Source organism: Synechococcus sp. CCAP 1479/10 (assembly GCF_019038515.1).
Lineage (GTDB): Bacteria > Cyanobacteriota > Cyanobacteriia > PCC-6307 > Cyanobiaceae > Cyanobium.
In genome coordinates, this window is record NZ_JAFKRJ010000006.1 from 55,093 (window position 1) to 112,030 (window position 56,938).

47 protein-coding genes (2 of these 47 running past the window's edge) are annotated in these 56,938 nt (G+C 71.6%); 13 read left to right on the forward strand and 34 right to left on the reverse strand.

All coding sequences use genetic code 11. The features are described 5' to 3' along the window. The 4 genes in view from KUG39_RS01790 to KUG39_RS01805 are tightly spaced (at most 10 nt apart) and all read left to right on the forward strand, a layout consistent with a single transcriptional unit that may run on beyond the window. A protein-coding gene (locus tag KUG39_RS01790; RefSeq protein WP_094587455.1) for an AAA family ATPase crosses the window boundary here: on the forward strand, nt 1-527 show its 3' portion. The gene continues 385 nt to the left of window position 1, outside the view; the window shows 527 of its 912 coding nt (coding positions 386-912); its start codon lies beyond the left edge, outside the window; its stop codon occupies nt 525-527. After that, nucleotides 514-1,425 (forward strand): DUF58 domain-containing protein, encoded by a 912-nt coding sequence (locus KUG39_RS01795; protein ID WP_216913774.1) that lies wholly within the window; start codon nt 514-516, stop codon nt 1,423-1,425. Before KUG39_RS01790 ends, KUG39_RS01795 begins: the two co-directional genes overlap by 14 nt. Continuing rightward, nucleotides 1,395-3,269: a transglutaminase TgpA family protein gene (locus tag KUG39_RS01800; protein ID WP_216918184.1), complete on the forward strand. Its 1,875-nt coding sequence runs from the start codon at nt 1,395-1,397 to the stop codon at nt 3,267-3,269. Before KUG39_RS01795 ends, KUG39_RS01800 begins: the two co-directional genes overlap by 31 nt. Before the next feature lie 10 nt (nt 3,270-3,279). Beyond that, nucleotides 3,280-4,107 (forward strand): pentapeptide repeat-containing protein, encoded by an 828-nt coding sequence (locus KUG39_RS01805; protein ID WP_216913770.1) that lies wholly within the window; start codon nt 3,280-3,282, stop codon nt 4,105-4,107. A gap of 18 nt (nt 4,108-4,125) precedes the next feature. Here KUG39_RS01805 and KUG39_RS01810 read toward each other — a convergent pair whose 3' ends face one another. From KUG39_RS01810 to KUG39_RS01835, 6 genes are all read right to left on the reverse strand, one after another. Further along, entirely contained in the window at nt 4,126-6,366 is a 2,241-nt protein-coding gene (locus KUG39_RS01810) for a type II secretion system protein GspD (protein ID WP_353617342.1), read from the reverse strand. Nucleotides 6,367-6,497: 131 nt separating this feature from the next. Next, entirely contained in the window at nt 6,498-7,370 is an 873-nt protein-coding gene (locus tag KUG39_RS01815) for a hypothetical protein (RefSeq protein ID WP_216918186.1), read from the reverse strand. Next, nucleotides 7,367-8,095: a PilN domain-containing protein gene (locus KUG39_RS01820; RefSeq protein ID WP_216912341.1), complete on the reverse strand. Its 729-nt coding sequence runs from the start codon at nt 8,093-8,095 to the stop codon at nt 7,367-7,369. The genes KUG39_RS01815 and KUG39_RS01820 overlap by 4 nt, the downstream gene beginning before the upstream one ends. After that, nucleotides 8,092-8,910 carry a type IV pilus biogenesis protein PilM gene (locus tag KUG39_RS01825; protein ID WP_158219584.1) on the reverse strand — a complete coding sequence of 273 codons (819 nt, stop codon included), beginning with the start codon at nt 8,908-8,910 and terminating at the stop codon, nt 8,092-8,094. Before KUG39_RS01825 ends, KUG39_RS01820 begins: the two co-directional genes overlap by 4 nt. A 117-nt stretch (nt 8,911-9,027) precedes the next feature. After that, nucleotides 9,028-10,215, reverse strand: coding sequence for a quinone-dependent dihydroorotate dehydrogenase (locus KUG39_RS01830; protein ID WP_216912343.1), 1,188 nt, complete (start codon nt 10,213-10,215; stop codon nt 9,028-9,030). Between the two features lie 12 nt (nt 10,216-10,227). Continuing rightward, the gene (locus KUG39_RS01835) at nt 10,228-10,980 is read right to left on the reverse strand and encodes a ribonuclease H family protein (protein ID WP_094587440.1); all 753 of its coding nucleotides are present in this window, start codon (nt 10,978-10,980) and stop codon (nt 10,228-10,230) included. A 73-nt stretch (nt 10,981-11,053) separates the two neighbouring features. Here KUG39_RS01835 and KUG39_RS01840 point away from each other — a divergent pair, with 73 nt between their 5' ends. Continuing rightward, nucleotides 11,054-11,809 carry a DUF3747 domain-containing protein gene (locus tag KUG39_RS01840; protein WP_190610355.1) on the forward strand — a complete coding sequence of 252 codons (756 nt, stop codon included), beginning with the start codon at nt 11,054-11,056 and terminating at the stop codon, nt 11,807-11,809. Nucleotides 11,810-12,098: 289 nt separating this feature from the next. On the opposite strand, the gene rplL is transcribed toward KUG39_RS01840, so the two are convergent. From rplL to gloA, 9 genes are all read right to left on the reverse strand, one after another. Then, a complete protein-coding gene (gene rplL, locus KUG39_RS01845; RefSeq protein ID WP_094587442.1) occupies nt 12,099-12,485 on the reverse strand; it encodes a 50S ribosomal protein L7/L12 in 387 nt (128 codons plus the stop codon). A 61-nt stretch (nt 12,486-12,546) separates the two neighbouring features. Then, complete coding sequence (gene rplJ / locus KUG39_RS01850) at nt 12,547-13,074, reverse strand: 50S ribosomal protein L10 (RefSeq protein ID WP_094587443.1); 528 nt, start codon at nt 13,072-13,074, stop codon at nt 12,547-12,549. 259 nt (nt 13,075-13,333) lie between these two features. Next, the gene (locus tag KUG39_RS01855; protein WP_216912345.1) at nt 13,334-13,978 is read right to left on the reverse strand and encodes a GDSL-type esterase/lipase family protein; all 645 of its coding nucleotides are present in this window, start codon (nt 13,976-13,978) and stop codon (nt 13,334-13,336) included. A gap of 9 nt (nt 13,979-13,987) precedes the next feature. Next, nucleotides 13,988-14,695, reverse strand: coding sequence for a 50S ribosomal protein L1 (gene rplA, locus KUG39_RS01860; protein ID WP_094587445.1), 708 nt, complete (start codon nt 14,693-14,695; stop codon nt 13,988-13,990). 89 nt (nt 14,696-14,784) lie between these two features. Further along, nucleotides 14,785-15,210 (reverse strand): 50S ribosomal protein L11, encoded by a 426-nt coding sequence (rplK, locus tag KUG39_RS01865; protein ID WP_094587446.1) that lies wholly within the window; start codon nt 15,208-15,210, stop codon nt 14,785-14,787. A gap of 159 nt (nt 15,211-15,369) precedes the next feature. Continuing rightward, nucleotides 15,370-16,080, reverse strand: coding sequence for a transcription termination/antitermination protein NusG (gene nusG / locus KUG39_RS01870; RefSeq protein ID WP_094587447.1), 711 nt, complete (start codon nt 16,078-16,080; stop codon nt 15,370-15,372). After that, nucleotides 16,080-16,412, reverse strand: coding sequence for a preprotein translocase subunit SecE (gene secE / locus KUG39_RS01875; RefSeq protein ID WP_094587448.1), 333 nt, complete (start codon nt 16,410-16,412; stop codon nt 16,080-16,082). Before secE ends, nusG begins: the two co-directional genes overlap by 1 nt. Before the next feature lie 10 nt (nt 16,413-16,422). Next, nucleotides 16,423-19,296 carry an ATP-dependent Clp protease ATP-binding subunit gene (locus KUG39_RS01880; RefSeq protein WP_216912352.1) on the reverse strand — a complete coding sequence of 958 codons (2,874 nt, stop codon included), beginning with the start codon at nt 19,294-19,296 and terminating at the stop codon, nt 16,423-16,425. Then, entirely contained in the window at nt 19,286-19,687 is a 402-nt protein-coding gene (gene gloA, locus KUG39_RS01885; protein ID WP_094585726.1) for a lactoylglutathione lyase, read from the reverse strand. The genes KUG39_RS01880 and gloA overlap by 11 nt, the downstream gene beginning before the upstream one ends. A gap of 100 nt (nt 19,688-19,787) precedes the next feature. Here gloA and eno point away from each other — a divergent pair, with 100 nt between their 5' ends. Next, nucleotides 19,788-21,083 carry a phosphopyruvate hydratase gene (eno, locus tag KUG39_RS01890; RefSeq protein ID WP_216912354.1) on the forward strand — a complete coding sequence of 432 codons (1,296 nt, stop codon included), beginning with the start codon at nt 19,788-19,790 and terminating at the stop codon, nt 21,081-21,083. An 18-nt stretch (nt 21,084-21,101) separates the two neighbouring features. Here the strand turns inward: eno and KUG39_RS01895 are convergent, their stop codons facing one another. The 7 genes from KUG39_RS01895 to KUG39_RS01925 form a co-directional block, all read right to left on the reverse strand. Then, nucleotides 21,102-22,799, reverse strand: coding sequence for an ABC1 kinase family protein (locus KUG39_RS01895; protein ID WP_216912356.1), 1,698 nt, complete (start codon nt 22,797-22,799; stop codon nt 21,102-21,104). After that, nucleotides 22,799-23,140, reverse strand: coding sequence for a hypothetical protein (locus KUG39_RS01900; protein WP_094585723.1), 342 nt, complete (start codon nt 23,138-23,140; stop codon nt 22,799-22,801). The genes KUG39_RS01895 and KUG39_RS01900 overlap by 1 nt, the downstream gene beginning before the upstream one ends. A 34-nt stretch (nt 23,141-23,174) precedes the next feature. Then, nucleotides 23,175-23,756, reverse strand: a complete 582-nt coding sequence (locus KUG39_RS01905) for a hypothetical protein (protein WP_216918188.1) — start codon at nt 23,754-23,756, stop codon at nt 23,175-23,177. 43 nt (nt 23,757-23,799) lie between these two features. Then, nucleotides 23,800-24,240 (reverse strand): type II toxin-antitoxin system VapC family toxin, encoded by a 441-nt coding sequence (locus KUG39_RS01910; RefSeq protein ID WP_198960111.1) that lies wholly within the window; start codon nt 24,238-24,240, stop codon nt 23,800-23,802. After that, a complete protein-coding gene (locus KUG39_RS01915) occupies nt 24,237-24,479 on the reverse strand; it encodes a type II toxin-antitoxin system Phd/YefM family antitoxin (protein WP_216912358.1) in 243 nt (80 codons plus the stop codon). Before KUG39_RS01915 ends, KUG39_RS01910 begins: the two co-directional genes overlap by 4 nt. 142 nt (nt 24,480-24,621) lie before the next feature. After that, on the reverse strand, nt 24,622-25,857 hold the full coding sequence (gene argJ, locus KUG39_RS01920) for a bifunctional glutamate N-acetyltransferase/amino-acid acetyltransferase ArgJ (protein WP_216912360.1): 1,236 nt from the start codon (nt 25,855-25,857) through the stop codon (nt 24,622-24,624). A 4-nt stretch (nt 25,858-25,861) separates the two neighbouring features. After that, nucleotides 25,862-28,576, reverse strand: a complete 2,715-nt coding sequence (locus tag KUG39_RS01925) for a cyclic nucleotide-binding domain-containing protein (protein ID WP_216912362.1) — start codon at nt 28,574-28,576, stop codon at nt 25,862-25,864. 135 nt (nt 28,577-28,711) lie between these two features. Between KUG39_RS01925 and coaE the strand changes: the two genes are divergently transcribed. Continuing rightward, nucleotides 28,712-29,350 carry a dephospho-CoA kinase gene (gene coaE / locus KUG39_RS01930; RefSeq protein WP_216912364.1) on the forward strand — a complete coding sequence of 213 codons (639 nt, stop codon included), beginning with the start codon at nt 28,712-28,714 and terminating at the stop codon, nt 29,348-29,350. Here coaE and gatB read toward each other — a convergent pair. Beyond that, a complete protein-coding gene (gene gatB, locus KUG39_RS01935; RefSeq protein ID WP_216912366.1) occupies nt 29,328-30,824 on the reverse strand; it encodes an Asp-tRNA(Asn)/Glu-tRNA(Gln) amidotransferase subunit GatB in 1,497 nt (498 codons plus the stop codon). The genes coaE and gatB overlap by 23 nt on opposite strands. Nucleotides 30,825-30,933: 109 nt before the next feature. On the opposite strand from gatB, the gene KUG39_RS01940 reads away from it, so the two are divergent. Next, nucleotides 30,934-32,076, forward strand: a complete 1,143-nt coding sequence (locus KUG39_RS01940; protein ID WP_216912368.1) for an FAD-dependent oxidoreductase — start codon at nt 30,934-30,936, stop codon at nt 32,074-32,076. On the opposite strand, the gene KUG39_RS01945 is transcribed toward KUG39_RS01940, so the two are convergent. The 3 genes from KUG39_RS01945 to ndk all read right to left on the reverse strand — a co-directional run bounded on the left by KUG39_RS01945 (nt 32,073) and on the right by ndk (nt 35,111). Continuing rightward, nucleotides 32,073-33,914, reverse strand: a complete 1,842-nt coding sequence (locus tag KUG39_RS01945) for an adenylate/guanylate cyclase domain-containing protein (RefSeq protein WP_216912370.1) — start codon at nt 33,912-33,914, stop codon at nt 32,073-32,075. The genes KUG39_RS01940 and KUG39_RS01945 overlap by 4 nt on opposite strands. Beyond that, the gene (locus KUG39_RS01950; RefSeq protein WP_233133943.1) at nt 33,914-34,582 is read right to left on the reverse strand and encodes a FecR family protein; all 669 of its coding nucleotides are present in this window, start codon (nt 34,580-34,582) and stop codon (nt 33,914-33,916) included. Before KUG39_RS01950 ends, KUG39_RS01945 begins: the two co-directional genes overlap by 1 nt. Nucleotides 34,583-34,652: 70 nt before the next feature. Continuing rightward, a complete protein-coding gene (ndk, locus tag KUG39_RS01955; RefSeq protein WP_094585713.1) occupies nt 34,653-35,111 on the reverse strand; it encodes a nucleoside-diphosphate kinase in 459 nt (152 codons plus the stop codon). 108 nt (nt 35,112-35,219) lie between these two features. Between ndk and KUG39_RS01960 the strand changes: the two genes are divergently transcribed. After that, the gene (locus tag KUG39_RS01960) at nt 35,220-37,376 is read left to right on the forward strand and encodes an FUSC family protein (protein WP_216912374.1); all 2,157 of its coding nucleotides are present in this window, start codon (nt 35,220-35,222) and stop codon (nt 37,374-37,376) included. Nucleotides 37,377-37,393: 17 nt separating this feature from the next. Beyond that, nucleotides 37,394-39,406, forward strand: a complete 2,013-nt coding sequence (gene speA, locus KUG39_RS01965; RefSeq protein ID WP_286192852.1) for a biosynthetic arginine decarboxylase — start codon at nt 37,394-37,396, stop codon at nt 39,404-39,406. Here the strand turns inward: speA and KUG39_RS01970 are convergent. The 4 genes from KUG39_RS01970 to KUG39_RS01985 are packed head-to-tail and all read right to left on the reverse strand — an operon-like array spanning nt 39,391 to nt 43,838. Next, nucleotides 39,391-41,289, reverse strand: a complete 1,899-nt coding sequence (locus tag KUG39_RS01970; protein ID WP_286192853.1) for an adenylate/guanylate cyclase domain-containing protein — start codon at nt 41,287-41,289, stop codon at nt 39,391-39,393. The genes speA and KUG39_RS01970 overlap by 16 nt on opposite strands. Continuing rightward, nucleotides 41,289-42,374 (reverse strand): FecR family protein, encoded by a 1,086-nt coding sequence (locus KUG39_RS01975; RefSeq protein ID WP_216912378.1) that lies wholly within the window; start codon nt 42,372-42,374, stop codon nt 41,289-41,291. Before KUG39_RS01975 ends, KUG39_RS01970 begins: the two co-directional genes overlap by 1 nt. 4 nt (nt 42,375-42,378) lie before the next feature. Continuing rightward, nucleotides 42,379-43,098, reverse strand: coding sequence for a FecR family protein (locus KUG39_RS01980; protein WP_216912380.1), 720 nt, complete (start codon nt 43,096-43,098; stop codon nt 42,379-42,381). Between the two features lie 35 nt (nt 43,099-43,133). After that, nucleotides 43,134-43,838 carry an SIMPL domain-containing protein gene (locus tag KUG39_RS01985; protein WP_190610311.1) on the reverse strand — a complete coding sequence of 235 codons (705 nt, stop codon included), beginning with the start codon at nt 43,836-43,838 and terminating at the stop codon, nt 43,134-43,136. Between the two features lie 89 nt (nt 43,839-43,927). Here KUG39_RS01985 and KUG39_RS01990 point away from each other — a divergent pair, with 89 nt between their 5' ends. Both KUG39_RS01990 and KUG39_RS01995 read left to right on the forward strand, forming a co-directional pair. Beyond that, on the forward strand, nt 43,928-45,409 hold the full coding sequence (locus KUG39_RS01990; protein ID WP_216912382.1) for a mechanosensitive ion channel family protein: 1,482 nt from the start codon (nt 43,928-43,930) through the stop codon (nt 45,407-45,409). Further along, the gene (locus tag KUG39_RS01995; protein ID WP_216912384.1) at nt 45,409-47,361 is read left to right on the forward strand and encodes a CHASE2 domain-containing protein; all 1,953 of its coding nucleotides are present in this window, start codon (nt 45,409-45,411) and stop codon (nt 47,359-47,361) included. Before KUG39_RS01990 ends, KUG39_RS01995 begins: the two co-directional genes overlap by 1 nt. On the opposite strand, the gene KUG39_RS02000 is transcribed toward KUG39_RS01995, so the two are convergent. The 3 genes from KUG39_RS02000 to KUG39_RS02010 form a co-directional block, all read right to left on the reverse strand. Further along, on the reverse strand, nt 47,315-47,992 hold the full coding sequence (locus tag KUG39_RS02000; RefSeq protein WP_216912386.1) for a hypothetical protein: 678 nt from the start codon (nt 47,990-47,992) through the stop codon (nt 47,315-47,317). The two genes, KUG39_RS01995 and KUG39_RS02000, sit on opposite strands and share 47 nt — an antisense overlap. A gap of 139 nt (nt 47,993-48,131) precedes the next feature. Then, nucleotides 48,132-48,455: a DUF3307 domain-containing protein gene (locus KUG39_RS02005; protein WP_094585704.1), complete on the reverse strand. Its 324-nt coding sequence runs from the start codon at nt 48,453-48,455 to the stop codon at nt 48,132-48,134. A 120-nt stretch (nt 48,456-48,575) separates the two neighbouring features. Next, nucleotides 48,576-52,604, reverse strand: a complete 4,029-nt coding sequence (locus tag KUG39_RS02010) for a CHAT domain-containing protein (RefSeq protein WP_216912388.1) — start codon at nt 52,602-52,604, stop codon at nt 48,576-48,578. 275 nt (nt 52,605-52,879) lie between these two features. Here KUG39_RS02010 and KUG39_RS02015 point away from each other — a divergent pair, with 275 nt between their 5' ends. Then, the gene (locus KUG39_RS02015) at nt 52,880-54,613 is read left to right on the forward strand and encodes a ShlB/FhaC/HecB family hemolysin secretion/activation protein (protein WP_216912390.1); all 1,734 of its coding nucleotides are present in this window, start codon (nt 52,880-52,882) and stop codon (nt 54,611-54,613) included. 31 nt (nt 54,614-54,644) lie between these two features. Here KUG39_RS02015 and alaS read toward each other — a convergent pair whose 3' ends face one another. After that, nucleotides 54,645-56,938, reverse strand: partial view of an alanine--tRNA ligase gene (gene alaS, locus KUG39_RS02020; protein WP_216912392.1) — the 3' portion only. The gene runs 388 nt beyond the window's last position; the window shows 2,294 of its 2,682 coding nt (coding positions 389-2,682); its start codon lies off the right edge, out of view — the gene reads right to left on this strand; it ends in the stop codon at nt 54,645-54,647.

Genomic DNA, 56,938 nt, shown 5'->3' on the forward strand with positions numbered 1-56,938 from the left:
ACGGCACCAGCCATCCCCTGCCCCGGCCCTTTCTGGTGATCGCCACCCAGAACGGCCTCGACCAGGGGGGCACCTCGGCCCTGCCGGAATCCCAGCTCGACCGGTTCCTGATGCGCCTCAGCCTCGGCTACCCCCCCCGCCAGGCCGAGCGGGCCCTGCTGCAGGGTGAGGGCCTGCGGCCCGACGGCCTCAGCGGCGCCTTCGGCCCGGAGGATCTGCTGGCCCTGCAGGACCGCTGCGACCGGCAGCACTGCAGCACCGCCCTGCTGGACTACGTGCTCGACCTGCTGGAGCGCAGCCGCCGCCAGCCGTCCCAGGCCCATCCCCTCTCGCCCCGGGCCGGCCTGGCGCTGCTGGCCGCCGCCCGGGCCTGGTCGCTGCTGGAGGGCCGCGACCATGTGATCCCGGACGACGTCCAGGCGGTGCTGGCGGCCGTCTGCGAGCACCGCATGGACGGCGGCCAGCGCGGCGGCGGCGAAGGGGAGCTGAGCCAGCGGCTGCAGGAAGGCGTCGATGGACTTCGGTAGGCCCCAGCAGGGCGAACGGGTGCGCCTGCGGATGCGCAACCTCTACATCCTGCCGACGCGGTTCGGCTGGCTCTGGCTGGCGGGCACCGTGCTGCTTCAGGTGGTGGGGGTCCAGATGCAGAGCAACGGCACCCTGCTGCTCAGCTTCCTGATGCTGAGCCTGTTCCTGCTCACCCTGCACCTCACCCACTTCAACCTCCAGGGCGTGGAGCTGGCCTGCGGCGCACCGGCGCCGGGCTTCGCCGGCGAGCCGGTCCCCTATCCCGTCCGGCTGCGCTGCCCGGGCCGCAGCGAGGGGGTGCGCCTGCGGCTGGGGGGGGAGGCCCCGGGTCCGGCCCTGTCGCTGGCGGCGGGGGAGCATGAGCTGGCCGTGGCCTGGACCCCGCCGGGCCGGGGCTGGCAACGGCCCGGGCTGCTGCGGATCCAGACGACGGCGCCCCTGGGGCTGTTCTGCTGTTGGTCGCGCTGGCATCCGCAGACGGCCCAGCTGATCTACCCGGCCCGTCGGGCCGGACCGGTGCGGCTGCTGGCCGCCGGCTCGGCACCGGTGGTCGGCGAGCCGGCCCTGGCCAGCCACCAGGACGGCAGCGACGACTGGCGCGACCTGGCCCCCCATCGCCCCCAGGACAGCCCCAGCCGCCTGGCCTGGAAGCTGCTGGCCCAGGGCCGGGGCGAGTACGCCAAGCGCTTCCTGGACCGTCCCGAAGCGGCCCCCCTGCTGGCCCCGGAACCCGGGGTGCCCCTGGAGGCGGCCCTCGAACACCTGAGTGAACGCATCTGGAGCTGGCACGGCCGGGGCCTCAGCTACGGCCTGGAGCTGAACGGCCAGAGCGTGGCGCCCGGACGGGGGGTCCTCCACCGGGACCAGTGCCTGACGGCCCTGGCCTGCTGCCGATGAGCCGCGCCGCCGCCCCCCTGCAGTGGCTCACCATGGGGTTGCTGGCCCTGGGGCTGCTGGGCCTGTCGCCGGCCCTGTCCCTGAGCCTGCTGGCCTTCGGCCTGGCGGTGCTGACGGCCCTGAAGCTGCGTGAGGCCCGCAGCCTCGAGGAACGGCGGGTGGTGGCCCTGCTGCAGCTGGTCTGCGCCGGCCTGCTGGCGGCCCTGCGCCCCGAACTGGCCCCGAGCCTGCTGCAGGGCCTGGCCATCCTGATGGCCCTGGCCGGGCTGCTGGCCCTGGAACTGGGGGCCGGTCCCGACTGGAAGGCGCTGCTGCGCCGCAGCCTGCAGGTGCTGCTGGCGGCCCTGCCCATCGCCCTGGTGCTGTTCCTGCTGCTGCCCCGCCTGATGCCTTTCACCAACTTCGGTGCGGGCCAGGGCATGGGGGCGATGACCGGCCTGAGCGACAGCATGGAGCCGGGCTCCATCGCCCGGCTGGCCGTCAGCCGCCAGGCCGCCGCCCGCGTCGCCTTCCCCCTCGGCGGCGAGCCCCCGCCCCTGGAGCAGCGCTACTGGCGGGTGCTGGTGCATGAACGCTTCGATGGCCGCAGCTGGCGCAGCGCCGCGCCCACCTTCGCCCGACCGGCGGTCGGCCAGGCCACCCCGCCGCCGCCGCCCCCCGCCGCCCCGGGGGAGGGGATCCAGCTCTGGCTGATCGAACCCAGCGGCCTGGCGGCGGTGCCTTGGAGCGGCTCCGGCCGGCCCCTGTCCGCCGACCTGAACCTGCAGCGCAGCGGCGAACTGCTGAACCGGGCCCCGGGCAGCCAGCGACGCGTCTACGCCCTGACCCGGACGGCGGATCAGCCTGGCTGGCGCACCGCCCCCCCCGGCCCCGTCGACCTGCTGCTGCCGCTGGGCGAGAACCCGCGGCTGGAGGCCCTGGCCGCCGGCTGGCGGCGCCTCGGCAGCGACCGGGAGCGGCTGGATGCCGCCAGCGGCTGGTTCCGCAGCCAGCCCTTCCGCTACACCCTCGAGCCCGGGGCCCTGCCCCGCCAGGCCCCCCTCGACCACTTCCTGTTCGAGAGCCGTCTGGGCTTCTGCGGCCACTACGCCAGCGCCTTCACCACCCTGATGCGGGCGGCGGGGGTGCCGGCGCGGGTGGTGAGCGGCTACCGCGGTGGCCAGTGGGTCCAGCCGGTGGGCGGCACCGGCTACGTGGACCTGCGCCAGGCCGACGCCCACGCCTGGAGTGAGGTGTGGCTGGCCGGGGAGGGCTGGCGGCGCGTCGATCCCACCGCCTGGGCGGCGGGGGACCCCCTGGCGCGCCCAGGGGCGGCGGGCGCCGGGATCCGGGCCGGCGGCGGCCCGCTGGACTGGATCCAGCAGCAGTGGTGGGGCCTCGACATCGCCTGGGCCCGCTGGTGGCTCGGGTACGACGGCGAGCAGCAGCAGGCCCTGGTGGCCCGGCTGCTGGGCGAACAGCGGCACCTGCTGGGGGTGGTGGTGCTGCTGGCGGTGGCCGTCAGCCTGGCCGCCGGCCTGGGGGGCCTGGGCTGGCTGGGCCGCCGCCACCGCGGCGATCCCCTGCGCCTGGAGCTGGAGCGGACCCTGCGGGCCTTCGCCCGGCAGGGGATGGCACCGGCGGCGGGGGAAACCCTGGGCGGCTTCGCCCGGCGCCTGAGCCAGCGCTGGCCGTCCCTGGCCGATCCCCTGGAGGCCTTTGTGGCCAACTACCAGCAGCAGCGCTTCGCCGCCGCCCCCAGCCGGGCGGGACGACGAACGGCCCATCGTCTGGGACGGGTGCTGCGCCGTTCCCTGCGGACCGGCAACAGGCCGGCGGAGGCGGTACAACGGGACCACCCCTGAACAGGCGACCATGACACGTCCCCAAGGGTTCGCCCGCATCGCCGTGACGGGGCTGCTGTTCACAGGCCCGGCGCTGCTGGCCCTGCTGCTGGCCGGCCCGGCACGGGCGGGAAGCGACGCCGATCTGATGCGGTTGCTGGGTCAGCGCAACTGCCCCCGCTGCAAGCTGCAGGACGCCGACCTGGTGCACGCCGACCTGCGCGACGCCGACCTGCGGGGCGCCAAGCTGCAGCGCGCCAACCTGGGCCAGGCCCGGCTGGATGGGGCCAACCTCAAGGGGGCCGACCTGCGCTTCACCAGCCTCCAGGGGGCGTCCCTGCGGGGTGCCGATCTGCGCGGGGCGAATCTGGAGGGCACCGACCTGCGCCAGAGCGACCTCAGCGGCGCCCAGATCGACCCCGGCGGACTGGCCCGCAGTCACTGGCAGGACGCCCGGGGCGTGGCCCCCACGGTGCTGAGCTACCCGGAGCTGCACAACGCCGGGGTCACCGCCGCCGTGGAGGGGCGCCATCCCCAGGCGGAGCAGCTGTTCTCCGAGGCGATCCGGCTGCAGCCGGACGCGGCGATCAGCTGGGTGGCCCGGGGCCTCAGCCGAACCGAACAGGGCAAGACCGAACTGGCGGCAGCCGACCTGAACTACGCCGCCGTTCTCTACGGCCAGGCCGGCGAGGAGGCCCAGGCGAAGCAGCTCACCGAGGTGGCCACCGCCCTGCTGAAGCCCGGCAAGAAGGCCAACCAGGGCAGCGGCATGGGCGGCCAGATGCTCTCCGGAGCCGCCTCGTTCGCCTCGGCCGTGGCCCCTCTGGCGATGAAGTTCCTGCTGCCGCTGGCCTTCTGAATCAGGGCGTGTCCCCGATCAGGGGGTCATGACCGGCTGGGGCTCTCCTCCCAGGAAAGCGCGGGAGGCCGGGGTGGAGGGCTGATAGCCGTAGCCGTAGGTGCCGCCCTCGGTGTCATTGATGATCCTCGGCGTCACCATGATCACGAGCTCCCTCTTCTCACGCTGGTTGTTCGAGGCGCGGAAGAACTGGCCGATGATGGGAATGTCTCCCAGGATGGGCCATTTCGACACCAGGGCCCGATCGAAATCGGAGATCACCCCAGTGAGGATAAGGGTCTGGCCATCGCGGACGCGAACCACACCCGTATCCAGGCGACGCACCCGGAGGATGCTGATGGGTGGGCAGCCACCGGCCTCGATTTCTCTCTCCACCGCAGAAATGCTTGGGGAGAGCGAGAAGGTGACGAAGCCGTTGTCATCGATCTTCTGAACCCGTGCCCCCAGCACAAGACCTGCGGTGGAAAGCTGATCAATGGAACAGGTGACGGCTCCGGCCGTTCCCGTGATGGTGGTGGAAACTTCCGTTGGGACGTTGACTCCGACCCGGACCACGCCTTCGTTACCCCTCCGGCGACCGATGGGGGCATCGATGTCATCGAATGCGGAGGAGAAAATGCTGGAACCTTCGCCTCCGCCTGCTGCTCCGCCTCCTCCACCTGAGGAGTCTTCCCGCAGGATGGAAGGATCTTCCTGGAGAATGAGGGTGGGGCTGGCCAGCACCTTGGAGTTATCAGCAAGGATGCGGGCCTGGAAGAAATCGAAGAAGTTGTTGTTGGGGTACAGCGGCTGACCTGTCGCTCCGACGGCGGCACCTGGGTTGGTCTGCCCCACAAAGCCAGAAAGCGGTCGCCCCGGAAGCAGGGGTTCACCCAGGCCCCTCTGAAGGGAGGATCCACCCAGAACGCCGCCGAAATTGGCCGCCAGGGTGCCGTTGTCGTTGACGATGAAATTGTTGCCCCAGCGGAAGGCGAAGCTGTTGTAGAGCTCGGTGTCGTTCTGGAGGTTCACATCCAGGATCTTCACCGACAGGGCCACCTGCCGCTGGCGCAGATCGAGCTGCTTGAGGTACTGCTCGGCGATGGCCACCAGCCGCGGGGCGCCCACCAGGGTGATGGTGCCGAGGCGCGTGTCGGTGGTGGCCCGCAGGCCGATCAGGGGGCCATTGGTGGCCCCGAAGGATTCCACCGTGGTGGTGGTGCTGGATGTGGTGGTGGCAGCCGTGGGGCTACCGGTGGGCGCAGCCGTGGCGGCGACGCCCTCGGACACCGCCGTGGTGATCGTGTTGGTCTTGGTGACCTGCGCGCCCAGGTTGGCCAGGTAGTCGGCGGCCGAGTTGGCGGGCACCTGGTTCAGCCGATACACCTTGGAGAGCTGGGAACCGAAGCTCTTGGCCAGCACGTTGGGGCCGGCGAAAATCGTGTTGCCGTCGCGCTTGCCCTGCAGGCCCGCCGCCAGAAGCGCCGAGTTGATCGCCCGGCCGTAGTTCTCCCGACGGAAGGAGATCGATATGGGTCGCTGGTCAGGAGAAGCCGCCGCTGCGGCGGCCGTTCCACCGGTGGCTGCAGCGGCGGGGTCGGCGACATAAACGAACCCATAGCCGCCCAGCTGGCTGAGGGCCATCAGCACATCCTTCGCCGGGGCGTTGCGGAGGGTCATGGTGACCGGCGGGCCACTGACGCTGACGTAGCTGGGATTGCTGATGGTCATGGTCCCCACGGCCATGTCCCCCAGCGGCGGGGCCACCGCGCGCGGCTGCAGGGGTGGGACGAAGCCGGGCTGGGGCACCCGTCCCGGGGTGGTGACGTTGGGGGTGAGGGTCTGGAGGGTGGTCTGCGCCGGAGCGTTGAAGGTGAGGATCAGGCTGCGGCCGTCGCCGCTCACCACGGGCCGGCCCACCGGGAATCCGGGGGTGGGGGAGACCTTGAGTTCGAAGACGTTGCCCGAACCCTCGAAGCTGATGCTCTGCAGCCCCGCCTCTGGAAGGGAGAGCTGCACCGGGCCGCGGCGCAGGGTCATCGGCTGGGCGGTCTGCAGGCGGCCCAGCCAGACGGCCCCCTGGGTGGTCTGCTGGAGCATCGGCGATGGGCCGGTGCCCTCGATCACCACCTCAACGGAATCAGGCAGCCGCCTGAGCTTGATGTCGAGGGCGCCGCTGGCCTGGGCGATCTCCGAAAACCGGGCGCCGGAGGCACCACCCGCGGGCGCAGGGGCGACCGCGGCGAAGGCGGCGGAGACACCCGATCCCTGGAAGGCCACCAAGCCGAGAGACGCGAAAAGAACGTGCCGCCACTGACGTTTTGCCACGTTCCACTGATCTCCGAATCCGACGAATGGTATCGGCGATCGGACGAAACGGCCAGTTGCCGGATCCCGTTGCATCGGCATGGTCAGTTGGAAGGGGCGGGGGGAGCTGGGGTCGGTGCTGCCGGCGGTGCGGGCGCCGGAGCGGCCGCGGGCGCCGGGGCTGGCGTGGGTGCCGCCGCCGGGGCCGGGGCTGCCCCCGCGGGGGCCGCTGCGGCAGGGGCGGCGACAGGGGCCGGGGTGCGGCTGTACAGACCCAGGGTGAGCTTCATCAGCACCGGAGGGTTGGCGATGACCCTGGGCCGGTTCAGATCGGAGGGCTCCGTTTCGGGGATCGTGAGGCTGAGGTCGCTCTGGACCACCAGCACGTTGAGGGCCTCCAGCCGCCGCAGAAAGGACAGCTGGGCTGGGAAGGTCCCCTTGGCCGAAACCAGCAGGGTGCGCAGGGTGAGCCCCTGCAGAGCCAGGGGGTCAGCCGGGGCGGCACCCGGAGCCGGTGCAGCACCCCCAGCGGGCGGAGCCGCCCCGGCGGGTGGAGCGGCGGGGGCCGCAGGGGCGGCCCCGGGCGGGGTGCCGGCGGCGGGGGCGGCCTGGGTGGGTTCGAACAGGGTCAGCTCCACGCCCGAAGCGGCGGCCTCGCGGTCGAGCATCGCCAGGAAGGTGGACAGGTCGCCGTTGCCCGTGATCAGCCGCTCGATCTTGGCCTTGCTGGCCATGGCGGCCTCGGTGCTCTCCTGGGTGGCCACCAGCTGCCCACGCATCAGCGTCACCTGGTCCCGCAGCTGCTCCAGCTCCTGGAGGCGCTGGCTGTCCCGCTGCAGGCCGGCCCAGAGGGGCACCAGGCCCGCCAGGATCACCAGCAGCCCGAGCCCGCCCAACACGCCCGCAGGCAGCAGCAGCCAGATCAGTCGCAGGCTGGCGACCGGGAGGCGCTTGGAGCCCTGCTGAAGGTTGGTCATGGGATGAGGCCCTCCGCCTGGAGAAGTTGCAGCCGGCGCACCATGCCCTCCGAGCCCAGCTGGCGCATGACGCTCAGCTGGCGGGCGGGGGGAAGGGTCGCAAACGGGCCCGACAGTTCGAAGCGGACCGTCGCGGGGGTGGGAGTGGGAGTGGCGGCGGCGGTTCCGGCCTGGCCGGTCGGCGCTTCGCTGGGCGGAACCCGCTCCAGCTTGACGAGCGCGACACCCTTGTGGTTCAGCAGCGGGGAACGGGACAGTTCCAGCTGCAGGGCATTGATGCGGGCGAAGGCGAGGGGATCGAGGGCCTGTCCCTTGAGCACCAGGTTGGTGCCTTCGGCCTCGGCGCTCTGGATCTGGATGCCCTCGGGGGTGCGCAGCTGCAGGTCGGCCAGGAGGGCCGACGAGGTGCGCAGGGTGGTGAGGCCCTCGGTCAGGTTGCGGTTGGTGGCCGCGAGCTGCTCGAGCTTGGCCCGGCTGGCCGCCATCTCCGCCTGCATCTGGGTGGACTCGGCTTCGAACCGGGTGAGCTGGGCGGTCTGCATCCGGACGTACTGGAAGCGGAGGAACACCAGGGCGGTGGCCAGGACGGACCCGCCCAGGACAATCGCCCCGATCAGGGCACCGCGCAGCAGCAGGGGGCGTCGATCCTGCAGGGCCGAGACCATGCTCTCCTGGCCAAGCTCCTTGCGCCTCTCCCGAAGCAGATCGAGGATCGGTGGGCTCATCGGACCGACTCCGCCATCGCCAGCCCCTGGAGTACCAGGGACCCGAAGGGCTCAGGGGTGAGGATCTCGGCCCTCACGCCCAGGGCGTCCTGCAGGCTGTCCTGGCTGGGGAGAGGCGCGCTGAGCAACAGCCGGAGCCGATGGATGGAGGGATCCCGCCGACGGTAGAAGGTCACGCAGCGGTTCACCTCCCTCACCATGGCCTCGTCGTCCTGGGGGAGCGGCCAGTCGAAGACCGGCTCGGTCCGATGCAGCAGCAGCAGCTGGGCGCCGGCCGGCAGCGGATGAATCAGCACGGTCAGTTCATCCGCCGGAGCCGCCTCCAGCAGGGAGCTGACCGCCGCCAGACGACAGGACTGGGCCGGAGCCAGCCGCTCGAGCTGCACACCCGCCAGGTTGAAGACATCGATCCAGTCGTCCACCAGCTTTCGGGGAGCCACCGCCATCAGCAGCCGGGGGGTGGATCCTGCCAGGGGCCGCAGATCGATCGTGGCCTCCGACAGGGGAACCGCGAGATTCAGGGGCGGGTCGATGGTCCGCAGGGCCTGAATGGGGTCGTCGGGGATGGCTTCGAAGGGCCAGTCGATGACCCGCCATTGCGCCGCCCCCTCGGGAAGGGACGCCAGAACGACGGCATCGAGCAGGCCGTCACGCACCAGAAGATCGCCGATCAGGTCACCGAGGGGCTCCTTCTCCAGGGGCTGGCCATCCAGGCAGGTGAGGGGCGGCAGGGGCAGATCGATGCTCACGGCCTCCGGACCCGATCCCCTGAGCACCTGGCCCTTCAGGGAATCGTCCTGAAGCTCCAGCAGCAACTGGCGTGGGAAGAGCTGAGCGCGGACGGGCCTCAGACGATCTTCCAGATCATCCTTCAAGCCGATCAGGCCAGAAAAAACCAAGGCTCCGATCCGGTGCTTGCGAAAGTTACCGAATCACGGGCGCCAAGGCATCCCCGAACCTACAACTTCCGAAAGCGTCCGGCATCCATGGCCGTCGAGCTGGCGGGACAATCCCTCCAGAATCGAGGGCACAAGTGCGGGACCTTCGTAGATCCAACCCGTATAGATCTGGATCAGGGACGCTCCGGCGCTGATCCGCTCCCAGGCGGCCTCCGCCGAATCGATGCCCCCCACACCGATCAGCGGCAGAGCGGGACCGGCGGTCGCCCGCAACCGCCGCAGCACCTCGACCGCCCGCCGCCGCAGGGGCCGGCCGCTCAGCCCTCCGACTTCCTCGGCCAGGGTGCGGCCCGTGGCCACCAGCCGGCGTCCGTCCAGTCCGAGGCGGTGCACCGAGGTGTTCACGGCGATCACACCAGCGAGCCCCTCCTCGTAGGCCAGCCGGGCGATGGTGTCGATGGCGTCGTCCTCCAGATCGGGGGCGATCTTGACCAGCAGGGGCGGACAGGCCGGCAGGCGCCGCAGCCGCTCCACCAGCCGCCGGAGCTGGGCCTCCTCCTGCAGGTCCCGCAGCCCCGGGGTGTTGGGCGAGCTGACGTTGACGACGGCGTAGTCCGCCAGGGGGGCCAGGAGCTCCAGGGAGGCGGCGTAATCGTCCGGGGCCATCTCCAGCGACACCGCCTTCGATTTGCCGAGGTTGATGCCGAGCACCGCAGGCCGTTGCCCGGGGGGTGGCAGGAGCTGGCGTTCCAGGGTCCGGCGCACGCCCCTGGCCCCGTCGTTGTTGAAGCCCATGCGGTTGAGCGCCGCCCGTTCCTCGGCCAGCCGGAACAGCCGGGGCCGGGGATTGCCCTGCTGGGGCTGCCAGGTGATGGTGCCCAGTTCGGCGAAACCGAAGCCGAACCGGTGCCAGATGGCGGCCGCCACCCCGTTCTTGTCGAAGCCCGCCGCCAGCCCCACCGGATTGGTGAAGCGACAACCGAACAGGGTCTGCTCCAGCCGGGGGTCCCGCCGCTGCAGCTCCGCCCCGAGGCCCTCCAGGCTGCCGCTCACCAGGGGCCAGCGGCGGCGCAGGGACGCCTGGCCCAGGGCCAGGAGGGTGAGGCGGCTCAGCTGCTCGGCATCGGCACCGTCATCACGGCGCAGCAGGGGCTCGACGAACCGGGCATAGAGGGCGCCGGTCCCCACCTGGCCGCCGCTGGTCGATGGCTCCTGCGGCATGCCTGTCTCCTCTCACTGCGGCGTGTCCAATCCTCCCGCGCCGCGCTCCAGACGCCAGCACCCGTTGCCCAGGGGTCGCACGAGCCAGTCGCGCCAGAGCCAGGGCTCCACTTTCCCCTCAAGACGGGCCGTGGGCACCTCGAGCAGCCTGGCGAGCTCCACGGCCCTCAGGCTGTAGCCGCCAGCCGCCAGCCGGTCGGCCAGCTCCAGGCGGGAGAGCAACTGCTGGAGCGACGGCGGGGCCGGATCGAGGGGGTCGGCCACCGCTGGGGGATCGGCCACCTCCTGGGTTTCGATCGCCAGGGCCGGGGACTGGCCGCGGGAGAAGGCCACCGCGATCGCATCGCAGCGGTCGTTGTCCGGGTCCCCGCTGTGGCCGCGCACGTGGCGCAGGGCCAGCCCCGGCAGCCTGGCGGCATCCAGCCGCTCCCAGAGATCACGGTTGAGCACGGCCCCGCCGGAGGCGGTGCGCCATCCCTTGCGCTTCCAGCCGGTCATCCACTTCTCGAAACCGTCGATCAGATAACGGCTGTCGGTGCGCAGCACCAGATCGGGATGGCGCGGCAGCTCCCGCAGGGCCTCCAGCACCGCCAGGGCGGCGGTGAGCTCCATCCGGTTGTTGGTGGTGGCCGCGTCCGCCCCCCCCAGCTCCCGACGGGAGCCGTCTTCGAAGCGCAGCAGGGCGCCCCAGCCCCCCGGACCCGGGTTGCCGCTGCAGGCCCCGTCACAGGCGGCAGCCACTACCCGCACCGGTCGATCACCCATGGAGACGTCTTGACAGGATCGCTTGAATGGAACCCTCTCTCCCGGAGAACGCCCGGGCCCTGGAGGTGTTCCCATGCAGCGAACCTACCTGGCCCTGGCGGGCCTGGCCCTGGCCGGAGCCAGCCTGCCGATGGTCCAGCCCCGGCTGGCCATGGCCGCCGGCCTCTTCCAGAGCACCGACGTCGACGCCGAACGCTTCGCGGTGCTGGCCCGCCCGGTGGGCGACAACGACTGGACCCTGCTGGTGCTGGAACAGCTGACCCCCCAGCCCGCCTGCTGGCAGGCCCGCCCGGACGGCCTGGTGGATCCCACCCTGAACCGGTTCGACTACACCGGCATCTGCAACCGCTACCTCGACAGCAACGGCTATTCCCTGCGGGTCGCCGAGCAGGACATGGGCACCGCCTACCGGCTGCGGGTGCAGCAGGTGGGATCCCGCCTGGAGCTCCAGGCCATTTCCCCAGGCACCTCGGCCATCCTCGTGGTGGGCAGGGCCGACATCCCCCTGCGGGATCGCGACGGCTTCGTGGCCCTCAGGCTCGAGCAGGGCTGGGATCTGAAGCGGCGCACCTACGGGGAACGGGCCCTGAGCCACCTCTACTTCGCCAGCCCCACCCCTCTGGATCAGCTGATCGCCAACGCCGGCGGCGCCCCCACCTGGCGCCGCCCCCTCGGCCCCGGCCGGACCCAACCTCCAGCCCTGTCCGCCACCGATCCGGCCGCAGGCCAGGGGGAGGACACCATGGCGCTGGGCGACTCCGGCCGGGCCGTCGCCCTCCAGGTGATCCCCTACAGCGGCGGCAACAGCAGCAGCGGCGAAGGGCTCTGAGCCCCTGGCAAGGTCCGGGCTGTGGGCTGTGGCCAGTTGAAACTCCGGACCTCCCAGCCGCCACCTCCCATTCCAGCCGCTTAATCTGATTGCGTGAGGAGTGAAGGACGCTCTTCCAGGGTCGAAACGAGGACAGACTCCCGGAATCGTTCCATCTCCAGAGCCCTGCCTTCGGCGGGGCTCTTTTTTATGAATGGGCCCTGATGGACAGACCATGAAAAAAGCCGGCCCGAAGGGCCGGCTGGAAACGAAGGTGGGTTGCCGGGCCCGCAGGCCCGGCATCGGCAGGTCACTTGATGGAGACCTTGCCACCCACTTCTTCGATGCTCTTCTTGAGAGCTTCGGCATCGCCCTTGGAGATGCCTTCCTTGACGGCCTTGGGAGCGGCTTCGACCAGGGCCTTGGCTTCGCCCAGACCGAGGCCGGTGGCCTCGCGGACGGCCTTGAGCACCTTGATCTTGGCGGCCGGATCGAAGCCATCGAGGATGACGTCGAATTCGGTCTGCTCCTCAACCGCCTCAGCGGCAGCGCCGGGGGCGGCGGCGGCCATGACGACGCCGGCGGAAGCGGCGGCGGACACGCCGAAGGCCTCTTCGATCTGCTTGACGAGCTCGGAAGCCTCAAGCAGGGAGAGGGTTTTCAGTTGTTCGAGAATCTGGTCGGTTGTAGCGGACATGGGGGGGAATCAGCAACAGAACGGGAGGATCGGTGGAGCCCAGGGGTTCGCGGCTGCGAACTCAACCTTCGCCGGATTCGGCGTGCTGCTTGAGCGCCCTGGCGAGACCGGACGGAACCTCGTTGATGCCCACAGCCAGCTTGGTGGCCAGGCCATTGATCGCACCGGCGATCTGGGCCATGAGCACCTCCTTGGAGGGCAGATCCCCGATGGCCTTGATGTCGTCTGGGGAAAGGAGCTTGCCTTCGAAAAGGCCTCCCTTCACTTCCGACTTCTTGCTGTCCTTCTGGAAAGACTGCAGGGCCTTCACCGCACCGCCGACATCGCCCTTGACCAGGACGAAGGCGTTGGTGCCGGTGAGCAGGGAATCGAGATCCGACCAGGCGCTGTCACCATCGATGGCACGGCGCATCAAGGTGTTTTTGGTCACCTTGCACACACCGCTGCTGGCCTGCAGACGGGTCCGCAGATCAGTCATCTCCTTGATGGTCAGGCCCTTGTAATCAAGGACCAGCGCCATTTCGGCTTCACCGAGGAGCCCCTTGAGCTCTTCGACGATCTGTTGCTTGTTCTCCAGCGTGCGGCCCATAGGAGGTGGATCGGATCGGGGGAACAAGCAGGGAACGCGGTCCGGACAGCCATCCCTTGCGGGGGGCTTCGAGGCCGCTCATCGCTCCGCTCCGATCTGAAGGACTCCGTTGGAGACCCCAGCACAGGCAAAAACCAATCGCGTGAACCTCGGCAGGACTTACGGCAGTGAACAACCGACCGGAATCGGTGACCCTGACGACCTGCTGTCTTGGGTGGGGCGCGTGCCCTTCTGGACGAATCCAGCTCTTGAACCTACATCACGGCAGGCCCAGCTCCCGCAGCCGTGCCACCCAGCGGGCATAACCGGCGGCGTTGAGATGCACGCCATCCACCGTGTAGGCACGCCTGAGGCCATCGCCATCCGCCATCACCGGGGTCAGATCGACGAAGTCCCGGGGAGGCGTCTGGCGGGCGAGCAGCTCATTGAGCTCGGCCACCCGGCGGACCCCGTCGGCACCGCAGCGGAAACTGGCGCAGGGAATCGTGGACTGGATGATCACCCGGGCCCCGGTGCCGATCTGGAGGCCGGTCCGCAGCCACTGGATGCGGCCGGCGATCCGGCCGGGGTCGTAGCCCCAGACGATGTCGTTGATGCCCACCATCACCAGGTAGGTGCCGGCGTCGGTCCGGCGGATCTGCGGCAGGCGGGCCATCAGCTGGAAGCTGGTGTCACCGCTGATGCCCTGGTTGAAAACCACCCGATCGGGGAAGGCCGCCTGCCAGTCCCCCTGGGCCGTGAGCGAATCGCCGACGAAGGTGACCGGAGCGTCGCGGCGGGGAGCCGGTGCCGGCGACGCCATGGAGGAGGACGGGGACCTGGAAAGCAGGCCCCACCCCAGCGTCAGCAGCGTGAGCGGCACCGCCACCCAGCCACCGATCCGCACCCATGACGAGGCAGGCACGGCGGGCGCTCAGCTCTCCTGCTTGATGTCCTGGAGAGCGGAGAAGTCGACCTGCACCGAGGGGCCCATGGTGGAGGCGACGTAGAGGCTGCGCCAGTAGCGGCCCTTGGCACCGCTGGGCTTGTTGCGGTCGATGGTTTCCTGCAGGGCCTTGAGGTTCTCCAGCAGCTTGGCGGTGTCGAAGCTGGCCTTGCCGAAACGCACGTGGACGATGCCGGCCCGATCGGCCCGGAACTCCAGCTTGCCGGCCTTGAACTCGCTGATGGCGCCGCCCAGATCGGTGGTGACGGTGCCGGCCTTGGGGTTCGGCATCAGGCCGCGGGGACCGAGCACCCGGCCGAGTTTGGCCACCTTCGGCATCATGTCGGGGGTGGCGATCAGCAGATCGAAGTCGATCGCGCCACCGGCGATCTGGTCGACCAGCTCATCGTCGCCGGCCAGGTCGGCACCGGCGGCCTTGGCCTCGGCCACCTTCTCGCCCCGGGCGATCACGGCGATGCGGATGGTCTGGCCGGTGCCGTGGGGCAGGGCCACGGTGGTGCGCAGCTGCTGGTCGGTGTACTTGGGGTCGATGCCCAGGCGCACGTGGGCTTCGATGGTTTCGTCGAACTTGGCGGTGGCGGTGTCCTTGACCAGCTCGAGGGCCTCGAGCGGTTCGTAGGAGCGGTCCTCGACCTTGGCGGCGAGGGCGGTGAAGCGTTTGGAGACTTTTGTCATGGCGGTAAGGGGTGCGGACGACCGTGATCGGTCTCCCCCAGAGAGGTGAAGCGGAGAGGTGGACGGGGTGGAACGACGACCGGTGGCCGTCAGTCCTTGACGGCGACGCCCATGTTGCGGGCGGTGCCTTCGATGATGCGCATGGCCGACTCGACGCTGCTGCAGTTGAGGTCGGGCAGCTTGGTCTTGGCGATCTCCTCGAGCTGGGCGCGGCTGATGGCACCCACGGCTCCCTTGGCGGAGGTGGCGGCACCCTTGTCGATGCCGGCCGCCTTGGAGATCAGCACCGAGGCGGGCGGGGTCTTGGTGATGAAGGTGAAGCTGCGGTCTTCAAAGACCGAGATCTCCACCGGGATCACGTACCCGGCCTTCTCCTGGGTGCGGGCGTTGTACTCCTTACAGAACGCCATGATGTTGACCCCATGCTGACCGAGGGCAGGGCCCACCGGTGGTGCGGGGTTCGCTTTGCCGGCCTGGAGGGCCAGCTTGATCACAGCTACGACTTTCTTGGCCATCGGCTGGGCTGGGGGACGAAACTCCCTTGCGGGAGTGAGGGACGGAACTCCCTCGCGGGAGGCTTGCGGATCGCCGGGGCGTTGGCCGGCCCGGCGGGATGGCGGCCCTCGAGGGGGCCACCCGGGGCCGCCCTCCGCAGGGAGGCGGCCGCCGCTCGATCAGCTCTGTTTGCTGATCTGGGAGAACTCGAGCTCCACCGGGGTCTCCCTGCCGAAGATCGACAGGAGGGCCTTCAGCTTGCTGCGTTCGCCGGAGACCTCGATCACCTCGCCCTGGAAGTCCTTGAACGGACCGGCCGTGACGAGGATCTGATCGCCTTCGGTGAGGTCGACCTTGAGGACGGGCTTCTTCTCGGCGGCACGTTTGAAGATGCGGTCGACCTCCTGGCGGCTGAGGGGCCGGGGCCGGATGTGGCCGCGGGCCTTGCCGGTGGCCCGACGCTCCTCCTGCCCCACGAAGTTGATGACGTTGGGGGTGCTGCGCACCGCCATCATCGTGTCCTCATCGAGAACCATGCGCACCAGCACGTAGCCGGGGAACACCTTCTCCTCGATCGACTGGCGGCTGCCGTCCTTCTTCAGCTTCACGCCGGGGGTCTGGGGGATCTCGATCTCGAGGATCCGGTTGCTCACCCCCAGGGTGACGGCCCGCTGCTCCAGGGTGGCCTTGACCTTCTTCTCGCAGCTGGAAGCCACCTGGACGGCGAACCAGCGGGCCACCTGGGGCTTGGCGGCTTCGGCCGCCTCGGCACCGCCCTCTCCGGCGGGGTCCATGCCCTCCACAGCGGGGTCGATGCCCTCGGCGGGGAGCTCCAGCACCTCGGGGGCGTCGGGTTCGATCTCAGGCACGGCAGACAGGGGAAGGGTCATCAACGGAAGATCTGGGTCGATCCCCAGTGATAGAAGCGGTCGATCGCGGCGATCGCCGCGGCCGAAAGGCTCACCATCAGGATCACCGCCACCGACTCGCTGAACAGCTGCTGACGGCTCGGCCAGACGACCTTGCGCAGCTCGGCGAGGGTGACCGCCACGAACCCGGTGGGCTCCCTCTCCTCGGAGGGGAAGCCGTCCGGACCGTCGTCGGGTTCGGACGCGCCGTTCCCCCGGGCCAGGGGCCCGTCGGGACTGCTCGTGGTGGTGGTGACGGGGGGAATGGGTTCCACGGTGTGGATTCCGATGGCTGCCCTGGTGTCGGCAGACATCGACAAACGATCACCCTACCGGACGTCCTTCCCCGGTGTCCCCGAGCGGGACGAAGCGGAAGCCCGCCTCGCCGGGGCCGGCGGGCTCCAGCCGCACCCCCCTGGCCGCCGTGAAGTGATCCTCAAGCAGCTCAGTGGCCAGGGGGTTCTCGATGCGACGCCGCAGCACCCGGCGCAGGGGCCGGGCCCCGTACTCCGGCTCGTAGCCCTGGGCCGCCAGGGCCACCACGACGGCCTCGTCGACCTCCAGCTCCAGATGCTGCTCCCGCAGCAGCAGGGCCAGCTCCGCCAGCTGCAGCCGCACGATCCGCTCGAGATCGGCCCGGGCCAGGGGCCGGAAACGGATGACCTCGTCGATGCGGTTGAGGAACTCCGGCCGGAACTGGCGTGCGAGGGCCTCCTCCACCGCCAGATCGAGGCTCCGGTCCCGGGCCTGCTCCCCCTCGTCAGGCCGGGCATCCCCCGGCTCGCCCGAAGGCGGGGTGGAGCGGGCCCGCTCGAGGATGGCGCGGCTGGCCAGGTTGCTGGTCATGATCACCACGGTGTGGCGGAAATCGACCGTGCGGCCCTGGGAATCGGTGAGGCGGCCGTCGTCGAGCACCTGCAGCAGCAGGTTGAAAACATCGGGATGGGCCTTCTCCACCTCATCGAGCAGCAGCACCGCATAGGGACGGCGGCGCACGGCCTCGGTGAGCTGGCCGCCCTCCTCGTAGCCCACGTAGCCGGGGGGGGCCCCCACCAGGCGGGCGACGGCGTTGCGCTCCATGAATTCGCTCATGTCGAGCCGCACCAGGGCCTCCTCCTCATCGAAGAGGGCCGCGGCCAGGGCTTTGGCCAGTTCCGTCTTGCCCACCCCCGTGGGCCCCAGGAACAGAAATGACCCCACCGGCCGGGTGGGGGCCTGCATGCCGGCGCGGGAGCGGCGGATCGACGCCGCCACCGCCGCCACCGCCTCGGGCTGGCCGATCACCCGCTCGCCGAGCCGGTGCTCCAGCTCCAGCAGCTTCTGGCGTTCGCCGGCCAGCAGCTGCTGGATGGGGATGCCGGTGGAGCGGGCCACCACGTCGGCGATGTCCCCCTCCTCCACCTGCTCCCGCAGCATCGGATCGCTCTGCAGTTCCGCCTCCAGGGCCGCCCGGCGCTGCTGCACCCCGTGCAGCTGGTCGTACTGGAGCCGGGCCGCCTCCTCCAGGTCCCCGTCCCGCTCGGCCTCGGCGATGGCATGGCGCAGGTCCTCGTCCTGCTGCAGCAGCTCGCGCAGCTCCCCCAGGCGCTCCCGTTCCCCCGCCCAGCGCCGCTGCAGGCGGTCGAGCTGCTCGTGGGCGAGGCGCCGCTGCTCCTGCAACTGCACGCGCTCCTCCAGGGGCGCCGCCTCGGCGGCCAGCAGCGCCAGCTCCACCCGCCGCAGCTCCGCCTCGGCCGCCTCCACCACCTGGGGCTTGGAGGTGGCCTCCATGCGCAGGTTGGCGGCGGCCTCATCGATCAGATCGATGGCCGAGTCCGGCAGACAGCGGTCGCTGATGTAGCGGGTGGCCAGCCGGGAGGCCGCCACCAGGGCCCCATCGGTGATGGTGACGCCATGGTGGAGCTCGTAGCGCTCCTTGAGCCCCCGCAGGATCTCCAGGCAGGTGGGGCCATCGGGTTCGCGGATCACCACCTGCTGGAAGCGGCGCTCCAGGGCCGGATCCTTCTCGATGCTGCGCCGGTAGTCCTCGGGGGTGGTGGCGCCGATGCAGCGCAGGTCGCCGCGGGCCAGCACCGGCTTGAGGATGCTGGCCGCATCGGCGCCGGAGCGGTCGCTGCCCACGACGGTGTGCAGTTCGTCGATGAACAGCACCACGCCGCCGGCCCGGCCGCCTTCCCCGTCGTTGCCGCGCACCCCGTCGTTGTCGCGGACCTCGGCCAGCACGCTGCGCAGGCGCTCTTCGAACTGGCCGCGGAACTTGGCCCCGGCGATCAGGGCCCCCAGGTCCAGGGCCACCAGCCGCAGGCCCCGCAGGGCATCGGGCACCTCGCCGGCCACGATCCGCTGGGCCAGGGATTCGGCGACGGCCGTCTTGCCGACGCCGGGCTCACCGATCAGCACCGGATTGTTCTTGCTGCGCCGGGAGAGCACCTGGATCAGCCGGCGGATCTCGGTGTCGCGCCCCACCACCGGATCGAGTTCGCCTGCCCGGGCGGCGGCGGTGAGGTCGCGGCCGTAGCGGTCGAGGGCGCCGGGTTCGGCCTCCCCCTCCCGCTGCAGGGTCATGGCGGGCTCCGGCGCCGACGGGGGCCGCACGGGGGCGGGGGGAGCGGGCGCCGCGGCCGCCCGCGAAGGGGCCGGCGGCGGCGGGGCCGGTGGGGCCGCGACCGGGGCCGCCGGTGGTGCGGGGGCGACCGAGGGCACGGCAGACCCGGCTGGCAGGGGTCGCCACTGGCGCAGCAGCAGGTCCTCGCTCAAGCCCTCCTCCGCCAGCAGGGAGGCCCCGATCCGGGGCTCCGCCAGCAGGGCCAGCAGCAGGTGGGGCACATCCAGCAGGCGCGATCCCCAGGCGGCGCGGCGGCGATCGGCCTCCTCCAGCAGGTCCTCGAGGGCATCGCCGATGTACAGGGTGCCGCCGCCGCCATCCGGCTGCTCGGCGCAGAAGGCTTCGAGCCGGTCCAGCAGCCGGTCCTCGTCGAGGGGAAGGGGGTCCACCCAGGTGGCGAAGCGCCGGTTCAGCAGCAGGGTGAGCAGCAGGTGCTCCACGTCCATGGCGCCGTGGCGCCAGCGCCGGGCCTGCTCCTGGGAGGCGATCAGCAGATCCCAGGCGGCGTCGCTGAAACGGTCGGGATCGCCGGTGAGGCTGGCCGCAGCGCCCCCAGCTCCCCGGTCGTCACGCAGGCGGGAATCAGTGCGCATCGGACCGTGACGACGTCTGGATCAGTTCCACCTTGTAGCCATCCGGATCCTCCACGAAGGCGAGCACGGTGGTGCCGTGCTGCTTCGGACCGGGCTCCCGCACCACCCGCCCGCCCTTGGCGGCGATCGCTGCGCAGGTGGCGTAGATGTCATCCACGCCGATGGCGAGATGGCCGAAACCGGTCCCGAGCTCGTAGGCCTCGGTGCCCCAGTTGTGGGTGAGTTCCAGCACGGTGGTGTCCGTCTCGTCGCCGTAGCCGACGAAGGCCAGGGTGTACTCGCCACCGGGGTAGTCCTTGCGGCGCAGCAGCTTCATGCCCAGCACCTCGGTGTAGAAGCGCAGGGAGCGCTCCAGATCACCCACCCGGAGCATGGTGTGGAGGAGTCGCATCGGCGGTGCACCAGCTGGGGCCATTCTGACCAGGGTGGCGCAGGGAACACAGGCGAGGGCGGAGGGTGACCCATAGGATTCGCCCACCAGCACACCGCCTGTGTACGACTCCCTCGACCTCGTCATCGACTCCATCGTTGCCCGCGAAGTGCTCGACTCGCGTGGCACCCCCACGGTCGAAGCGGAGGTGTATCTGGAGGGAGGGGCCAGCGGCCGCGCCATCGTGCCCAGCGGCGCCAGCACCGGCGCCCATGAGGCCCACGAGCTGCGGGACGGCGAGAAGGCCTACTTCGGCAAGGGCGTCAGCAAGGCGGTGGAGAACATCGAGGAGCGCATCGCGCCGGCCCTCTGCGGCCTGAGCGCCCTCGACCAGGGCGCCGTCGACGAGGCCATGAACGAACTCGACGGCAGCGACAACAAATCCGCCCTCGGCGCCAACGCCATCCTGGCCGTGAGCCTGGCCACGGCCCACGCCGCCGCCAAGGCCCTGGGCCTGCCCCTCTACCGCTACCTGGGCGGCCCGATGGCCACCCTGCTGCCGGTGCCGCTGATGAACGTCATCAACGGCGGCGCCCACGCCTCCAACAACCTGGATTTCCAGGAATTCATGCTGGTGCCCCATGGGGCCGGCAGCTTCCGCGAAGCCCTGCGCATGGGCGCCGAGGTGTTCCACACCCTCAAGGGGCTGCTCAAGGACCAGGGCCTGTCCACGGCCGTGGGCGACGAGGGCGGTTTCGCCCCCGACCTGGCCGGCAATGACGCCGCCGGTGAACTGCTGATGCAGGCGATCGAGAAGGCCGGCTACCGGCCCGGCGACCAGATCTCCCTGGCCCTCGACGTGGCCAGCACCGAGTTCTACGCCGATGGCCGTTACGCCTTCGGCGGCGGCAGCTACACCAGCGCCGAGATGGTCGACCAGCTGGCGGCCCTGGCCAGCCGCTTCCCGATCGTCTCGATCGAGGACGGCCTGGCCGAGGACGACTGGGAGGGCTGGCGCCTGCTGACCGAGCGCCTGGGGGGCACGGTGCAGCTGGTGGGCGACGACCTGTTCGTGACCAACACCACCCGCCTGCAGCAGGGCATCGAGCAGGGGATCGCCAACTCGATCCTGATCAAGGTGAACCAGATCGGCTCGCTCACCGAAACCCTCCAGGCCATCGACATGGCCACCCGGGCCGGCTACACCAGCGTGATCAGCCACCGCAGCGGCGAGACCGAGGATGTGACCATCGCCGACCTGGCCGTGGCCACCCGGGCCGGCCAGATCAAGACCGGCTCCCTCAGCCGCAGCGACCGGGTCGCCAAGTACAACCAGCTGCTGCGCATCGAGGACGAGCTGGGCAGCCAGGCGGTCTACGCCGGCGTGGAGGACCGGGGACCCCGGGGCAAGGCCTGAGGCCGCACCCGGCCCCGCTCACTCCCGCCGGGTCGGGGCCGAGACACCGGGCAGCTGATCCAGGCGGCCATCCCGCTTGAGGCGCGCCTGCATCTTCAGCCAGCCGACGGTGAGGGGCAGGGCCAGCACCACCGGCACGGCGGTGAGCACCGGGCGGCTGCTCACCGCCAGCACCGAGGCGGCGACGGCCAGGGCCCCGATCAGAACGGACTGGCCGGCGCTCTGCTGGGCCAGGGCCAGGCGACGCAGCAGCCGGTCCGTCTCGCCGGCCCTGATCAGCACCTGGAGATCACCCTGTTCGATGCGGGCCAGGCTTTCGTCCAGGCGCCGCGGGATCCCGAAGGCGCGGCTGCCCACCTCGGCCGCCTGTCGGGAGAGCTCGCTGAACAGTTCGTTGGGGCCGTTGCCGCTGGCGGTCATGAGGGGCAACAGGTAGGGACGGGCGATGGTGATGAGGCTAAAGCCCGGATCGAGGCTGCGGCCCACCCCCTCGAAGGTGGACAGGGCCCGCATCACGAAGATCAGCTCGGGCGGCAGCCGGAACGGCTGGCCGTAGACGAGTTCGTAGAGGTCACCGGAGAGCTTGTCGATGACGTTGGCGCTGAAGGGTGGCGTGAGGGCTTCGGTGAGCATCACCCGCACCAGCCGCCGCACCGGCCCCTGGTCGATGCCGGCGGCGATCAGCCCGGCCTGCTGCAGCTCGTCCACCAGGGAGGCGGCATCCCGGGCCGCCGCGGCCCGCACCATCCGTCCGAGCCGGCTGCGCAGCCGCTCGGAGATCTGGCCCATCATGCCGAAGTCGTAGTAGATCAGCGCCCCGTCACTGGCGACGGCGAGGTTGCCGGGATGGGGGTCGGCGTGGAAAAAGCCGAAGCGGACCAGCTGCTGGAGGTAGCTGGCCGCCCCCTTCTCGGCGACGGCCGCCGGATCGATGCCGGCACGCACCAGGGCCTCGCGGTCGTTGATCTTGATGCCGGGCACGTAATCGAGGCAGAGCACCCGCCGGGAGCTCAGCTCCCAGATCACCGCCGGGATGCGGATGCCGGGGTCGTCGAGGAACTGCTGGCGGAAGCGGGCGGCATGCTCCGCCTCGAGGCGGAAATCCAGCTCCCGCAGCAGCACCCGCCGGCACTCCTTGGCGATGCCCACCCAGTCACGGCCGGCCCCCCAGCGGGGATGGCGCTGCACCGCGGCCGCCACCTGCTGGAGCACCTCCAGATCGAGGCGGAACAGGCGCTCCAGCCCCGGCCGCTGCACCTTGAACACCACCTGGCGGCCGCTGCGCAGGCTGGCCCGGTGCACCTGGGCCAGGCTCGCCGAGCCCAGCGGCACGATCTCCAGATCGATGATCTCCGCCCGCCGCTCGCCCAGCTCCTGCCCCAGCAGGGACTCCACGACGGGGAAGGGGAAGGCGGGCACCCGGTCCTGCAGATGGGCCAGTTCCTCCACCACGTCGGCGGGCAGCACATCCGGGCGGGCCGAGAGCAGCTGGCCCAGCTTGATGAAGGCGGAACCGAGCTCGAGGAACTGGGCCGTGAGCCAGCGGGCCCGACGGCGCTGGCGGGCGGCCTGGGCTTCAGGGGTTCTTCCGCCCGGGTAGGTCCAGGGGCGGGCGTCCCACCAGAGGCCGGCCAGCAGCTGGAGCACGAGGCGCCAGATGCGCAGCGAACGCCAGAGGCGGGACAGCAGGATCCCGGGGGTGGAGAGGGCCGCCATCAGGCCTGCCCCGGAGACCGCGGCGGACCATCGGGGGCAGCGGGCATCTGGTCGAGGCGCCGGGAGAGTTCGGCCACCTTGGCCCGCAGGGCATCGATGCGCTCCTGGGGATCCTCGGCGGCGCCGCCTCGGGACGCGGAGACACCGGCGTCGCGGTCGTTCTCGATCCGTTCCGCTTCCATCGACACCTCCTCCCAGAACAGAGTGAGTTCCTGCTGCACCCGGGCGGGGGCCTCCTGGGCGAGGGCCGCCAGGGTGGCGGCCGCATCGGCCAGGCCGCTGCCCAGACGGGCGGCCAGGCGGTTCATGGCCGCCTGGGCGAGGGACTGCGGCGCGCTCATGACCTGACCGGAGGATTCACCGAACTGTGGCAGATCAGGGCTGGCTTCCGGGGGCCGGTGGGGCGCTCAGCGGCGGCGGGGCGATCGGCGCCGGGCCGGGCGCGGCCCGCTCCTGGGCCGGGGGCGTGCGCGGCGGCGGCAGGACAGGGGCGGCCGGGAGCTCGGCCTCGGGGGCCCCGGGGGCGGCCGGCTGGTCGGTCTGGGGGGTCTCCCCACCCTCGAGCAGGCGCTGGCGCTCCTCGGCGTCCCTCAGCTCCATCTGGCGGCGACGCTCCTCGATCGCGGCCTCCTCCTGTTTCTGCTCCTGCTCCAGCTCGAGCAGATCGAGATCGCCGCGGATCTCGCGGGCGTCGCCGCCGAAGCGCTGGCGCAGGGAATCGAGCGTGGTGCCCGGGGCGGGCTGCACATCGAAGCGCTGGCGGTTGCCCCCCTCCTCCGGACCACCCAGGCTCAGCAGGCGGAGGCTGGCGGCGTAGCCCACCCCGAAGCAGAGCCCCACGATCGCCCACAGCCGCCAGTCCCAGGCGGGGCGGCCCGCCGCCCGCTGCTTGCCGGCGGGGGGCGCGCCCCGGGGAGGAGCACCGCCGGGGGGGGAGGAGGGCCTGGCCGTGACCATCGACATCAGCGCATGCGCTGCCATCTTGCCGCGGAGTGGCGGTTCAGGCCCCGGCGAACAGGGCGACGCCGATCGCGGCGGCGGCGCGATTCAGCCGGCGATCGAAGCTGGCGAGGGTGGCATCGAGGCGCTGGGCCAGTTCCAGGTAGCTGGCGTCGTAACTGGAGAGCCCATGGGTACGGGCCAGGGCCAGCAGGCGGGCTCCGCGATCTGGTGGCGGCCCGATGTCGGTCTGGAACGGCAGGCTGTTCAGCCGGGCCAGGAACAGATCGCTGTCGGCCTGGGGGATCACGGAACGCCGCTCCGCCACCAGCAGGGCATTGGTGACCTCCAGATGCCAGAGACCGGGAACCCACCAGGGCACGTCACCGCAGGCGTCGAGCAGGCGATTGGCCCTTTCCGCCTCGCTGGGCTGCTGCCGCTCGAACGCCCACGCCAAGGCCATCGACGCATCGATCACCAGGGTCGAGGGCGCCCCGCTCACCGTCGCCCCTCGCTCACGAAGCTGGCGACATCGGCCGCACTGACACCGCGAATCCGCGGGAACGCCCGCAGGGCCGCGACCGCCGCGTCCACGCCCTGGCAGGGATCGCTGCGGTGGGGCACCAGATCCGCCACGGGTTTTCCGCGCACGGTGATGGTGAAGCGCTCACCGTTTTCCACGGCGCGCAGGAGTCGCCAGAGCTGGGCCTTGGCCTCGAAGGCCCCGATGCTGGCGTCCATGAGCCATGAGCTGGTTCACGGACTAGTTTATTCAGCCCCGGTGGACGGCGCACTGACGGGACCCGCCACGGGCAAAAGGTACAGCGTGTTGATGGGCGCGCCTGGGGTCATGCAGATCTCCTGCGAAAGACCAGCCCCCTCCCTACGTCGTGTAGTCGGCGTTGATGCGCACGTACTGATCCGAGAGGTCGCAGCCCCAGGCGGTGCCGCTACCCGGGCCCTCCCCCACCCGCAGCCGAATCGCCACCGTGTCGTCCTCCAGGTAGGCGCCCGCGGCGCGGGCCTTGAGGTAGGCCGACGCCGCCGGGCGGTCGAAGGCCAGGGGCTGGCCCGCCGCCATCAGCTGGTACTCCCCCAGCCACAGGGCCACGGCCTGCGGATCGAAGGGCACGCCGGCCCGGCCGGCGGCGGCCACGATGCGGCCCCAGTTGGGGTCGCGGCCGTGGACGGCGCACTTCACCAGGGAGGAGCCGGCCACGGTGCGGGCGATGGCGCGGGCGCCGGCCTCGTCGGCGGCGCCCTCCACCCGCACCTCGATCAGGCAGGTGGCGCCCTCGCCGTCGCGGGCGATCGCCCGGGCCAGGTGCTGCGACACCGCCGTCAGGCCGGCCTCCAGCGCCTCGAAGTGCTCCGGGCCCAGGGGCTCTCCGGCGGCAAAGGCCAGGTACGTGTCGTTGGTGCTGGTGTCGCCGTCCACCGTGATCGCGTTGAAGGAGCGATCCACCGCCCGCCGCACCATCGCCCGCCAGACATCGGCCGGCACACCGGCATCACACGTGAGATAACCCAGCATCGTGGCCATGTCCGGGTGGATCATCCCCGAGCCCTTGGCCATGCCGCCGATCCGCACCCTGCGGCCGCCCAGCTGGGCCTCCAGGGCGATCTCCTTGGCCACCAGGTCGGTGGTGAGGATCGCCTCGGCCGCCGCGCCGCCGCCTTCGGGGCCGAGGGCGGCCACCAGGGGATCGAGGCCCGCTACGAGCACCTCCATCGGGATCGGCACGCCGATCACCCCGGTGGAGCAGATCAGCACTTCGTCGGGCGCCAGGCCCAGCCGCCCGGCCAGCTCGGCGGTGGCCCGCAGGCTGTCGGCCAGGCCGCGCTCGCCGGTGCAGGCGTTGGCCTGGCCGGAGTTGGTGAGCACCGCCCGGGCGTGGCCGCCGCAGGCCGCCAGACGCTCGGCGCACAGATCCACGCAGGCGGCCCGCACCAGCGAGGTGGTGAAGGTGCCGGCGCAGACGGCCCCCACCGGCGCCAGCAGCAGGGAGAGATCCGGCCGGCCGGAGGCCTTGAGGCCGGCGGTGACGGCGGCGGCCAGGAAGCCCTCCGGGGCCGTGACGCCTCCGGGGATCGGCTGCCACGGAGAGGGAGGGGTCACGGACTCAGCGGGGGACGTTGGTGGTGCCCAGCTTGCCGTAGGAGTCCTCGAGCCTCAGGGCGAGGGTGTGCAGCAGGCCGCGGTTGAACTCCGAGGACTGCTGCAGCAACTGCTCGAACTCCGAACTCTCGAACACCAGCACCGTGGCGGGTCCGTCGATGGCCCGCACCGCGGCGCGGCGGGGATGGTCCACGAGGAAGGACACCTCTCCGATCGGTTCGCCGCTGTGGATCCGGGCCATCGCCTCGAGCCCGTCGTCGCTGGCCGAGGGGCGCCGCACCTCGCAGCGGCCCTCCAGCAGGATCGCCACGGTGTCGGGGGAATCGCCGACCGAGAACAGCACCTCGCCGTTCTGCAGCTGCCGCTCCTCGCCCCAGTGCAGCATGTTGATCAAGGCCGCCGGCGACAGTCCCGCCATCAGCGGCACCTCGAGGAGCCGGCGGAGGCGCCCGCCCAGGGCGAGCCCCTCCCCGGACCGCAGCCGCTCGAGGGCCGCGCTGCTGGGCAGACCCACCCTCGGCTCCCGCCGCAGGGCCGCCGCCCGCGCCGGATCCCGCTGGTCCTGCACCCACAGGGCCCACAGGGCGGTGTCCGGATCGGGGTCCCGCCACAGTCCATCGAGCACGTCCGCCGGATCGGGGAGCGGGTCGAGGGGGGCGGGGACCCCTGCGCTGGCCTGGGCCCACCGTTCCCGGTCCTGGCGCCGCAGCTGGGTGAGCACCCCTTCCGGGACATGGGGGAGCAGCCCATGGAAGCGCTCCACCAGGGGGTCCTCGGCGGCGAAGGGCTGCAGGGAGGGCGCGACGGTGACGAACAGGCTGACCAGCTCGCGGTCGATCACCGGCAGCAGCGGCCGCAGCACGGGTTCGCCGGCGGCGGCCTGGGCCAGGGCCTGGCGGGCCGCGAGCCTGTCCCGGACCTGCTGCAGCTGCTCCTCGGCCCGCTCGCGGGCGAAGCTGGAGGCGGGACCGAAGGAGGCCAGCAGCTCCGACCAGCTGGCCTCATCGAGCGCGTACTCCTGGCGGATCCGCTCCAGCCGATCGCCGTGGTCACCGTCGGCCAGGGCCGTGCTCAGGTCGCCGAGGCCGGTGGTCTCGAGCAGATCCTCGATCGCTTCGGCGGCGGCCTCCTGGCGCAGGCTGCGGATCTCCCGCTGGCGATGGTCGAGCTGCAGGATCCGGGGGTCGCTCACCGCCAGCTCGCGCACGGCGGCGTGGTGGTCCTCCTCCTTGAGGTCGAGGGACTGGCGCAGCTCCTCCAGCTGCACCAGGGCGGCGGCGCGATCGAGCCGGCCGCTGCCGAACAGGTCGGAGAGCACCTCGCGGTAAATCCCGCGCTTGGTCTGGCTGATCTGACTGGGCAGCACCTTGGCGAGGGTGAACACCTCCCCCGGGCTGAGCTCCGCCAGGGAGCGCCCGTCCAGCAGATCGCCCATCTCCGGCACCAGCTTCTCCAGCTGCTTGCGCAGGCTGGCGCTGGTGCTCTCGCGGGTGTAGGTGGCCTTGTCGCGGGACCAGCCCCGGTAGAGCCACATGCCGCTGACGACCAGCACCAGGGAGCGGATCAGCTGCCCGCCCCTCGGGCCGAGGAGACCGAGCGAGGGATCGGCGAACCAGAAGAAGATGTTCACCGCCAGGAAGGTCGCTGCCAGGCGGGTGCGATGGCCCGCCACGGCCGCGGCCCGCTCGGCCGGCAGCCCGGCGAGGCCGGATCGCAGCCAGCGCTCCAGAGCCCCGAACAGGGCCACCGAGAGGACGCCGCCCAGCACCAGCAGGGCGGGCATGGTGAACCAGCGGGGCAGCACGGTGTCCCAGCCCCAGAGCACCAGGGGCTGGGCGATCTGATCGACGGCGCGGGCGTCATAGGCCCAGATGCCGCTGCGCAGATAGTCGATGCCGCCGGGCCCCGCGGCGCGGATCAGCAGAAAGAAGGCCAGCACCAGGCCGGGATAGGAGGCCCAGGCCCAGGCCAGACCCTTCTTGCCGCTGAAGGTCTGCCAGTAGGCCCGCTCGGAGTCGATGTCGATGCAGGGGGCCTGGCAGGCCACGCAGGCGCTCTGCAGCTTGCCCTTCTCGCCGATGGTGCGGCACATCGACTGGGTGATGCGGGAGGTGGTCTCCAGGTGGGCGGGGCTGCCCAGCAGGCTGCGGGGGCCGGTCACCACGGCCTGCACCGGCGCCATTGGGCAGAAGTACTGGCACCAGGCCTTGCCGCCGTAGGCCCAGCCCACCGCCAGGGCCGCCGCCACCGTCAGCGCCAGGAACAGGCCCAGTCCCAGGGGGCTGCTGTTCACCACCAGCAGCCGCAGGCTGAGACCGGCGATGAACAGGCTCCACTGCAGCTGCACGTGATGCTGTCCGAGCCAGGAGTCCGCCTCGATCTTCACCACGTCGCGGCGGCCGCCCTTGCCGGGGACGGTGCGCTGCCAGCGAAGGGAGCGGAACAGCTGGGAGAGGAAGGCCAGCGGGCAGATGCGGCGCCAGACCTCATGGCTGAGCGCCACCAGGATCAGCAGACCGCTGGGCACCACCAGGCCCCAGAAGATCTGGTTGCCCTCCCGGCTGTGGCACTCCAGCAGGGGGCCGCAGCGATCCAGGTCGAACGGCCAGGGATCGACGCCGGGAAGCAACAGGCTGACGATCAGCCCCAGCCAGCCCACCAGCAGCACCCAGCGGGTGAGGCGGGCCTGTTGCTCGGACCAGGAGCTGAAGACTTGCATCGCGCCGGCGGGGGACGGGCCAGCCGTTAGCTTGCGGCGCACCGGCGGATCTGTCCGCAGACCCGGGCGAACGCTCACGTTCCGTCGTCCCGGCGGCGACGACGCCTCCAGCCTCCGCTTCCACCCAACCCGTCCATGGCACAGCACCCGTCCATGGCACAGCGCCGCATCGGCCTCACCGGCGGCATCGCCAGCGGCAAGAGCACGGTGGGGCGCCTGTTGGCCGAGCGCGGTCTGCCGGTGCTGGATGCGGATGTCTATGCCCGCGAGGCGCTGGCGCCGGGCAGCCCGGGAGCGGCGGCGGTGCTGGAACGCTTCGGGGAGCGGGTGGCGCTGGCGGGAGCGGGTGAGCCCGGTGAGCCGCTGCCGGCCCTGGACCGGGCGGCCCTCGGGCGGATCGTGTTCAACGACGCCGCCGAGCTCCGGTGGCTGGAGCAGCTGGTGCATCCGCTGGTGCGCCGGCGCTTCGCCGCGGAACTGGAGCGGCTGCGACAGGCGCCGGCCGTGGTGCTGATGATCCCGCTGCTGTTCGAGGCGGGGCTGGACACGCTCTGCAGCGAGATCTGGCTGGTGGACTGCGACGAGGACCAGCAGCTCCAGCGACTGATGGGGCGTGATCGGCTCAGCGCTGACGACGCCCGCGCCCGGCTCGCGGCCCAGTGGCCCCTGGCGCGCAAGCGGGCCCTGGCCACGGTGGTGCTCGACAACCGCGGCGGGCCCGACGCCCTGGCGCCGCAGGTGGAGACGGCGCTCAGCCCTTCAGCTGCTCGCTGAGGATCCGGTTGGCCAGCTTGGGGTCGGCGCGGCCGCCGGTGCGCTTCATCAGTTGCCCGACGAAGAAGCCCTGCAGCTTGGTCTTGCCGCCGCGGAAGGCCTCCACCTCCTCCGGGTGGGCGGCCAGCAGCTCCGCCACGATGGCGGCGATGGCCGCGGGGTCGGAGATCATGCCCAGGCCGCGGGACTCGACGATCGCCGTCACCGAACCGCCCTTCTCGAGCAGTTCGGGCAGCAGGTCCTTGGCGATCTTGCCGCTGATGGTGCCGTTCTCGATCAGCTGCACCATCTCGGCCAGCTGCTCGGGTTTCAGCGGCAGTTCGACGATCGACAGCCGGTTGGCATTCACGTGGGCGGCGATGTCGCCGGTGACCCAGTTGGCCACGGCCTTGGGGTCGCCCCCGGCCGCCACCGCCGCCTCGAAGTACTCGGCCATCGAACGCTCATCGGTGAGCACCCGGGCGTCGTAGATCGAGAGGCCCAGGCTTTCGGCGTAGCGGTGGCGCTTGGCCGCCGGCAGTTCGGGCAGCTCGGAGCGCCAGCCTTCCCGCTGCTCCTGACTCACCTCGATCGGCCCCAGATCGGGATCGGGGAAGTAGCGGTAGTCGCTGGCCCCTTCCTTGCTGCGCATGCTCTTGGTGAGCTGCTTGGCCTCATCCCAGAGGCGCGTTTCCTGCACCACCGGCTCACCGGCCTCATAGGCCTTGATCTGGCGGGCGATCTCGAAGTCGATGGCCTTCTGAATCGCCGAGAAGGAGTTCATGTTCTTGATCTCCACCTTCACGCCGAAGGGGGCGTCGGGGCCGCGGCGCACGGAGATGTTGACGTCGCAGCGCAGGGAACCCTCCTGCATGTTGCCGTCGCTGACGCCCAGGTAGCGCATGATGCGGCGGATCTCCGAGGCGTACTCGGCCGCCTCCCGGCCCGTGCGCAGATCCGGCTTGGAGACGATCTCCGCCAGGGCCACACCGGCCCGGTTGTAATCCACCAGCGAGTGGGTGGAGCCCGCCAGGCGGTCGCTGCCGGCGTGGACGAGCTTGCCGGCGTCCTCCTCCATGTGCAGGCGCTCGATGCCCACCTTCTTCAGGTAGGTCTCCTTGCCCTTCTCGGCCACCTCCACCTCAATCCAGCCGTCCTCAGCGATCGGCTGGTCGTACTGGGAGATCTGGTAGTTCTTGGGCAGGTCGGGATAGAAGTACTGCTTGCGGTCGAACTTGCTGTGCTCGGCCACCTGCAGGTTGAGGGCCAGGGACGCCTTGACCGCGTACTCGAGCACCTTCTGGTTGAGCACCGGCAGGGTGCCCGGCAGGCCACACACCACCGGGTCGATGTGGGTGTTGGGATCGTCGCCGAAGCTGGTGGAGGCGGCGGTGAAGATCTTGCTGGCGGTGCCCAGCTGCACGTGGGTCTCCAGGCCGATCACAGCCTCCCAAGCGGCTTCGCCTTTGCCTTCTGCCCTGTTCCCTTCAGCCATGGTCGCGAGTCCTGCCGGCGCTGTCGGCCCCCCGCGCTCGGCCGGAGGCACTGGGGGCGATCCTAGGCAGCGGCAGGCGGCCGCTTGAATGGGGCCTTCCAAGCTGGAGATGAGCGCCCTGGCTGGCCCCCCTCCCGACACAGAGCCCGTCCTGATCCTCGGCGGTGGCCTGATGGGTCTGGCCATCGCCCACCAGCTGGCCCGTCTCGGCCGCTCCGCCACCGTGCTCAGCCGCCGCCGCAGCGAGGCGGCCGGCTTCGTGGCCGCCGGCATGCTGGCCCCCCACGCCGAGGGGCTCAGGGGGCCGATGCTGGCCCTGGGCCAGGCCAGCCTGGAGCGGGTGCCGGCCTGGGTGGCCCGCATCGAGGCCGACAGTGGCCTGCCCTGCGGCCTGCGCCCCTGCGGCATCGTCGTCCCCTTCACCGGCGCGGCCGAGCGGGACGCCTACCCCACGGCCCCCTTCGGCGAGCCCCTCGATCGGGCGGGGCTGGAGCGGGAGGTGCCGGGGATCGGACCCGCCTGGCGGGCGGGGCTGCTGTTCGCCCAGGACGGGCAGATCGACAACCGCCGCCGCCTGATGCGCGCCCTGGAGCGGGCCTGCGCCGCCCTGGGGGTGCGCTTCGAGGAGGGCACCGAGGTGCTGGAGCTGCTCACCGAAGGCGGCGGGCGCCTGCGGGGGGTGCGGCTGCGCCGGGCCGAGGGGGGCGAGCACGCCATCGCCGCCGCCACGGCGGTGCTTGCCTGCGGCGCCTGGAGCGGCCGGCTGCTGCCGTCACTGCCGGTGCATCCGGTGAAGGGGCAGATGCTGTCGCTGCAGGGCCCCAGGGCCAGCCTGGAGCGGGTCGTGTTCGGGCCCGGCACCTACCTGGTGCCGCGGGAGGACGGCCTGCTGGTGGTGGGCGCCACCAGTGAACCGCAGGCCGGCTTCGACGACGGCCTCACCCCCGAAGGCCAGAAGCAGCTGCAGACCGGCATCGCCGCCCTGCTGCCGGAGGCGGCCCTATGGCCGCCGATGGAGCGCTGGTGGGGCTTCCGGCCCGGCACCCCCGACGACGCGCCGCTGCTCGGCCCGGGGCCCATCGAGGGGCTCTGGCTGGCCACGGGCCACCACCGCAACGGCGTCCTGCTGGCGGCCATCACGGCGGAGCGGATCGCTGCAGCGATCACCGCGGCCGGCTCCGGGACAGGTGCGGCGCCCGACGCCCTGCTGGCGCCCTTCCGCTGGGACCGGCCGTTCCCGGCGGCGGCCTAGCCAGGCCCGGCCGCCGCCGGCCGCAACCCCTGGAGGGCATACACCTCCAGGGGCACGGGCCAGCCCTTGATCCGGTGGCTCCCCAGCGGCAGCACCTCCAGCTCCTCCGGCAGCAGGGCCAGCAGATCGCCGCTGACCAGGATCGGGTGCTCGGGGAACAGGCGCGTCAGCCCCTCCAGGCGGCTGGTCACGTTGACGCTCGCCCCCACGACGGTGAACTCCAGGCGCTGGGACGAGCCCAGGTTGCCGGCGATCACTTCGCCGAAATGGAGCCCGATCCCGTGCCGCAGCGGTGGGATGCCCGACGCCGCCAGCTCAAGGTTGAGGGCCTCCAGTCGCTCCTGCATGGCCAGGGCGGCCCGCACCGCGGCCCGGGCCTCCTGGGCATCCCCCCGGCTGCGGGGCACCCCGAACTCCGCCATCACCGCATCACCGATGAACTTGTCGAGCAGGCCCTCCTGCTCCAGCACCGCCCCGGCCATGGCCTCGAAGTAGCGGTTGAGCAGGGCGAACAGCTCGGCGGGCTCCAGCACGGCACTCAGGGGCGTGAACCCCACCAGGTCGCTGAACAGCACGGCGCAGCGGGCCCGGCTGCCCACCGCCTGGTTCCACACCGGCCCGGGGCTGCGCAGGATGTCGCGCAGCAGGGTGGGGGAGACGCGCCGGCTCAGCACCTGGTGCAGATAGGCACGCTCCCGGCTCTCCGCCAGCCCCTGGCCCACGGCCCGCACCCCGCCCCCGGCCACGGGGGCCAGCAGCAGGGCGGCCAGGGGCAGGCGCAACAGGGCCAGGGCCCACGCCGCCCAGCCAGCCACCAGCACCGTCCCTGCCAGGGCCAGGGCCAGCTGCAGGGTGCCGCCGGCACTGGCGGGGCGCCGCAGCAGCAGCCCCGCCAGGGCGCCCCAGCCCAGCAGCAGCAGCCCGTCCCCCGCCAGGGGCAACCGCCCCAGCCCCCGGCCCTGGAGCACGTTGGCCAGGGCCACCGCCTGGATCTCAGTGCCGGCCATGGGGCCGAAGGGGGTCTCCTGCAGGTCCCCCAGGCCCGGGGCCGTGACGCCGATCAGCACCGTGCGGCCCCGCCAGGTGGACGGCGGTGCCTCCAGCAGCTTCCAGGCCGGAACGCGGGGCATGGTGCCGGCGGGACCGGGAAAGTCGAGCCCCATCGGCGCCGGCGGCGGCGGCGCCGGGCGCACCAGGAAGGCCATCGGCCGGGGCAGGGGCGGCGGGAAATCGCCCAGCCGGGCAGCGATCCAGTCCTGGCCCGGCACCGCCTCCACCACCCCCCGGGGGGACTGGAGCAGGGTGGTGAGGCCGGGGGCACCCAGCGGCTGGATGGGCAGCCGCAGCCGGCTCTGCACCAGCCCCCCCTCCTCCTGAACCCCGTAGACCGCCGCCAGGTGCACCCGCTGACGCCAGGGGGCCAGGGTCGCGGCGAAGGCCCGGTCGTCGGCGGGGCCGAAGCGGCTGGGCTGGCTGAACTCGATGTTGAACAGCACCCGGGCCGCCCCCTGCTCGAGCACATGGGCCGCCAGCCGGGCCTGCAGGGCCCGGGGCCAGGGCCAGGGACCCATCTGGCGCCAAAGGGGCGACGCCTGGCGCTCGCCCGGGGCCAGCAGCTCCCCCAGCTCCAGGGAGTCGGCGTCGATGGCCAGGATCACCGGGTCGGCCGGGGCGGGACGGGCCCCCCGCAGCAGGAAGAAGGTCTGGAGGAGCTGGTCGTCGAGCAGCCGCGGCCCCTGGCCCAGGGGCGTGAGGGGCGCCCGGTCGAGGCCCGCCAGCAGGGGGGCGGCCAGGGCCAGCCACCAGAGCCGGCGCCCCAGCCCGGGCCAGGGGGGCATCAGGGGGTGAGTCCGAGTTCGCGCTCGAGCACCGGCAGCGTCTCCATCGGCGCCCCGAAACCGTTCAGCAGCTCGCTGTTGCGCCGCCGCAGCCTCGCCTCGCTGGCGTCGATCCGGCGCGGGCCCTTCCAGCCCCCGGGGGTGGCCTCCAGCCGCTGGCCGCTGGCCAGCTGGTAGACGGTGCCGTCATCGGCGCGCACCTCCACCTGCCCTTCCCAGCTCAGGAAGAGAACCGAGTCGGCGGTGTCCTCGATGAAGACCGTGGTGCCCTGGATCGAGGCGGTGCCCACCCGGGTCCGGATCTGCAGGGGGGTGGGACTCTTCGTCCCGGGAGCGATCCAGGCGATGATCCGGCCGCGCACCAGTTCGAGCAGCGTCGGCTCGATCCTCAGCAGGGCGTTGCCCCCCAGGCGAAAGCTGCGGCCATCGGCCAGCAGGATCTGCAGCCGGCCAGGATTCTCGGTGCGCAGCACGGTGGACGGACGCAGCACCTGACCCACCAGGGCCGGGCGCTCCGGCGCCGCCGGCGGCATCACATAGGCCGGCCGGGACGGCACCTCCACCACCCGGGGCACCCGGGGGGCCGCCGTGGCCCCGGCGAGGGGGCCGGCAGCGGGCAGAGCCCATGCAAGGCCGGCGACCAGCACGGCCACGGGCGCCAGCTTCATCGGACTGGGAGGCCGGAGGCTTCTGCGCAGCAGCATGACCTGGGGACCCGAAGGTCCCCAGGATGGCCGCTCAGGGCTCGACCCGCCACACCTGGTCGGCCGGCGTCCACTCGCACAGCTCGGAGGGCTGGAACCAGAGGCCGATCTCGAAGACGGCGGTTTCCGGGGCATCGGAGCCATGGATGACGTTGCGGCCGATGTTCACCGCCAGGTCGCCGCGGATGGTGCCGGGTTCGGCCTCCAGGGGCTTGGTGGCGCCGATCAGCTTGCGGGCACTGGCGATCACGCCATCCCCTTCCCACACCATGGCCACCACAGGCCCGCTGGTGATGAACTCCACCAGGCCGGCGAAGAAGGGGCGCTCCCGGTGCACGCCGTAGTGGCTCTCGGCCAGTTCCCGGCTGGGCACCAGCTGCTTGAGGCCCACCAGCTTGAAGCCCTTGCGCTCGAAGCGGCCGAGGATCTCGCCCACCAGGCCCCGCTGCACCCCGTCGGGCTTGATGGCGAGGAAGGTGCGTTCGGTGGCCATGGGGAAGGGAAAGGTGTTCGGGCCATCGTCCGCGCTGGGGCTGCCGCTTGGCAAGCAACCCCGTGACCGCCGGGCGCCATACGATCGGGGCCACCCCGGCCGCCGCGGATGCCCGGAGCAGCAACTGGGCGCGCCACCTGGCTGGCCGCGCCGGGGGCCGGGCCCAATCTCCGGCTCGGCCTGCGCACCACCCTGGCCAGCGTGCCGCCGCTGCTGGCCGCCGCCCAGCTGCACGAACCCGCCCTGATCTGGATGGCCCTCGGGGGGCTGTACGTGAACATGGCCGACACGGGTGGGGCCTACCGCACCAAGGCCACGGCGATGGGGCTCGCCTCCCTGCTCGGCGCCCTGGCCCTCGGCGGCGGCATCAGCCTGGCGGCCTGGCCCTGGCTGTGCGTTCCGGCGATGGCCGCCGTGGCGCTGGGCTGCGGGATGCTGGCCCTCTACGGCAACAGCGGGGCCCTGATCGGGCTGGTGACGGCCTGGTGCTTCCTGATCGGCATCAACGTCTCAGGGCCCGATCCGGCCAAGGCTCTGGCCTGGTCGCTCCTCTACCTGGCCGGCGGGGGCTGGGCCACCCTGCTGGCGCTCGCCCTCTGGCCGCTGCGGCCCTACCGGCCCGTGCGGATAGCCTTGGCCGCTGCCCATCGGGCCGTCGCCCGGTACCACCGTCTGGCCTGCCCGGCCGATGGCGGCCCGCCGGCCGCGGAGGCCCAGCTCTTCACCGAAAAGCTCAGGGTCCGCGACGCCCTCGGCAGCGCCCGGGCCACCCTGGCGGAGACCCGCAGCGGCCGCCTCGGGGCCAGCCCCGCCGACGGGGCGTTCACCCGCCTGATCGAGACCACCGACGCCCTGTTCGTGACCAGCGCGGCCCTGGGGGACCTGCTGGCGGCCCTGCCGGCCCCGGCGGCGACCCCCTTGCACCGGCGCCTGCAGGCGCTCAACGGCCGCTGCGTCGACGCCCTGCTGCAGCTGGAGCAGGCGCTGCTGGGGCGGGGCCCCCTGCCCGCCCTGCGGGAGCTCAGGCAGGAGCTGGAGGGGATCGCCGCTGAGATCGAGGACCTCGAGCCGGCGCTGCGCGACGCCTACCGGCAGATTCTGGCGAACCAGGCCCACTGGATCGCCACCCTGGACGGGGCCGGCGAGGCCATCCCCCTGACGGCACTCAGCCCCACCCAGGTGCCGACGGCCCTTGCCGGCGCCGGGGGGCGTGCCGCCCTGGCCCAGGGCTGGGCGACCCTGCGGGCGAACCTGACCCTGGAGTCGAGCGTGTTCCGTCACGGCCTGCGCTTCGGCGTGGCCTCGGCGGCCGCCGTGGCCGTCTACACCCTGTTCGCCCTGCCGATCGGCTACTGGATCACCCTGACGGTCTCGGTGATCCTGCGGCCCTCGGCGGGGGAGAGCCTGTCGCGCACCGGCCAGAGGGTGCTGGGCACCGTGCTGGGGGGGATCGTGGCCATCGTGCTGGCCACCTGCTTCCCCCACCCGCTGATGCTGGTGCTGCTGCTGGTCCCCCTCACCCTCGTGATGATGGCGGTGCTGCCGGTGAACTACGGCCTGTTCGTCTTCTTCCTCACCCCCTGGATCGTCCTTTACAAGGACATCAACCAGCCCGGGGACTGGAACCTGGCCCTGTGGCGGATCGCCAACACCCTGATCGGTGCCGCCCTCGCCCTGGCCGCCATCCACCTGGTGCTGCCGCGCTGGGAACGGTCCCAGTTGCCGGCCCGGCTGGCGGCCAGCCTGCGCTGCAATGCCCGCTTCGTGCAGCAGGTGCTCGACCGGCTGCAGGAGCCGCCCCAGGCCGCCCCCGGACCGCTGGCCACCCCGGCCGAGGTGCGCCTGGAGATGGGCAACGCCCATGTCTCCATCCAGCGTTTCCTGAGCGAAAAGCCTGCCCACCGGGCGATGGCGGTGCCCCTGATGGCCTTCCTGCTGCACAGCCAGCGGCTGATCGACGCCGCGGTGGTGCTGGGCCGCGGCGATCCCCGCCGTGACGGTCGGCCCCTGCCGCCCGGCTTCGGGGCGCTGCGGGAGCGGCTGCCGGCGTCCCTGGCGGCCCTGGCCACGGCGCTGGAGCAGCACAGCCGGCCCCCGGACCCGCCGGAGCGCCCCCGCCCGGACACCGGCGGCGACCCCCTGGCCCGGCAGCTGGGCCGGCTCGTCGATCCGGTGATCGGGCTGCACGACGCCGTCACCGCCTGGAGCGACTGGCAGGGTGGGCCGGCCGCGGCGCCCCGCCTAGATTGCCCCCCTGAGGCCTGAGCCAAACCAAGGCTGCGATGGTGTTCGCCGAACCGACCAGCCCCCCGGGCGTGCCCTCCGTCGCTTCCGGGCGGTCCGACGCCTGGAGCGCCGCCGACGGGGCGGCCCTCTACGGGCTCGACCGCTGGGGTGAGCCCTACTTCGGGGTGGGCGCCCGGGGCCACGTGATCGTGCAGCCCCGCGGCGACCGCGGCGGCTCCCTCGATCTGGTGGAGCTGGTGCGGGAGCTGCAGGGCCGCGACCTGTCCCTGCCGCTGCTGATCCGCTTCGACGACATCCTCGAGGACCGGCTCGAGCGTCTCCACGGCGCCTTCGAGCGGGCCATCGCCCAGTACGGCTACAACGGCCGCTACCAGGGGGTGTTCCCGGTCAAGTGCAACCAGCAGCGCCACGTGGTGGAGCAGCTGGTGGAGAGCGGCCGCCGCTGGCACTTCGGCCTGGAGGCTGGCAGCAAGGCCGAGCTGCTGATCGCCCTGTCCCTGCTGGACGATCCCGACGCCCTGATGATCTGCAACGGCTACAAGGACCGGCGCTACATCGAGACGGCGATCCTGGCCCGGCGCCTGGGGCGCCAGCCGGTGGTGGTGATCGAGCAGGCCGATGAGGTGGATCGGATCATCGCCGCCAGCAGCGCCCTGGGCGGGGCCCCGTTCATCGGCATCCGCGCCAAACTCTCGGCCCGCAGCACCGGCCGCTGGGGCAGCTCGGTGGGCGAGCGGGCCAAGTTCGGCCTCTCGATCCCCGACGTGCTCACCACGGTGGAACGCCTGCGGGAGGCGGGCCTGCTCGACGACCTCCGCCTGCTGCACTTCCACATCGGCAGCCAGATCAACGACATCGCCGTCCTCAAGGACGCCCTGCAGGAGGCCGGGCAGATCTATGCCGAGCTCACCCGGCTGGGGGCGCCGATGGGCTTTCTGGATGTGGGCGGCGGCCTGGGCATCGACTACGACGGCAGCCGCACCGCCACCGCCGCCTCCACCAACTACTCGCTGCAGAACTACGCCAACGACGTCGTCGCCACGATCCGGGAGTGCTGCGAGCCCCACGGCATCCGCCCGCCCACCCTGGTGAGTGAGAGCGGCCGGGCCCTGGCCAGCCACTTCAGCGTGCTGGTGTTCGACGTGCTCGGGGCCGGCGGTCGCGGCGAAACGGTGCCGCCGCCGGCCGAGGGGGAGGCGCTGATCCTGCGCAACCTGCGCGACACCCACGCCCTGATCACGGCGATCGCCGCCGAGGGTGGTCTTGAAGGGGACGACGCCGGTGAGCGGGCGGTGGTGGAACGGCTCCAGGAGGCCTGGAACGATGCCCTCAAGTTCAAGGAGGACGCCCTGACCGCCTTCCGGCTCGGCTACCTGAGCCTGCCGGAGCGGGCCACGGCCGAGCGCCTCACCTGGGCCAGCTGCCAGGCGATCGCCCGCCAGCTCGAAGGCCTGCCCCCAGGCACCGTGATCCCCCAGGAGTTGCAGGCCCTGCCGGCGGCGCTGGCCGGCACCTACTACGCCAACCTCTCGGTGTTCCGCTCGGCGCCCGACACCTGGGCGATCGACCAGCTGTTCCCCGTGCTGCCGATCCACCGGCTCGACGAGCGCCCCACCCGCCTGGGCAGCTTCGCCGACCTCACCTGCGATTCCGATGGCAAGATCGCCCGCTTCATCGACCGGGGCCAGGTCAAGCCGCTGCTGGAACTGCACGGCCTGCGGCCCGGCGAGCCCTACTGGATCGGGCTGTTCCTCGGCGGCGCCTACCAGGAGGTGATGGGCAACCTGCACAACCTGTTCGGCAGCACCAACGCCGTGCACATCCGGCTGGCGGCCGGCGGCGGCTACCGGGTCGACCACGTGGTGCGGGGCAACACCAACGCCGAGGTGCTCGAGGCGATGGAGCACGACCCCGACCTGCTGCTGGAGCGGCTGCGGCTGGCCAGCGAGCAGGCGATCGGCCGGGGCGACCTGGCGATCAGCGATGCCCGTCGCCTGATGGCCCACCTGAAGGCCAGCCTGGAGCAGACGACTTACCTGGAGGCCTGATCCCCGGCCACGACCTGATCCGCCAGGGCGACGGTGAAGATCTCCACCTCCCCGAGGCTCTTCACCGCCTGGGGGCCCAGGGAACGGGCCGCGAGCCCGGGGTCGGCCGCGATCAGGCTGGCGGTCTGGGCGTCACAGACCACCGCCGCGTCCACATTCCGGGTGGCCGATTCGAGCCGGGCCGACAGGTTCACCGTGTCGCCGATCACGGTGAACTCCATTCGCTTGGGGCTGCCGATCTGGCCCACCATCACCTGGCCGCTGGCCAGGCCGATGCCGTTGTCAAGGGTGGCGATGCCCCGCCGCGCCCAGTCCTCGTTGAGGCCGGCCAGGGCCGCCCGCATGGCCAGGGCGCAGCGCACCGCCTGGCTGGCCTCCTCGGCCACCCCCCGGCTCACCGGTGAGCCGAAGACGGCCATCACCGCATCGCCGATGAACTTGTCGACGGTGCCGCCATGGGCCATCACCACCTCGACCATGGCGCCCAGATACTCGTTGAGCTGGAGCACGTGCAGCTCGCTCTGGCCTTCGCCGCTGCGCTGCTTGGTCAGCACCGTGAAGCCCTTGATGTCGGTCATCAGCACCGTCACCTCCAGCAGGCGGCCCCGCAGGATGCCCTGGGCCGATTCCGGGTCGGAGAGGATCTCCGCCACCACGCCGGGGGCCACGTAGCGCTCGAAGGTGCGGCGCAGCCGCCGCCGCTCCTGCCCCTCCCGCAGGTAGGCATCCCCCCCGTAGAGCAGGCCCAGCAGGACCAGGCCCGAGGAGGGCGCCAGCAGCGGCAGCCAGCGGTGGGCCTGCTGCAGCGCCACGGCGACGAGGGCCCCCTGGAGGACCAGCACCAGGACCACCAGGGCGAGGCGCCAGCGCAGGTCCGTCCAGCGCCGGGCCGCCCCCAGCACCAGCAGCAGCGGCACCAGGGCCAGCAGGGCCCGACCCGGCGCACTGCGGGGCCAGGGCTGCAGCCCGTCGCCCTGCAGCGAGTTGGCGGTGGCGGTGGCCAGCACCTCCAGTCCCGACAGGGGGCCGAAGGGGGTGGGATAGCCATCGGTCCCCTGGGCGACCACCGGGCCGAGCAGCACCAGGGCCCCCTTCACGTCCTTGCGCAGGGGATGGGTCTGCCAGCGCGCGGGGTCGAGCACCTCCCAGGCCGGCAGGCGCTGGAAGCTGCCCTCCGGGCCATAGAAATTGAGCGCGCTGGCCCGGTCGTCCTGGCGGCTCCGCTGGCCCCCCAGCCGCAGCAGGGTGGAGGAGAGGGCGCTGTGGCCCTCGGCGCCCCGGGCGGGGAGCACGCCGCTGGCGTAGGCCTCGGGGTGGCGGCTGGGCTCGCTGGAGGTGCCGGCGAGGATGTTGGTGAGCCCGAGGGAGCCGGTGCCGCCGATGGCCGCCAGGAAGCGCTCCGGCCGCACGAAGGTGAGGGCTCCGGCCCCCTGGGTGTCGCTGGATTCGAGCATCTCCGCCGCCAGGGCGACCCGGCCGGGGTAGCGCCGCAGCCGCAGCTCCAGGGCATCGTCATCGGCCGGCCCCTTGCCGCTGGGCCCCTCGAAGACCACATTCACAGCCACGGCCCTGGCGCCGGCCTGCAGCAGCTTCTCCGCCACCATCCCGTAGGTGGCCCGGGGCCAGGGCAGGCTGCCGACGCCCTTCGCCCAATCCGGGATCTTGCCTTCCTCCTCGAACCAGTCCCCCTGCTGGAGGGTGGCGTCATCGACCGTGACCAGCACCACCTTCGGCGGCGGTCGGCGCGGGCCGCGCAGCAGCAGCAGCTGCTGCTCCACCCCCCGCTCCCAGACCCGCATCCGGGGCCCCGGCCAGCCGGAGCTGACCCCCACCCAGGCCAGCACGGCCACCACCAGGACCCTGAAGGTGCGGCGTCGCGCCATCATCGTGGCAGCGGGCTCCAGAGCGTGCAGATGGCGACGGCCCGGCCGGAGCGCTCCAGCCGCACGCAGTCGATGGCCTGGGCCTTGGGACGGTTGATCAGGATCTGGGTGTGCAGGGGCGAGCCCATCCAGCGCGACACGATCACTTCGGGGTTCCAGGCGGCGGCCGGCATCGGGCAGGCGATCACCTCACTGGTGGGCATGAGCCTTCCCTTCGCCGCCATGCGCTCCTGGAACGCCCCCCAGAGGGCGCGGTCGTGGTCGCAATCGCGGCTGGCCAGCACCCCCTCGAGCACCGGGGCCAGATAGGCGGCATTCTCGGCAGCCAGGGGCGCCGGCAGGGGTTGCAGGGCGGGGCGCCCGCCCTGGGCCCGGTAGCGGTTGATGATCTCCACCAGGGGGTCACGGCTGACGGACGGCCTGGGCGCGGTGGGGATCACCCCGGGGAAACGGCGCTCCACAAAGGCCTCCAGGGCCGCCATGCCGGGCAGGGGGGCCGTGAACCCCTCGAACAGGGGCCCCCGCAGGATGGCGGCGTAGTCGTCCGCCGTCAGGGGTCGCTGCCAGAGCAGGGCCCCCTGGCTGGAGAGCCGCACCCTGGTGCCCCCCGCCAGCAGAATCGGCGCCCCGGCAAGGGGCCGCCCATCAGCAAGGGGCTGGAGCTCCACCGAGCCCTCCAGCACCGCCACCTCCTGCTCGCCGCCGTCGAGCAGGGTGATCACGTAGTTGGTCCCCCGGGTGCTCAGCCGCGAGGAGCGGGTGCAGCCGTTCTGCTGGCCGGACACCAGGATCTGGCCGCTGCTGAGCAGGAAGCAGGTGCTGCCGAGGCGCAGCTGGGAGAAGCGGTTGAGGCGGCCGGCGGCACCACCGGCAAAGCCCAGCTGGCCGCGGCTCTTCTGGGTGCGGACCAGCTCGGGTGTGAACGCCCGCTCCTGCACCTGGGCCTGGCGCCGTTCGATGTACAGCTCCCGGCCATCAAGGATCTCCTGCACGACGGCCGATCCAAGCGGGCTCGCCACGCTGGCGCTGGGCCAGGCCAGGGCCGCCGCCAGGGTCGTCAACAGAAGCCGGTGGGGTCGGATCACCGGCTCAGAAGAAGCGCGGCAGGCCGAAGGGCAGCGACGGCGGACTGATCGGAACGGGCAGGTTCACCCCCGGCACCCGGGATCGGATGTAGCTCTCCAGGGAGCCGTAGGCGGGCAGCGGCACCCGGAAACCCTGGAACAGGGGACCGCCCAGGATGCTGTTGTAGTCGCTGACGCTCAGCCCCAGGATCGCCAGCACCACCCCGGCGGGGGAGAGCCGCAGCTTCTGGCCCGCTTCCACGGTGGTGGCGGGCTTTCCGGTGGGTTCCCCGTCGGCGAGGGGCTCCACCTCCACCGACCCCTCCAGCACGGAGATCTCCGCCTCCCCCGACTCGTTGACGTCGAGGAGGTAGTTGGTGCCCCGCACGCTGAGGCGGGCGGAGCGGGTGCAGCCGCTCTGCTTGCCGGAGACCAGGATCTGACCCTTTTCGATCAGGAAGCAGCCCTGGCCCAGCTTGAGCAGGGCGAAACGGTTGAGGCGGCCGGCGGCGCCGCTGTCGAAGCGGATCTGGCCCCGGCTGTTCTGGGTGCTGACCTTCTGGGGGGCGACGGCCTTCTCCTTCACCTTGGCCGTCTTGCCATCGATGAACAGCTCGTTGCCATCGAGGATCTCCTGCACCACGGCGCTTTCGGAGGCTCGCACCGGCAGGGGCCCGAGGGCGGGACCGACCAGGAGCACCAGGATCGGCACCATCGAGAGGCTCGGCAGGTGGCGGCGGCGCATGGGCTCAGGGCTCCGGTGCGGATGGCCCATTCTGCTCAACGGGCGCAGAACCGCACCATCAGGCCCAGCCGATCCTTCGGTTGGGCCAGTTCGGCGGGATCGAAGGGGGGAGCGGCCTCGGCGGCGGCGGCCCGCATCATCATCGGCCGCAGGTCGTTGCCGTCCACCTGCACCTCCAGGGGGGCCAGCCGGCTGAGACCCACGGCGGCGGCCACCTCCCTGGCCTGCTCAAGGGCGTCCTGGTAGGCCGCCCGCAGCAGCTGGCGCCGCACCGCCCCATCCAGGCCGCGATCGGCTTCGGTGGCCACCGGCGCCAGCCGCACCCCGCTCAGGGCCCCCACCTCCCGGATCAGGGCCTGCAGCCGCTGGGGCACCAACCGGCCGCTGACCTGCAGGCTGGCCGTCACTGCCGCCGGCCGGTTGCGTTCGGCCTCACGCTTCCAGGTGCTCGGGGAGGTGACCCGCAGCTCCTCCACCTGCTGCCCCTGCAGGGCGGTCCGCACCGCCGCCAGCCGCTCCTGCAGGCTCTGGAGCGCCCCATCGGCCGTGGCGGCCTCGGCCTCGAGGGACAGGGAGAAGGCCAGGCGGCGGGTGGGCCGTTCCTGTTCAGCGCTGCCCCTGGCCTCGAGCAGGGTGCCCTCGCAACGGAGCTGCACCTGGGCGACCACGGTGCCCGGCCAGGAAGCGAGCGCCGTCAGGCCCAGCAGCGGGACGACGGAGCGCAGGCAGATCGGGCGCATCGACTTGGGGGACGGGTGCTTCCAGCCTGCTCCGCCATGGAGCCGACGGCCAGGATCGGCGGCAGGATGGGGCGATCGAAGCGAGCGCCTTGGCCCTGCTGCAGATCTGGATCGGCGCCCTGGCCGCCACGGCCGGGCTGCTGGTGCTGGCCCGCCTCTGCCGCCACCGGGCCCTGCCCACCGTGCCGCTGCGGTTGCCGCTGCTGGCGATCGCCACCTGGGCCCTGCTGAGTTCGTTGCCGCTGCAGGGGCTGCCGCCGGCCTACCGGGTGTGGGTGCTGCTCACCGACGACCTGCTGCTCACCTACGCCGCCATCCTCCTGGCCCTCTGGGCAGCCCTGCAGGTGCCCGCCCACCTGGGTCTGTGGCGGCCGCCGCCGCAGCTGCTGATGCAACTGCTCACCCTCGGCAGCGGCGCCCTGGCCACGGTGGTGCTGGTGCGCCAGTCGGCACGGCTGGATCTGGTGGGTCTGGTGACCACCTCCGCCGTGCTCACCGCCGTGATCGGCCTGGCCGCCCAGGAGTCCCTCAAGGACCTGTTCGCCGGCCTGGAGCTGCAGCTGGGGGACGAGTTCACCGAAGGGGACTTCCTGGAGCTGGACGAGGGGGTGCGCGGGGTGGTGGTCCAGGTGAGCTGGCGGGACACCATGCTCCGCAACATGGACGGCCAGCTGGTGGTCGTGCCCAACAGCCTCGTCACCGAGAGGGTGCTGCGCAACCTGGGCCGCTCCGGGGCCGTCAGCAACCGGTTCAGCGTCGGCCTCGACTACGACCTGCCGCCCGCCCAGGCCAGGGCCCTGCTGGAGAAGGTGGTGCTGCAGCATCCCAAGGTGCTGCGGGAGCCCGCCCCCCGCATCCGCGTCCAGGAGTTCCAGGACAGCGCCATCGCCTACGAGCTGCAGGTGTGGCAGCGGGAGCTGGGGGATGGCGCCATCGGCGACCTGCGCAGCGACCTGCTCGAGCAGATCTGGTATGCCCTGGCCCGGGAAGGCCAGAGCATCCCCTTCCCGGTGCGTGAGCTGCAGCCCCGCCGCTCCCGGGACCGGCCCCAGCTCCCCGCCAGGCCGTCCCCCAAACAGTGCTGCCAGACCCTGGCCAGCGTGGGCATCTTCACCGACCTGAGCAGCGAGCAGCTCGAGACCCTGGTGGAAGGCAGCCACCAGGTGGCCTACGGGCCCGGCGAGGCGGTGGTCCAGGAGGGGGCCGAGGGCCGCTCGATGTTCCACGTGCTGCGGGGAAGCGTGGAGATCCTCAAGGAGCTGGAGCCGGGCCACACCGTGGCCGTGCGCCAGCTGGGGCCTGGTGAGGTGTTCGGCGAGATGACCCTCTTCCTCGACGCCCCGCGCAGCGCCACGGTGCGGGCCACCGAGGAGTGCCTGCTGCTGGAGGTGGACCGGGACAGCATCAGTGGCCTTCTGAACGAAAATCCGGACCTGCTGGAGCGCTTCGCCGCCATGGTCCAGGAGCGCCAGGCGGAACTGAAGAGCCTCGACCGCGAACAGCACGCGGAGCGCTCCAATGCTCTGCTGGACACCATGAAGCGACTCTTCTACGCCTTCAAGGGCAGCTGATGGACAGCGGAACCCCGCCCGACTCCAAGGCAGCCACCTGGCTGGCCCGGCTGAAGGCCCTGCATCTGGGGGATGGCCTCCGCTCGCTCGTCCCCTACGCCGCCGCCGGCCTGCTGCTGCTGGCATTGCAGCGCAGCCCCGTCAACGAAACCCTCAACCTGCTGCTCTACGACCTGATCACCAGCCTGCGTCCGGCGCCGCCGGGCACGGACAAGCCGATCACGATCATCGGCATCGACGAGTCGGACCTGGCCACCTACGGCTTTCCCATCGACGATCGGGTGCTGTGCGAGGCGATCGACCGGCTGAGCGCCGGAGGGGCGGTGGCGATCGGCCTCGACATCTACCGCGACCAGGGCGTGGGCCCCGACCAGGCCTGCCTGCGCGAACGGTTCCGCACCAATCCCCGCCTCGTTTCGATCTTCAACGTGGCCGAAGCCATCGGCCCGGTGCCCGGGACACCGGCCGATCGCCAGGGGTTCAACGATCTGGTGCTGGATACCGACGGGGTGCTCCGCCGCGATCTGGTGCATGTGGCCGGGCAGGACGAAGCCACCGTGTCGCTGGCCCTGCGCCTGCTGGAGGTGGGCAAGGGCCAGCGGAGCCTGCGGCAGCGGCTCGAGAAGGGGAGCGAACCGGGCCCCTGGCTGGATCCGGCGTCGGGGGGCTACGACCAGCTCGATGCCGCTGGATACCAGCAGATGCTGTCCTTCCACCAGCTCGGCAGCTTCCACCTCTGGAACCTCCAGGATGTGCTCGGCCGCCGGCCGATCCCCGCCGACCAGATCCGTGGCCACATCGTGCTGATCGGCAGCACCGCGCCGAGCCTGCGGGACCTGTTCCCGGTGCCCCAGACCCGCTCCACCCTCGGGGCCAGTCAACTGCTGGTGCCGGGCGTCGAGATCCATGCCCATCGCCTGGCCGCCCTGATGGACCGCAGCGTCGCCGGCGACCCCCGGCGCCTGCGGACGCTGCCGGGCTGGGTGGAGCGGGTCGCCGAAGTGGTGGCGGTGGTGCTGGGGATCGTGCTGGGGGAAGCCTTCCTGCTGCTGCGCCGCAGCGTGCTCGTGGTGGGGCTGGTGGCCAGCCTGATGGTCGGTGGCGCCGTGCTGCTGCTCTACAACTTCGTCTGGGTGGGTCTGAGCCTGCCCCTGACGGGTTTCATCGCCATGGCCGGCGCGGGCTGGGTGCGCCGGGGCGCCTCCAGCCAGAAGCAGCGCCAGCAGATCGAGCGGCTGCTGGGCCAGACCACCTCCCCGGCCGTGGCGCGCCAGCTCTGGAACCAGCGGGATGGGCTGCTCAGCGACGGGCGCTTCGAGGGGCGCCAGCTGCCGGTCACCGTGCTGATGTCAGACACCTGCTCGTTCACCAGCGTGTCGGAACGGCTCAGTCCCGGAGAGCTGCTCGACTGGCTGAACCGGGGCATGGCCCTGTTCGTTCCCGCGATCACGCGCCGGGGCGGGATGGTCAACAAGTTCACCGGCGACGGCCTGCTGGCGGTCTTCGGGGCCCCCCTGAGCAGCGGCGAGGAGGCCGATGCCAAGGCGGCCATCGATGCCGCCCTGGCCATCCAGCGGGCCGTGGACAGCCTCAACGAGGAGCTCCAGAAGGAGGGACTGCCGGCGATGGGGCTGCGCATCGGCGTCCATTCCGGCGCCGTGCTGGCCGGATCGATGGGCAGCAGCGAACGGCTGGAATACGCCGTGATCGGCGATGCCGTGAACTGCGCCGCCCGGCTGGAGAGCCTTGACAAGCAGCGTCAGACCAATCTCTGCCGGGTGCTGGTGTCCTCCAGCACGTTGGATCTGCTGCCCAAGGGCCTGCCGCTGGAGTGGCTCGACTGGGGGGAGCTCAATGTCAAGGGGCGCACCGAGCCCCTGCGGATCTGGGAGCTGCGGGGTGGCCTCAGGCGGGACAGCGCACTGGAATCTGCTCGGGCCACTGGGCCGTGATCAGGTCGGACAGACCGAAGGCGGTGCCGACCTCCGCCCGGGGCACGCTGGCGCCGCAGGAGTGGCGCAGCTTCGCCAGGGAGGCCTGCACGGCCCCATCCTCTTTCGAGGCATCGCTCACCAGCAGGCTGAGGGCCGGCGGCGATTCGGCGGCCACGAAGTTGAGCGGATCGGCGGGGGTGGCGGTCGCCGCGGCCCCGGGGCAGAGGTAGCTCGACTCCCACATCGTCGGCACTTTCACCGAGGGGAGGCTGATCAGGGTGATGCCCGGGCCGGAGGCCGGCAGCACCCGGCGCTGGCCCGAGGCCATCGAACCATCCGCGGTGCCGCGTCCGCTCAGGGGCCGGAAGGTGATTTCCAGCGGGCTGGGGGAGGCGCTGGGGCCTTCGAGCAGGCCGAGGTAGCGGTCCTTGCCGGGGGCGAAGACGCTGCTGTCCGGCACCAGGTGGGCCAGCAGGCGGCTGGAGCAGTCACCGCGGGTTCCTCCGCCGACGCGGCGCCCCGGGAAGGTCTTGCGCAGTTCGCTCTGGGCCTGCGCCTGCGGCGGCTCCAGCACCGCCAGCGGGGCCAGGGTCAGCAGGCCGGCCGCCAGCACCATCAGGCCCCTGCGGCCGGGGCGAATTCCAGCCATATGACGGACAGCCGTGTGACGGGCAGCCTGGCGTTGGTCGACAACGGCTTTGCTCATGGCCCCTCTGTCCAGGATCGCTTTCTGAATAACCGATTTCCGCATGAAAACTGTCTTCATGACCACAGTTGACGGCAACGTTTCATGACAACCAGAACCCAGGCGATGCATGCTGGATGGCCAGCCAGGCCCAGAGGAGCTTGGTGATGATGTGAAGGGCCTGGTCGAACGACAGGGTCCAGAGACGACGGCATTTGCCGAAGTCAATCAACAGATGCACGATCCACTCTGCCACACCCAAAAGGGGGGACTGGGTGATCGCGCCCACAAGAAACCCATGGATGGCGGCATGGGAGGTGAGCCACCAACCCCAGCCGAGGGTCACACCGCAACCGGGGCATTTCTCCCGGGCCATACGATCGCTCTGGAGCCCGAAATCCCCGACGAAATGGGCCATCGCCAGCATCAGAAAGACGTTGAAGACGGCTGGAAGATCAGGCACAGAATGAAGAACCGGGGTTGCCGGAGAGGCGCGTCAGGTGAGGCAGGGGGAGGGAACCGGGCCACGGAACCCGTGGGTGAGGCCTCACCAGGGAGTCCCGATCAACTGAACCCCGGCCCAGAAGTAGGGATGGGTCACGCCTGCCGCAATCCGACGCCGCTGGGATGGGCTCAACTCCGTGAGAAGGGGAACGCCATCGGACCCGATGACCTTATCGCCTTCCAGCCGCACCTTGCCAGTGGACATGGCCTGGCGCGTGGCCCGCAGGGCATCGGCTTTCTGCATCCCCTGGTCGAGGAAGCGATAGAGCTGCAGGAAATAGGCGGAGGTGGCGACATCGTCGACATACCAGAGCGTGCCGATGGCACTGCGGGATCCCGCCTGCAGGGCCAGGCCGGCGAATCCGAGTTCGCTGTCGCTGTCGCCCAGGGCCGTGCGGCAGGCGCTGAGCACGAACAGTTCCAGCGGGCTGCCGCTGCGCTGCTGGCGCAGGCTGGCGAATTCCTGCAGGCTCACCGAGCCGGTGCCGGTGTAGATGCGCGCCTGGGAGGGGCCACCGGGCAGGAATTCGGCATGGGTGGCCACGTGCAGGCGCTCGTAGCGCGGGTCGGCGGCCCGGCTCAGCAGCACCTCCGGGGAAAAGTTTTTGTTGAGGAACCGGTCGACCCCGACCCCCTCCGGAATGCCGGCCAGTTCCTCGGGCACCAGGGGCAGGGGGCTGAGCCCCTCGAATTCCGAGGCTCCCGCCGCCAGCACCCGCCCCCGGGTCTGGCGCGGAGGCCCGAAGGAGGTGAGGTTGAGGGACGGGGTGATCGAGAAGCCGTAGCGATCTCCGAAATAGCTGGTGCCGTCGTGGAGGGCCGCGAAGGGAAGGCCCTGGAGGCCCCGGTCGGCGACGATCACCAGGGTGGTGATGCCCTTGGCCCGCAGTTCCGCAGCAATGGGCTCGATCAGGGCCCGGTGGATCTGCCGTGACGGGGAGTCCGGATTCTCCACCTGGAGGGGCTCGAGGCGGGCCAGCTGGCGGTAGAGCGCCCGCAGCTGCTCCCCGAAGCGTTCCCTGGAGAGCTCGACACGCTTGCCGACGGGCTCCCCCCGGCGGCTGAGCAGGATCAGATCGAGGAACGAGTTGGTCGGTTTCTTGCCGCTGGAGTCGGCGGCCTTGGGCTCCTCGCCCGCGGCGGGCTTCTGTTCGGTGAAGGACACCATCAGCACGGCCGGATTGAAGCGCTCGTCATCCCGGTCCCCCTTCTGGGAGGCCTTGCTCAGCAATTGCTGCAGTTCCTCGAGGCGCAGGGTCCCGCCGGAATCTCCGGCCATTCCCACATCCCCGAGGGTCCGGCGCACGTCCTCGGTGCGCTGCTGATCGCCGTCGGTGATCGCCGAGGCCACCTGGGCCGTGGAGAGGCTGCTGGTGGTGGTGGTGAGGGGGCCGGGCACCGGCACCGACCCGCCGGTGAGACTGAAATCCGCCTCCGAGAGGTTCACCGCCAGGGCATCGGAGCCCACCCCGCGCCGGTTGCTGCTGACGGTGGAGCCGAAGGGGGTTGTCTGGGTCGAGGGGAAGATGCGGTAGCCGAGATCGGGCAGGAGGAACGACGGGGCCGGCGGGCTCGAGGGGCTCGGCGGGGAGGACGGTGATGGGGTTGCCGGAGGCGTGACCGCCTGGGGTGGGAGCGGGGTGACGGGCGGTGTGGGGATGACGGGCGGATCCGGCGGGGCCGGGGGCGGCGGCAGCGTCGCCGCCAGATCGCCACCGAAGCTGAACGGCAGCTGGGGATCGCCGGTCGTGACGACGCCCTGAAGCGTGAAGCCGATCGGCAGAACGATCTGGGCGGGATCAAAGGCGCCGGTGATGCCACGGGCCCGGATCAGCTCGAAGGGGGTGATGACCCCCACGACCGGGGGCGACACCACCTCCAGCCCCCCGCCGAGGAAGGTGTCGCCGAAGACGGAGAGCTCGTCGGGGGTGGAGAGATCGAACAGCAGCCGGCTGTTGGGCTCCAGCGTGAGGCTGCGGGCACGAATCTGCAGCGCGCCGACCGGATCGAGCAACGCCTCCGGTGCCCCCGGCAGCAGGGAGGTTCCGTTGGTGAACGTCCCCAGACCGGAACCCACCTCGATCAGGCCGGATCCCTGGATCGTTCCTTCATTCCGGAAGGCGGCGCCGTCGACCAGCAGCCGCGCCGAACCATTGCCCTGCAGGGTGATCGAGGCCCCGGGGGAGACGGCCGCGCTCTGCAGGTCGAGGGTGGCGCCGGGAGCGATCACGATCGATCCGGCGTTCTCGAGGGCCGCCAGCTGGTTGGCCCCCGACAGCTGGAGCTGGGCCCCGCTCTCCACGGCCAGATTCGGGCCAGCGATCGTGGCCTGGTTGAGCGCCAGGGTCGCCCCCGTGGCGACATTGATCAGGGTGGTCTTGACGGGTGTGAGATCCGTGACCGTGCCGCCGTCGATGAGGCTGCTCAGGGCCGAAGGGCCGATCTGCAGCAGCGCCGTCGAGAAGGCGGTGACGTTGCGGCCGGGCCCCTGGACATAACGCCTGGAGATATCCAGAACGGCCGGCCGGCCATCATTGAAGCTCGATAGCTGAATGGCCCCGAAACTTGTGGGGCTCCAGCTGAATTCTCCGGTCCGAATGGTGCCGGAACGAAGCTGGAAGGGTTCGATGGCTCCGGTGAGTTCGATGTTGCCGTCGATCCGGGACGCCCCCTGGAAGGTGCGCAGGGTTCCGGTGTTGATGTCCACCGCGCCCTTCTGCCAGCTGATCGCTCCCATGGGGGCGGAGGGATCGGCAGTTTTCTGATACCAGAGATTGACATCCAGCCTCCCGGTCGCGGAAGTGTTCGAGAAGGCCGTGGGATCCACGCCCGGGACGTTGATCTGGATGTTGCCGTCGGCCCTCAGCTCCAGGGTGGCGTTCGCCCCGACCGTCTTCTGCACCGGGGCCAGCAGGGAGATGGTCCCCGACTGGGTCCCGGCGGGGTCGGTGGTGTCCACGATCACCGTCTGGCCTCCGTTGAGGGCGGTGTTGATCAGCCCCACGTCGATCAGCGACGCCGAGCCCGGCAATCCGCCACCGGAACCGCCGGGCGGAGGACCGCCACCGGATCCGGCAGGAACGATGTCGATGTCGCGGGGGTCGATCAGCCAGGTGCCGCCCCGCCCCCGCGCCGCCGACAGATCGGGAGCGGTGGAGAGCACCAGGCTGCTGGCCGAGGTTTCGACGAAGCCGCCATCGCCGCCCTGGGGACCGCCCCGGGCGCTGATGACGCCATGGACCTCGGCCCGCTGCTTGCCCAGGATCTCGATGCTCCCGCCCCGGCCAGCGCCGCTGGCATCCGCCCGCAGGCTGGAGCCGGCCATGGAGACCCTTTCCCCGGCCAGCCGGATGCGGCCGCCGTCCGGGCCGGAGACCTCCACCGTGCTGTCCTGGAGCGACACCGCCTGCCCCTGCAGGGCCACGTTGCCGCCAGGCGCCTGCAGCCGGGATCCCCCCAGCAGCACGTGGCCGCCCTGGGCATCCAGAAGCAGGCCCCCATCGACGGTGAGCAGGCCGCCGTCGATGGCCAGGTCCCCCTGGGCGGAGAGGCCCATCTGACCCAGGCTGGCCGGGTCGGTGCTGAGACCGGACAGGCCCAGAAGCGGAGTGCCCGTCAAGGCGGTGGCGGCGGCGGCCGTGGTGCCGAGCACGTCGAAGCGCCCGTCGCCCACCCGCAACGTGGTGGCGGTCGTCAGGTTGAGCTGCTGGACGTTGGTGAACGTGCCGGCGCCGCTGAGTCGGAGCCCCCCCGGGGAGAGCCAGACCAGGTTGGCCGGACCGCTGAGGGTGACGGCCTTGTCGATGAAGCTGCCCAGGGGGTGGGTGACCCCCACCATCACGTTGCGATGCCCACCCACATCGAGCGTGACCCCCGTGATCGCCCCGCGGGTGTCGAAGGCGGAGAAACGGTGAAAGAGGTTGGCCCCGGCGGAGGTGCCCCCCCGGATCGCACAGGCCCCGCTGGAGCAGCTGCCGCCGAGTTGGCCATTGACCACACTGCCGAGTCCGAGGATCCCGCCGGTGGCGGTGATCTCACCGGCGGCGACGGGGGAAGCCAGCAGGCCCAGCACAACCGTGAGCCCCAGCGGCAGGATTCGAGACTGCCGTTGCGTCAGCCATGCCGGACAAATGAGGCGGATCCGGACCAACTCACCGGGCAAAAAGTAGCGGTTGTTACTCAAGATTGTCCCCACTCTTCACAACCGCAGGTAGGTTCCCTAGGCGCCGATGGCTGAACCACTTGCTGGGTCATCATTCACGCCTCAGGTGTTAGTCCACCTGATCTCATCAACACCTCAGCAAGCTACCAGCCTCTCTTTCTGAGCGGGAACTCGGCCCACCCTGCATGCTCCTCCTTCTCGCCCAGCTGGTGGCTCCGCCCCTGCAGGATGGGCCGATCCGCCTTCCGGGCCCGCCCCGCCAGCTGGAACGGCCCTCTCCCGCCGAGCCCCAGCCGGCCCCTCCGGTCGACGTCCGCCCCCTGGAGACTCCCGCCCCCCAGCCCGACGGCGGCGGAGCCCCGCCCGCCGGCGCTGGCCCCGCCGCCCCGGAACCGGCCCCCCAGCCCCCCACCTCACTGGCACCGGCCCCCCTGCCGGAGATCCGCGGGCTGACGCTCTACACCCCTGAGCAGGTACCCACGATCCTGGCCGAATGCAGCCGGATCACCGATCCCCAGGAACGGCTCAAGGCCTGCGCCGTGGCCCTGAGCACCCGGCTCGTCTTCGACGGGTACGTCAGCAGCCGTGTCTATGTGGTGAGCGACCCGGCGCCGGGGTATCTCGATGTGGTGGAAGGCCGTGTGGTCGGCATCCAGGTCTCCGGCAGCGATCCCTGGCTGAACCGTCGCGTCGGCCGGCTGCTGCGCCCCCTGCGGGGCCAGATCCTGCGGCTGTCGACGGTGGAGCTGCAGCTGCAGCTGCTCAAACGGCAGCCGGGAATCGAGAGCGTGCGGGGCACCCTGGCCCGGCTGGGCAGCGACCCCTCCGAAGGGGTGTTCCGCGTCGCCGTGGAGCCCTCGCGGGAGCCCTGGCAGGGGGATCTGTCCCTGCGCAACGACGGCAACAGCGGCTCGGGGGAGTTCCGCGCCGTGGCCACGCTGCTGAAGCCGAGCCTGCTGCGGCGCGGGGACACCCTGCTGGTCTACGGCGAGCTCGATGCCACCGACACCCCCGAGCTGGGCGCCGCCATCGCCTCCCTCAGCTACACCTACCCCTTCAGCGACAACCTCAGCCTCACCGGCGGCATCGGCTTCAGCCGCCGCAACCTGGTGGAACTGCCGGCCCCGGCCGACGGGTTCTCCACGAACCAGTACCAGGCCCTGGCCCAGTTCGAGTGGGTGTTCCGCGAATCCCTCAGCCAGCGCTGGAGCCTCTTCGCCGGCTACAGCAACAGCCGCAGCAACATCTACGAGCAGGGCAGCGCCCTGCCGGTCTCGGTGCCCGCCAGCGTCCGCGCCCCCGCCGGCGGCTACCTGCGGCTGGGCGTCAACGGCAGCGGCGCCAGCCGCCACAGCAGCTGGAGCGGCAGCGCCTACCTGCTGCAGGGGGTCGCCGCGGCGACCCCGACCGTCCAGCGCCAGGAACTGGCCGAAGCGGGCATCGTGGCGGGCCGGGCCACCGCCATCGGCGGCTTCCTCTCCGCCTCCTGGACGGTCTCCCCCCGCTGGCAGGTCAACCTGCGGACCGCCGCCCAGCTGGCCTTTGCCCCGCTGACCTCCTCGATGCAGTTCACCCTCGGCTCCGATGTGGGGCTGCGCGGGCTGCCCGGCCAGCTGATCAGCGGCGACAGCGGCTGGCTGGCCAGCACCGAAGCGGTCTGGACCTTCTGGGACAGCAAGACCAGTGCCCTCCAGCTCGTCCCCTTCATCGGTGCCGGCGGCATCCGCACGAGCTTCAGCGGTGGCAGCTTCGGCGACACGGTGGGCTCCGGTGGCGTGCTGCTGCGCTGGCTGGCCAGCAACCACTGGTCGGTGGAGCTGGGCTGGGCCGTGCCCTTCTCCACCACCGACAACCTGGGCCCCTGGAACGACTGGCTCCTGGGCCAGGGGCTCTACACCCGGGTGAACTACCGCTTCTGAGCCTCAGCCAGCGAGCCTCAGCCAGGGAGCGTCAGCCGCCACCCAGCTGGGCGGTCAGCAGCCGACGGGCCTCCGCCAGCGCCCCATCGAGGGCGGCGCCGTCCCGCCCCCCCGCCTGGGCCAGCTGGGGCCGGCCACCGCCGCCGCCGCCGCAAAGCTTGGCGATGCCACCGATGAAGGCCCCCGCCTTGGCCCCGGAGGCCACCACCGCGGGGCCGAAGGCCGCCACCAGGATCACCTTGCCCAGGTCCGCCGGGTCCGGCAGGCCGCCGAGCACCACCGCCGCCCCCTCCCCGAGCTGCTGCTGCAGGCGCTGGGCCGCCTCCTGGAGGCCGGCGCCATCGACGCCATCGAGGCGCTCCACCAGCAGCCGATGGGAACCGAGCGCTTCGGCCCGCTCCGCCAGGGCGCTGGCCTTGGCCGCCGCCAGGGCCCCCCGTGCCGCCGCCAGCTCCTTGAGGCTGGCCCGCAGCTCCTCTCCCTGGAGGGCCACCCGCTCGAGGATCTCGCCGGGCTGGGCCTTGAAGCGATCGGCCAGCTCGCGCACCACCCGGTCACGCTCCCGCAGATAGGGGAGCAGGGCCGGACCCGCCACGGCCTCGATGCGGCGGATGCCCGCCGCCACCCCCGTCTCGGCGACGATCCGGAACAGGCCGATCTCGGCGGTGTTGGCCACATGGGTGCCACCGCAGAGCTCCATCGAGACACCGGGCACGTCCACCACCCGCACGACCTCGCCGTACTTCTCACCGAACATGGCCACGGCCCCGGCGGCCCGGGCCCGCTCCAGGGCCATCTCCGCCACCTCCAGGGGGTGGGCCTCGGCGATCCAGCCGTTGACCAGGTCCTCGATCCGCTCCAGCTCGGCCGGGGTCAGGGCCCGGGGGCAGTGGACGTCGAAGCGCAGCCGGTCGAAATCCACCAGGGAGCCCGCCTGGGAGACACCCTCATCCACCACCTGCTTCAGGGCCGCCTGCAGCAGGTGGGTGGCGGTGTGGTGGGCCTGGGCGCGGCGGCGGCAGCTGCGATCCACCCGGGCCTGCACCACATCGCCCACCGCCAGACGGCCGCGCTCGATCCGGCCGCTGTGGACGAACACGCTGCGGTTGCGGCTCACCGCCTCGATGGCCACGATCAGGCCTCCCCCGACCCCGGCGCCCCCCTCCCCGGCCAGCAGCACACCCCGGTCGCCCACCTGGCCGCCCGATTCGCCATAGAAAGGAGTGCTGTCGAGCACGATCTGCACCGCATCACCGGCAGAGGCCGTGGTGGCCGGCTCCCCGTTCACCACCAGGGCCAGCACGCAGGCCGGCTGGTCGAGGGCCTCGTAGCCGCGGAAGTCGGTGGGCTCGAGCGAACCGGCCACCTGCTCGATCGCCCCCTGCAGGGTGAGGTCGATGCTGACGGCGGCCGCCTTGGCCCGCTGGCGCTGGCGCTCCATGGCCGCCTCGAAACCGTCCAGGTCCACCGTCAGGCCGTGCTCCTCGGCGATCTCAGCGGTGAGCTCGAGCGGGAAGCCGTAGGTGTCGTAGAGCTCGAAGGCCGCGTCGCCGCTGATGCGCTCCGGCCGGGCGGCGAGCACCTCGGCCAGCAGCTTCTCGCCCCGCTCCAGGGTGTCCAGGAAGCGGGCCTCCTCCCGCACCAGCTCGGCCAGGATCACCTCGCGGCGCTCCGGCAGCTGGGGATGGGCCGGGGCCATCAGCTCGATTGCCGCCTCCCCCATGACCGCCAGGAAGGGACGGTCAATGCCCAGCAGCCGGCCGTGGCGCACCACCCGGCGCAGCAGGCGGCGCAGCACGTAACCCCGGCCCAGGTTGGAGGCGGTGACCCCATCGGCGATCAGCTGGGTGATGGCCCGGCTGTGGTCGCCGATCACCTTGAGGGAGGTCTGGGCGCGGGCGTCGAGGGCGCGGTAATCGACCCCTGCCAGCGCGGCGGCGGCTTCCACCAGCGGATAGATGAGGTCGGTCTCGTAGTTGTTCGGCACCTGCTGCAGGATCTGGGCCATGCGCTCCAGACCCATACCGGTGTCGATGCTGCGCCGGGCCAGGGGCGTGAGGGTGCCGGCCGCGTCGCGGTTGTACTGCATGAACACCAGGTTGTAGAACTCGATGAAGCGGCTATCGTCCTCCAGGTCGATGCCGTCGTCGCCCCGTTCCGGGTGGAAGTCGTAGTAGATCTCGGAGCAGGGGCCGCAGGGGCCGGTGGGGCCGGAAGCCCAGAAGTTGTCGGCCTCATCCATGCGGATGATCCGCTTCGGATCCACCCCCACGGCATCACGCCAGAGGGCGGCGGCCTCGTCGTCCTCCCGGAAGACGCTGACCA

Excerpts from the sequence above, each read along its gene's own strand:
- KUG39_RS01795 (WP_216913774.1), top strand. The coding sequence starts at position 514 with ATGGACTTCGGTAGGCCCCAGCAGGGCGAACGGGTGCGCCTGCGGATG.
- KUG39_RS01805 (WP_216913770.1), top strand. The coding sequence starts at position 3,280 with ATGACACGTCCCCAAGGGTTCGCCCGCATCGCCGTGACGGGGCTGCTG.
- KUG39_RS01815 (WP_216918186.1), bottom strand. The coding sequence starts at position 7,370 with ATGACCAACCTTCAGCAGGGCTCCAAGCGCCTCCCGGTCGCCAGCCTG.
- KUG39_RS01820 (WP_216912341.1), bottom strand. The coding sequence starts at position 8,095 with ATGAGCCCACCGATCCTCGATCTGCTTCGGGAGAGGCGCAAGGAGCTT.
- KUG39_RS01830 (WP_216912343.1), bottom strand. The coding sequence starts at position 10,215 with ATGCCGCAGGAGCCATCGACCAGCGGCGGCCAGGTGGGGACCGGCGCC.
- KUG39_RS01835 (WP_094587440.1), bottom strand. The coding sequence starts at position 10,980 with ATGGGTGATCGACCGGTGCGGGTAGTGGCTGCCGCCTGTGACGGGGCC.
- KUG39_RS01840 (WP_190610355.1), top strand. The coding sequence starts at position 11,054 with ATGCAGCGAACCTACCTGGCCCTGGCGGGCCTGGCCCTGGCCGGAGCC.
- rplL (WP_094587442.1), bottom strand. The coding sequence starts at position 12,485 with ATGTCCGCTACAACCGACCAGATTCTCGAACAACTGAAAACCCTCTCC.
- rplJ (WP_094587443.1), bottom strand. The coding sequence starts at position 13,074 with ATGGGCCGCACGCTGGAGAACAAGCAACAGATCGTCGAAGAGCTCAAG.
- rplA (WP_094587445.1), bottom strand. The coding sequence starts at position 14,695 with ATGACAAAAGTCTCCAAACGCTTCACCGCCCTCGCCGCCAAGGTCGAG.
- rplK (WP_094587446.1), bottom strand. The coding sequence starts at position 15,210 with ATGGCCAAGAAAGTCGTAGCTGTGATCAAGCTGGCCCTCCAGGCCGGC.
- nusG (WP_094587447.1), bottom strand. The coding sequence starts at position 16,080 with ATGACCCTTCCCCTGTCTGCCGTGCCTGAGATCGAACCCGACGCCCCC.
- secE (WP_094587448.1), bottom strand. The coding sequence starts at position 16,412 with ATGTCTGCCGACACCAGGGCAGCCATCGGAATCCACACCGTGGAACCC.
- KUG39_RS01880 (WP_216912352.1), bottom strand. The coding sequence starts at position 19,296 with ATGCGCACTGATTCCCGCCTGCGTGACGACCGGGGAGCTGGGGGCGCT.
- gloA (WP_094585726.1), bottom strand. The coding sequence starts at position 19,687 with ATGCGACTCCTCCACACCATGCTCCGGGTGGGTGATCTGGAGCGCTCC.
- KUG39_RS01895 (WP_216912356.1), bottom strand. The coding sequence starts at position 22,799 with ATGGCGGCCCTCTCCACCCCCGGGATCCTGCTGTCCCGCCTCTGGCGT.
- KUG39_RS01900 (WP_094585723.1), bottom strand. The coding sequence starts at position 23,140 with ATGAGCGCGCCGCAGTCCCTCGCCCAGGCGGCCATGAACCGCCTGGCC.
- KUG39_RS01905 (WP_216918188.1), bottom strand. The coding sequence starts at position 23,756 with ATGGTCACGGCCAGGCCCTCCTCCCCCCCCGGCGGTGCTCCTCCCCGG.
- KUG39_RS01915 (WP_216912358.1), bottom strand. The coding sequence starts at position 24,479 with ATGGACGCCAGCATCGGGGCCTTCGAGGCCAAGGCCCAGCTCTGGCGA.
- KUG39_RS01925 (WP_216912362.1), bottom strand. The coding sequence starts at position 28,576 with ATGCAAGTCTTCAGCTCCTGGTCCGAGCAACAGGCCCGCCTCACCCGC.
- coaE (WP_216912364.1), top strand. The coding sequence starts at position 28,712 with ATGGCACAGCACCCGTCCATGGCACAGCGCCGCATCGGCCTCACCGGC.
- gatB (WP_216912366.1), bottom strand. The coding sequence starts at position 30,824 with ATGGCTGAAGGGAACAGGGCAGAAGGCAAAGGCGAAGCCGCTTGGGAG.
- KUG39_RS01940 (WP_216912368.1), top strand. The coding sequence starts at position 30,934 with ATGAGCGCCCTGGCTGGCCCCCCTCCCGACACAGAGCCCGTCCTGATC.
- KUG39_RS01945 (WP_216912370.1), bottom strand. The coding sequence starts at position 33,914 with ATGCCCCCCTGGCCCGGGCTGGGGCGCCGGCTCTGGTGGCTGGCCCTG.
- KUG39_RS01950 (WP_233133943.1), bottom strand. The coding sequence starts at position 34,582 with ATGAAGCTGGCGCCCGTGGCCGTGCTGGTCGCCGGCCTTGCATGGGCT.
- ndk (WP_094585713.1), bottom strand. The coding sequence starts at position 35,111 with ATGGCCACCGAACGCACCTTCCTCGCCATCAAGCCCGACGGGGTGCAG.
- KUG39_RS01960 (WP_216912374.1), top strand. The coding sequence starts at position 35,220 with ATGCCCGGAGCAGCAACTGGGCGCGCCACCTGGCTGGCCGCGCCGGGG.
- speA (WP_286192852.1), top strand. The coding sequence starts at position 37,394 with ATGGTGTTCGCCGAACCGACCAGCCCCCCGGGCGTGCCCTCCGTCGCT.
- KUG39_RS01970 (WP_286192853.1), bottom strand. The coding sequence starts at position 41,289 with ATGGCGCGACGCCGCACCTTCAGGGTCCTGGTGGTGGCCGTGCTGGCC.
- KUG39_RS01980 (WP_216912380.1), bottom strand. The coding sequence starts at position 43,098 with ATGCGCCGCCGCCACCTGCCGAGCCTCTCGATGGTGCCGATCCTGGTG.
- KUG39_RS01985 (WP_190610311.1), bottom strand. The coding sequence starts at position 43,838 with ATGCGCCCGATCTGCCTGCGCTCCGTCGTCCCGCTGCTGGGCCTGACG.
- KUG39_RS01995 (WP_216912384.1), top strand. The coding sequence starts at position 45,409 with ATGGACAGCGGAACCCCGCCCGACTCCAAGGCAGCCACCTGGCTGGCC.
- KUG39_RS02000 (WP_216912386.1), bottom strand. The coding sequence starts at position 47,992 with ATGGCTGGAATTCGCCCCGGCCGCAGGGGCCTGATGGTGCTGGCGGCC.
- KUG39_RS02005 (WP_094585704.1), bottom strand. The coding sequence starts at position 48,455 with ATGCTGGCGATGGCCCATTTCGTCGGGGATTTCGGGCTCCAGAGCGAT.
- KUG39_RS02015 (WP_216912390.1), top strand. The coding sequence starts at position 52,880 with ATGCTCCTCCTTCTCGCCCAGCTGGTGGCTCCGCCCCTGCAGGATGGG.